This window comes from Acidovorax sp. GW460-11-11-14-LB4 (assembly GCF_059423685.1).
The window spans coordinates 1-54,512 of record NZ_JBWKYJ010000026.1 but is presented as its reverse complement, the minus strand read 5'-3'; the positions used below and the strand labels follow the sequence as shown (position 1 = coordinate 54,512).

Below are 54,512 nucleotides of genomic sequence, written 5' to 3'. Positions count from 1 at the left end.
AGGACAGTGAAACGACTTTGCGCCGATGATAGTGCGGGTTCCCGTGTGAAAGTAGGTCATCGTCAGGCTCTTACAGCCCAGAAAACCCCAGTCAGATATGACTGGGGTTTTTTGCTTTGGGATAACAACAAATCATCCCTTCTCGCTGACCCCCGGGTATTGACCATGCAACTGCAAGACATTCTGTATTCCCAAGGTTTTGGTACGCGTCGTGTTTGCGCGGGCCTGATTCAGCAGGGGTGGGTCTCGGTGCGTGAGGCATCTTCGCCCAATGCCGAGTACATGCTCTGCACGGAGGCTACCGCAGGCTATGAGCCCGAAGGACTGCTGTTACGTGTACAGGGTGTGGATTGGCCGTTCCACGCCAAAGCCTACGTGCTGCTTCACAAACCCGCCGGCACGGAGTGTTCTCAAAAGCCTTCTACGTACCCCAGCATCTACACGCTTCTGCCTCCGCCGTTGCGCCAGCGGCCTACGAAGAGTGCGGTACAAGGAGTGCAGGCGGTGGGGCGCCTTGATCAGGACACAACGGGTATGTTGCTATTGAGCGATGACGGGCAATTCATTCATCGCTTGAGTTCGCCCAAGAAGCATGTTCCGAAGGTTTATCAAGTGACGACCAAACATCCCGTGGACGAGACACAGGTGTCGAAATTGTTGGCGGGGGTTGTGCTGGACGATGATCCCAAGCCGGTGCGTGCTGCAAACTGCTCCATTGTGGATTCCCATCGCTTGGATATGACGCTGACTGAGGGCAAGTACCACCAGGTCAAGCGGATGATTGCAGCGGTTGGCAATAGGGTGGAGGGGCTACATCGCTCTCGCATTGGAAGCATGGATTTGCCTGCGGATTTGGCCCCCGGCCAATGGCGATGGCTCAATGCTTCCGATCTGTCACTGTTGAACAGCAATGCTTGAGCATGTTGTCCGGAGGAGTGGCCTCTTTTGACTGGCTCAGAGAGTGCGGCCGGGGCACTGTGACTCATGTCGTTGATCCCTTGACTGCCGAGGCCGGGAGAGCTCTGCTGGCAAGTTGTGGTCTCGCCCTGCGAGATGCCCTGGCACCCCAGGCAGCGCCAATACCGGGATGACCTGAGTCAAAGAGAGCAAGATCACCCTGATGTTACGTGTTGTCGCTCGGGTCTGTGTTGGGCGCGGCGCTACACTCCAAGGCTGTGTTGAAAGTGGTTTTGTGAAGATTCTCTCGATTGCACGCATCTGCGTTGTGGCCCTTGGTGGGTGGTGTTACTCCTTGGCCGGTGTGGCGGCGGGCGCTCCGCCGCTTTTTGTACTCAATTCGCTGGAGGCCAACGTCAGCGTCATCGACCCGGTGACCTGGACGGAGACGGCCCGCATACCCACAGGTAAAGAGCCGCACCACCTGTATCTGACTCCCGATGAAAAGTCGATCATCGTGGCCAACGCGCTCGGTGACACGCTGACGTTTGTGGACCCCCGTACCGCCGAGGTGCAGCGTACCGTACGTGGGATTGTGGACCCCTACCATCTGCGATTCAGTCCCGACATGAAATGGTTCATCACGGCCGCCAACCGTCTGAATCACGTGGACTTTTACCGCTGGGACGGCAAGGACCTGACCCTGGTGCAGCGCGTGGCCACATCGCGCACCCCCAGCCATCTATGGATCGATAGTCGCAGCACCACCGTCTATTCGACCATGCAGGACAGTGACGAACTGGTGGCGATTGATATTGCCACCCAGACCATCAAATGGCGCGTCAAAACAGGCCCCATGCCTGCGGATGTCTACGGCAGTCCCGATGGCAAGCACCTGTTTGTGGGACTGACGGGCGGTGACAGCGTGGAGGTGTTCGATATCTCCGGGCGTGAAGCGGTCAGCGTCAAGCGGATCAAGACAGGCAACGGTGCACACGCCTTTCGCGCTGCTGGCGATGGGCACCACCTGTATGTGAGCAATCGCGTGGCCAACTCGATCAGCAAGATCGATATGAACACCCAGCAGGTCGTCGAGTCGTACCCTGTGCCTGGCGGCCCTGATTGCATGGATGTTTCGGCGGACGGACGCTACATCTACGTCAGTTCCCGTTGGGCACGGAAGCTGTCCGTGGTGGATACCCAGGCCAAGAAGGTGGTGCGCCAGGTCAACGTGGGCAAATCGCCCCACGGCGTTTGGACCTTGCAGCACGCGCCGCGTTGAGCGCTGCACCGCCGGTCAGAGGTATGTTTCTCAGCGCTCTTCGTGTACCACACGGCAGGCGTCGCGATGCTATCGTATTGATAGCTGTTTGGGCATGTTTCACCAGCGCTACCGCCCAAAATGACTGCAAAAAGCCCCTGTACCTGACCTTTGACACTGGCCACATGGAAGTGGCGCCTTTGGTGGCTGAGGTGCTCAAGCGCCAGCAGGTGCACGTGACTTTCTTTGCTGCAAACGAACGCACGAAGGAAGGCGATGGAAGTCTGGGGGACCATTGGGCCCCATGGTGGCGTGAACGCGCCGCGGAGGGCCATGAGTTTGCCTCCCACACCTGGAATCACACCTACTGGCGTGCCGATGCTGGCAGCGCGCCGCATCCGGCGTTTCGGGTCCGTCCCTCGGCGGGACAGCGTGAGGGTCAAAGCTTTGTGATGTCTGCAGCTGAATACTGCGAAGAAATTGCCCGTGCTGCGGATCGTTTGAAGGCCATTACCGGCAAGACGCCTTTGCCCCTGTTCCGCGCGCCTGGCGGCAAGACCTCTGCACAATTGATTGCCAGCGCGAAGGCCTGCGGTTACGCGCATGTGGGGTGGTCGCCTGCCGGCTTCTTGGGGGATGAGCTGCCCAGTGAGACGGCCAGCAACACCGCGCTGCTGAACAAGGCGCTGCGTGATGTGCGCAGTGGCGATATCCTGCTGGCGCACCTGGGGATCTGGTCGCGCAAGGACGCCTGGGCGCCCGCTGTGCTGGAGCCTTTGATTGAAGGGCTCAAGCAGCGAGGGTTTTGCTTTCGTACCTTGCGGGATCATCCTGACTATGCGGCCGCAGCGGCTCAGGTTCGCTAGATGGGCTGTGGGATCAAGTTGGATCGCGTGTGCCGTGGCTGAGGGCGCACGCGCCGCATGTTTGCATGAATAACCAGGTGCCAGGGAGCGCGACACGATGGGATGGCTAGGCGGTGTATTTGACAGCGTGCAGCAATGGCTTTTTGAGAGCGTGCTGCAGCCGCTGATGTTCACCACAGGGCTGGCCAGCCTGCTGGAGAACGGCTATGAGGCCTCCGGCTGGCTGCTGGTGGGATTGCTGCAGCTGGTCGTCATCGTGGCTGTGATTGGCCCCCTGCAGCGCTGGTGGCCGGTGGAGCAGATCAATGACCGCACCACCATCCGCACTGACATCCTCTACACCCTGATTCACCGGCTGGGACTGTTCCGGCTGGCGCTGTTTTTCACGGTGGATCCGCTGGCGGATTCACTGTTTGGTGCCTTGCGTGTGGCGGGTATCAGCACGTTCCAGCTCGATGGCCTCTGGCCGGGTGTGACGGACATCTCCTGGGTCAGCTTGCTGCTGTATCTGGTGGTGTTCGATTTTGTGGACTACTGGATCCACCGGGGGCAGCATCACTTTGAGTGGTGGTGGCGGCTGCATTCGCTGCACCATGCACAGCAGCAGATGACGATGTGGAGCGACAACCGCAACCACCTGCTCGATGACCTGCTGCGCGACGTGATTCTGGTGACGGTGGCGCAGCTGATTGGCGTTGCGCCGGGGCAGTTCATTGCCATCGTGGCCATCACTCAGCTCAGCGAGAGCTTTCAGCACGCCAACGTGCGGCTGTGGTTTGGTCAGGTGGGTGAGCGGCTCTGGATCAGCCCCCGGTTTCACCGCCGGCACCACAGCATTGGCATTGGCCACGAGACGGTCAAGCCAGCGACCGGCGCTGCAGCAGGCTTGCCAGCCGCGCAGCCGCGCGTGGTGCTCGGTGGGCATAACTTCGGGGTGCTTCTGCCCTGGTGGGACATGCTGATGGGCACGGCCAACTTTGAAAAGCGCTTTGACCCCACGGGCGTGCGCGACCAGGTCGAGCCGGGCCCCGATGGCCGTGTGCGCGACTACGGCGCGGGGTTCTGGTCCCAGCAATGGCGGGGCGTACTGAGGTTGCTGGGCAGGGCCTGAGCGGCTTGGCGGGCGCTGCCTGTATGCTTGCCGCCATGGGATTACTGCTTGATTCTTTCTGGCGTGCCGCTGCCTATTGCCTGCGTCCGCGGGTGATTGCGCTGTCGCTCTTGCCTCTGTTCTTGATCGCCGTTTTGGCACTCGGCCTGGGTTACTTCTATTGGGACGCGGCGGTGCAGGAGATGCGCGCATTGCTCGATGCGTCCTCGTTGCTGGCCAGCGTCTGGGGTTGGCTTCAGGGCTGGGGCCTGGGGGATGTGACTGCTGTCATGGCGCCGTTGATGGTGGTGCTGGCCGTGGCGCCTGTGCTGGTGGTGGTGTCGCTGCTGACCGTAGCGGTACTCATGACCCCCGCCCTGGTGGCATTGGTGGCTGCGCGGCGGTTTCCGGATCTGGAGCGCAAGAAGGGCGGGTCCTTCATCGCGAGTGTGGCCTGGTCGGTAGGGTCCACGGTGTTGGCGCTGGTGGCGCTGGTGGTGTCCGTTCCGCTGTGGCTGGTGCCGCCGCTGGTGCTCATCCTGCCGCCGCTGATCTGGGGTTGGCTGACCTACCGTGTGATGGTGTTCGACGCCTTGGCAGACCACGCCAGCAAGGAAGAGCGCCTGGAGATATTCCGCCGCCATCGCAGTAGCCTGCTGGGCATTGGTATCGTCACAGGCTATCTCGGGGCGGCGCCCAGCATTGTGTGGGCATCGGGCGTGGTGTTTGCCGCCGCGTTTTTTGTGCTGGTGCCGCTGGCGATCTGGATCTACACCCTGGTGTTCGCGTTTTCCTCGCTGTGGTTCACGCACTACGGTCTGGCCGCCCTGCAGCGCTTGCGTGCCGAGCGGTCCACCATGGCGCCGACGACCGGGCACGCCCCATTGGCCGAAGCGGCCGCGCATCCCAAAGACGCGCCAGCTCTGAACATGGCGGCACCCTCAGCCCTCGTGCTGCCGCCCCCTGCAAATCCGAACCCTGGAGACAATCCACCATGACCCCCACCTTTGGTCTCATCATCGTGGGTGACGAGATACTGTCAGGCAAAAGGGCCGACAAGCACATGCCCAAGGTGATCGACCTGTTATCGGCGCGGGGCCTGTCGCTGGCCTACGCCGACTATGTGGGCGACAGCCCGGACCGCATCACGGCCACTTTGCAGCGGGCGTTCGCGTCGGCCGATGTGGTGTTCTCGTGTGGCGGCATTGGCGCAACCCCAGACGACCACACGCGGCAATGTGCTGGACGTGCCCTGGGCCGGGATCTGGCCCTGCACCCAGAAGCCGAGACGCTGATTCGCGAACGCATGCAGGATGTGGCGCGCGAGCAGGGCGTGCCCTATGAGCCCGACCGGTCCGACAACGTGCACCGCCTCAACATGGGCATGTTCCCGGTGGGTGCGCGCATCATCCCCAATCCCTACAACAAGATCCCCGGCTTCAGTTGCGACGGGGCTGGGGGCGGTGCCGTGCACTTCGTTCCGGGCTTCCCAGTCATGGCCTGGCCCATGATCGAATGGGTGCTGGAGCACCACTACGCAGCCCATTTCAACCGGGCACCGCAGACCGAGCAGTCGGTGGTGGTTTATGGTGCGATGGAGGCAGCCTTGACGCCCCTCATGGAGCAGATTGAAAAATCGCACCCGGATGTGCGGGTGTTCAGTTTGCCCAGCGTAGATCATCCACAATACGGGCGGCATATCGAACTGGGTGTCAAAGGGCCCGCGTCCTCGGTGCCTGCTGCATGGCAGGCTTTGAAAACAGGATTGCACGAATTTGGTGCAAATTGCGGCCCTGAATTGGTGCGCAATCTGTGAGACTCAGATTTGGTAGATGGATTGCACCGTATTGGTGCTTTTTGGCGCATGCCACGCCGACCTGTCGCGGGTAGCGCTCCTTCATAGTGCGGTGCTGCACTCGGCTGGCACGCAAACTGCTTTTATTTCGGCAAACTCTTTTTTCAACAAGCGCTTTATCCAGGAGAACCTGATGGCCAAGACCGTTGCAGACGTGATGAAGATGGTGAAGGAGAACGAAGTCAAGTTCGTTGACTTCCGTTTCACCGATACCCGTGGCAAACAACAGCACACCACGGTGCCCGTCTCTCACTTCGACGAAGACAAGTTCACTTCGGGCCATGCCTTTGACGGCTCGTCGATCGCCGGTTGGAAGGGCATTGAAGCCTCCGACATGCAGCTGATCCCCGACCCGAGCACGGCCAACATCGATCCGTTCTTTGAAGAAACGACGCTGATCCTGACCTGCGACGTGATCGAGCCCACCGACGGCAAGGCCTACGACCGCGATCCCCGCTCCATTGCCAAGCGCGCTGAAGCCTACCTGAAGGCCTCCGGCCTGGGCGATACGGCCTACTTCGGTCCCGAGCCAGAATTCTTCATCTTCGACGGCGTGCGCTGGAGCACTGAACCCAACAACACGTTCTACGAAATCGAAGAGTACGAAGCCCCCTGGAACACAGGCGCCAAGCTCGAAGGCGGCAACCGTGGCCACCGCCCCACCGTCAAGGGCGGCTATTTCCCCGTGCCTCCTGTTGACAGCACGCAAGACATGCGCGCCGAGATGTCCCTGATCCTCGAATCCCTGGGCATTCCGGTTGAAGTGTTCCACCACGAAGTGGCAGGCGCTGGCCAGAACGAAATCGGCACCAAGTTCAGCACGCTGGTCGAGCGCGCCGACTGGACGATCCTGCAAAAGTACGTGATCCACAACGTGGCCAACGCTTACGGCAAGACCGCCACTTTCATGCCTAAGCCTTACCACGGCGACAACGGCTCCGGCATGCACGTGCACCAGTCCGTCTGGAAGGACGGCAAGAACCTGTTCGCTGGCGATGGCTATGCTGGTCTGTCGGACTTCGCGCTGTACTACATCGGCGGCATCATCAAGCACGCCCGTGCCCTGAACGCCATCACCAACCCCGGTACCAACAGCTACAAGCGCCTGGTGCCTCACTTCGAAGCACCGGTGAAGCTGGCCTACTCGGCCAAGAACCGTTCCGCTTCGATCCGTATCCCTTACGTGGCCAACCCCAAGGGCCGTCGCGTGGAAGCCCGCTTCCCCGATCCACTGATGAACCCCTACCTGGGCTTCGCAGCCTTGCTGATGGCCGGTCTGGACGGCGTGGAAAACAAGATCCATCCTGGCGAAGCCGCTACGAAGGACCTGTACCACCTGCCTCCAGAAGAAGACAAGCTGGTGCCCACCGTGTGCCACAGCCTGGACCAGGCCCTGGAACATCTGGACAAGGACCGCGCGTTCCTGACCAAGGGTGGCGTGTTCACCGACAGCATGATCGACGCCTACATCGATCTGAAGATGAACGAAGTGACCCGCTTCCGCATGGCAGTGCACCCTGTCGAGTACGACATGTACTACTCGCTGTAATCGTCTGCCTGCAGACCATTGCTCAAGAAAAGGCGGCGCAAGCCGCCTTTTTTCATGGGCGGGCGGCGGCGCTACCTGCGCCGAACGCGTGCGGCGGAACCAAGACGCCAGGTGTTGCATCCGTATACACAGCCCTTCAAGGGTCTGCCCTTGTTGGATTGGAGATGTAGGGTGATTGGGGGATACTCCCCTGTCCCCTGCATGTCAGTGCGAGGAAACCGAATGAATAAAACGCTCATCACCCTGCTCCTCATCGCCGCCACCGTCCCCGCAGTCCAGGCGCAAGACCGCATCTACCGTTGCGGCAACGAATACACCAACAACGCCCAGCAAGCCAAGGAGCGCGGCTGCAAGCTGGTGGAGGGCGGCAACGTTACCGTTGTGCAGGGCACCCGCCCAGCGTCTGCCGCAGCTCCTGCAGCGGGTGGTGCGGCAGCCCCGTCGTCTGCGACCTCGCCCGCCAACGCTCCACGCGTCAGCAACAACGAACAAAAATCCCGTGACTCGGATGCCCGCGCGATTCTGGAGTCCGAGCTGCGCAAAGCGGAAACGCGCCATGCCGAGCTGCTCAAGGAATACAACAACGGCGCCCCCGAGCGCAACGCACTCGATCTGCGCAACCCCCAGCGCTACACCGAACGCACGGCTGAACTCAAGGCCAGCGTGGCCCGCAGCGAGAGTGACATTGCGGGTATCAAGCGCGAGATTGCCCGCCTGCCTGCCCCTGCTGCACCCACCAACTGACAGCGGTGATTGCGTGTGAGTGCCCCTTCTTCCTCCGACCTTCCCGGCGCTGACACCGGGCGTTTTCATTCCCTGGACCTGATGTCCACCCTGGTGGCGGTGCTGCGCGCTGACGATGGCGCGGTGCAGTTTGCCAATGCCGCGCTGGAAAACACACTGGGCCTCTCGCGCCGCACCCTGGAAGGGGCGGACTTCTCTACCTTCTTCACCGACCCGGCACTGCTGCAGACCGCACTGGCGGGCGCCCGGGGCAAGGACTTTGCCGCGCTGCGCTACGAGGCCAGCCTGAAGCGCCTGCACCAGGACCCGGTGCCCGTGCATGTCAACGTGGCCGATGCCGAGCAGGTGGGCGAAATCCTGGTGGAGCTGTGGCCGCTGGAGCAGCAGGCCCGCCAGGACCGCGAAGAGCGCCTGCGTGACCAGGCCCAGGCCAACAAGGAGCTGATCCGCAACCTAGCCCATGAGATCAAGAACCCGCTGGGCGGCATTCGAGGCGCGGCGCAACTGCTGGAGATGGAGCTCGATAACCGCGAGCTCACCGAATACACCCAGGTCATCATCCACGAGGCCGACCGCCTGCAAAGCCTGGTGGACCGGCTGCTCGCGCCCCACCGCCACCCGCATCTGGTGGGCGACGTGAACATCCATGAGGTGTGCGAGCGGGTGCGCTCGCTCGTGCTGGTCGAATACCCGCAGGGCCTCAAGGTACAGCGCGACTACGACACCTCCATCCCCGAGTTTCGTGGGGACCGTGCGCAGCTCATTCAGGCGGTGCTAAACATCGTGCAGAACGCGGCCCAAGCGTTGTCAGAGCGAATCGCCAAGGGCGATGCCGTGATCACGCTGCGCACGCGCGTGGCCCGCCAGGTCACGTTCGGCCGGCAGCGCTACCGGCTGGCACTGGAATTGCATGTCATCGACAACGGACCGGGCGTACCCGATGCCATCAAGGAGCGGATTTTTTATCCACTGGTATCGGGTCGGGACGGCGGATCAGGGCTGGGGCTGACGTTGGCGCAAACCTTCGTGCAGCGTCACCACGGGTTGATCGAATGCGACAGCGTACCGGGTCGCACCGACTTCCGAATCCTGATCCCCTTGCCCTGACAGCGCATGACGGTCCCTGACACGCAACCACAGGGAAGGTAAGAAAAACATATGAAGCCGATCTGGATAGTAGATGACGACCCCTCGATCCGCTTCGTCCTGGAAAAGGCGCTGGCCCGCGAGAACCTGCCCACGCGCAGCTTCACGCACCCGCGCGAAGTGCTGGACGCACTGGCCGATGTCACCGCAGGCGACCCCGCGCGCCAGGGCCCCCAGGTTCTGGTGAGCGACATCCGCATGCCCGGAGGTTCGGGCCTGCAACTGCTGGAGAAGGTGCGCGAGCTGCAGCCCGGCCTGCCCGTCATCATCATGACGGCGTACTCCGACCTCGACAGCGCGGTGTCGGCTTTTCAGCGCGGCGCGTTCGAATACCTGCCCAAGCCGTTTGACCTGCCCAAGGCGGTGGAGCTGATCCGCCGAGCGGTGGAAGAAAGCCAGCGCGAAGAAGTCACCGAAGAGCGCCAGACCGCGACCCCCGAAATGCTGGGCCAGGCGCCCGCCATGCAGGACGTGTTTCGCGCCATCGGGCGGCTGTCGCAAAGCCAGGTCACGGTGCTCATCACCGGCGAATCGGGCTCGGGCAAGGAGCTGGTGGCGCGCGCGCTGCACAAGCATTCGCCCGTGGCAGACGGCCCCTTTGTGGCCATCAACACCGCCGCCATCCCCAAAGACCTGCTGGAGAGCGAACTCTTCGGCCATGAGCGCGGCGCCTTCACCGGCGCCCAGACCCAGCGGCGCGGCCGCTTCGAGCAGGCCGAGGGCGGCACGCTGTTCCTCGACGAAATCGGCGACATGCCGTTTGATTTGCAGACGCGCCTGCTGCGCGTGTTGTCGGACGGCCAGTTCTACCGCGTGGGCGGCCACGCAGCCGTCAAGGCCCATGTGCGCGTGATTGCCGCCACCCACCAGAACCTGGAGCAGCGCGTCAAGGAAGGCGGCTTCCGCGAGGACTTGTTCCACCGCCTCAACGTGATCCGCCTGCGCCTGCCCGCGCTGCGCGAGCGGCATGAAGACGTGCCCATGCTCACGCGCCACTTTCTGCAGCAAAGCGCGCGGCAGCTGGGCGTGGAGCCCAAGCGCATTGCCGATTCAGCACTGGCGCGGCTGGAGCAGTTTGCCTTCCCGGGCAACGTGCGCCAGCTGGAGAACATCTGCCACTGGCTCACGGTGATGGCGCCTGCCCAGGTGATCTCGCTGCAGGACCTGCCGCCCGAGGTGCTGGAAGCCCCGGTGTACCAGCCGCCAGTGCGCGCCACGGCGGGCGCCGAGCCTGCGGCGGCCACGGTGACATCGATGCCGGTGGCCCCGCTGGCCCCTGTTGCGCCAGTGGCGCAGCCTGCACCCGAATTGGTGGGTGGCCTGCACCCTGCAGCGCAGGCGTCTGCTCCGGTGTCGGCGTCTGCACCTGCGGCCGTTGCGTCCTGGTCGGCCGACGCCGCCGCAGCCCCTGTGGCTGCTGCCCACAGCTGGGAGCAGGCACTGGAAACCGAGGCGCAAAAACTGCTCGCAGGTGGCCAGCCCGAGGTGTGGGACGCGCTCACGCGGCGCTTTGAGTCGCGCCTGATCCGCACGGCCCTGGTGGCCACCCACGGCCGTCGCATGGAGGCCGCGCAGCGCCTGGGCATTGGGCGCAACACCATCACCCGCAAGATCCAGGAGTTGGGGCTGGACGCGCCGGATGAAGTATGAAAATGGCCGCAGGTGCATGTTTATCATGCCTCTGCAGCTATTGAAATCGTAGCAATGCAAGGTGCCACTACATCGCTGGTGGCATCGCTGCAACCTGGCCCGGATGCGCGCTGCGCATCGCACTGCATGGCGGGCCATGTCCTACATGCAGGCCCTCCCTGGGCCGACCCGGCACTCCGGAGGTGGCTTCAACAATGAAGTCACTGTCAACCAACCGGAGATGTTCCTATGTCGGATTTCAACGATGCCAACCGTGACCCTTTGACCAATGAGCCGGGTGCTCACCCCGTCGGAACGGGCGTGGGTGCTGCCTTGGGTGGCGCTGCAGCCGGCGCTGCTGCCGGTGCTTTCGGCGGCCCGGTCGGCGCTGCCATTGGTGGCGTAGCGGGGGCTGTGGCCGGCGGCCTGGCTGGCAAGGCGGCTGCCGAGGCCGTCAACCCCACCGAAGAAGACGCCTACTGGCGCGAAACCTACCACCGCGAGCCGTACTACGTGGGCGGCCGCACGTACGACCAATACCGTCCCGCCTATGAGCTGGGCTGGTCGTCTGTGGGCCGCTACGAGGGCGACTTTGACGCCATCGAGCCGCGCCTAGCGGACGACTGGCGCGCACGCCACGGCAGCGACGGCCTAGCCTGGACCGATGTGCGCCCCGCCACCCGTGCGGCGTGGGAGCGCGCCGCCAACCGCACTGCGCTCGCCACCGACCGTCCGATGGACGTGATCGACGCCGAGGATGTGGTCGATGTACTCAATGACCTGCTGGAGTCTGCACGCGATGGCGAGTACGGCTTCCATGCCTGTGCAGAGCATGCCGAGTCGGGCCAGCTCAAGGGCATCTTCCAGCGCCACTCGCGTGAATGTGCCGCTGCCGCTGTCGAGCTGGAGCATGAGATCCGCCGCCTGAATGGCGACCCTGCACAGGGCGGCACGGTGGCAGGTGCGCTGCACCGGGGCTGGGTGTCGGTGAAGACGGCACTTTCCACCCGCGACGACAAGGCCGTGCTGGAAGAGTGCGAGCGTGGCGAGGACGCTGCGGTGGCCCGCTACCGCAAGGCGTTGAAGGCGACGCTGCCTGCAGATGTGCGCGCGCTGGTGGAGCGCCAGGCACAAGGCGCCCAGCGCAACCACGACGAGGTGCGTGCGCTGCGCGACGGGTTCTCGCCACGGCCCTGATCTCAGGGGCCAAGGGAGTCCCTGGGGGAAGCCACGCCTGAGATGGCGCCTGTGCTGCATCTGAGGGTTGCCCCCAGAAAAAAGGCTGCCAGAGGAATACTCTGGCAGCCTTTTTTGCGTCGCATACGGGCAGCCTGAGGGCTGCAGCCCAGCGGTTCCAGGGCGTATCAGGCGCTCATCGTGACCACCACCGGCGCGTGGTCGCTGGGCTGCGGGTTCTTGCGCGGGGCGCGGTCCACCACGCAGGCCGTCACTGTGGGCTTGAGCGCTTCGCTCACCAGGATGTGGTCGATGCGCAGGCCCCGGTTTTTCTGGAAGCCCAGCATGCGGTAGTCCCACCACGAGTAGCTTTTTTCGGGCTGCTCGAACATGCGGAAGGCATCGGTCAGTCCCAACGCCAGCAGCGCCTGGAAGTGGTTGCGCTCTTCGGTGGTGTGGTGGATGGTCTCGCGCAGGCCTTCGGGGTCATACGAGTCGCGGTCTTCCGGTGCCACGTTGAAGTCGCCCACCAGCACCAGGCGCGGGTGGGCGGCCATCTCGGCGCGCACCATGTCCTGCAGCGCCTGCAGCCAGCGCATCTTGTAGGCGAACTTTTCCGAGCCCGGCTCCTGGCCGTTGACGAAGTAGCCGTTGAGCAGGCGCAGCGGGCCTGCCGGAGTGTCCAGCGTGGCACCGATGACACGGGCCTGCTCGTCGCCAAAGTCAGGGATGTTGCGCACCACGTCGCGCAACGGGTGGCGGCTCAGGATGGCCACGCCGTTGTAGGTCTTCTGGCCGAAGGCCACGGCTTCGTAGCCGGCCTCTTTCAACGCGTCGTGGGGAAACTTGTCGTCGGTGAGCTTGAGCTCCTGCAGGCACAGGGCATCGACCGGGTTGGCGGCCAGCCAGGCCAGCACCTGGGGCAGGCGCACCGACAGGGAGTTCACGTTCCAGGTGGCAATTTGCATGGTTTTTGGCCGGTAGCGCTAGTGGATCATGCGCTGGCAGCTATCAAAATGTGAGTAGATGAGGAAAGGGGCAGAAGCGTCAGGCGCGGCGCACACGGGTCACAAAGCTGAACGGGAGCCCGTTGGCGCTCACGTGGTGCTCGCGGGCGGTTTCTACCCATTCTGCGCCCAGCACGGGGGCATAGGCATCGCCGTCAAAGTCCTGGGCGATCTCCGTCACCTCCACGCAGTCCGCCAGGGGCAAGGATTCGGCATAGATCTGCGCGCCCCCAATGATCCACACGGTTTTGCCCGCGTCGCACAGCGCCAGTGCTTCGGCCAGGCTGCCTGCGCGGTGGGCACCCTCGGCCTGCCAGTCGGCCTGCCGCGTCACCACGATGTTGGTGCGGCCGGGCAGGGGGCGAAAGCGTGCGGGCAGCGAGTCCCAGGTCTTGCGGCCCATGACCACCGGGCATCCCTGCGTGAGCTGCTTGAAGTGCGCCATGTCCTCGGGGATGTGCCAGGGCAGGCGGTTGTCCTTGCCGATGACGCCGTTGGCCGCGCGGGCGTAAATGAGGTGCAGGGGCATAGGGCTCGCTCGGTGCTTGAATGGGGAGGGGATCAGATGTGCAGGAACGCCAGCGCGCCCACACCCAGGCCCACGGCGGCCACGCCGTACATGCCGTATTCCAGCCACTTCTTCTTGGTCAGCAGCGCAATCGCGGCCAGGGCAATCGCCACCTGCAGCGCGGTGGTGGCCTGGGCCCAGCGGTGGTGCTGGTGCATCTGGGCCTCGCTTTGCTGATCGAAGGCGTGGGCATCGGCCTCCAGCTTTTCGGCCGCGGTCTTGATCTCGTTCTTCTCTTTTTCGTAGCGGTCGATCTTGGCCTGGTATTTGACCTTCTCGGCTTCGGCCGGGGTCAGGTCACGGGCCAGCTCGGCCAGGCTTTGTTTGGTGCTTTTGGACTGGAAGTAATTCCACTGGTTGGAGGCCTCGGTCTTCTTGATGGCCGCGTCGTTCTTCATCAGGCCCGCATTGGCCTGGGTGGCGCCGCCCATGTAGGCAAAGATGGCACCCACCGTGGCCACGATGGCCGTGAACATGGCGATCTTGTTGGTGGACGAGCCGCCGCCATGGTCCGCACCGTGGTGCGCAGCATCGTGGCCGTGGGTGGCATGTTCGACCGCGTGGTCGTGGGGGCCGTGTACGTGGAATCCGCCGGAAGACATAGATAGAAGCTCGTTGTATTGGTTATGGGTGAAAGCGGGGCCTGTGCCGCAGGCTGGCTGGTGCAGTGGTCAGGTCAGACTGCCACGGGCGCCTTGATGGCAGGGTGGCACTGGTAGTCCACCACTTCAAAGTCTTCGTACTCGTAGTCGAAGATGCTGCCCGGCTTGCGTTTGATGTTCAGCACGGGGTAGGGGTAGGGCGTACGCGCCAGCTGGGTCTGCACTTGCTCGTGGTGGTTGCTGTAGATGTGGCAGTCGCCACCCGTCCAGACGAAGTCGCCCACCTCCAGGTCGCACTGCTGGGCCACCATGTGGGTCAGCAGCGCATAGCTGGCGATGTTGAACGGCACACCCAGAAAGATGTCTGCGCTGCGCTGGTACAACTGGCAAGACAGCGTGCCGCGCCCGCCGGGCTCTTGCGCCGGGGCTACGTAAAACTGAAAGAAAGCGTGGCACGGCATGAGCGCCATCTTGTGCAGCTCGGCCACGTTCCAGGCGCTCACGATGATGCGGCGCGAGTCGGGGTTGGTCTTGAGCGTTTGGATGACGTCGCTGATCTGGTCGATGTGCCCGCCGTCCGGCGTCGGCCAGCTGCGCCACTGCACGCCGTACACCGGGCCCAGGTCGCCGTCCTCGCGAGCCCATTCATCCCAGATGGTCACGCCGCGCTCTTTCAGCCAGTTGTTGTTGCTCGATCCGGTCAGGAACCACAACAACTCCTGGATGATTGACTTGAGGTGCACCTTCTTGGTCGTGACCAGCGGAAAACCTTCCTTCAGGTCAAACCGCATCTGGTGGCCGAACACGCTCTTGGTGCCGGTGCCGGTGCGGTCCGACTTGTCCACGCCGTGGGTGAACACATGGCGCATGAAATCTTCGTACTGGGAGCGCACGGGGCGGGCGGGCAAGGCAGGAGCTGGCGGGGCAGCAGAAGGCTGGGTCATGGGATGGATCACTCAGGGTAGGGCGCCGCCATCAAGGGGTGGCCGTTGCCGACGGCGGATTTTATGCGGAGCGGGAGAATGCCAGATTCGCCATCCATCCACTGCACTTCCCATGACGACTTCCGATACCCCCGTCACCATCCGCCCCCTCCAGGCTGCCGACTGGCCCGCCGTGTGGCCCATCCTGCGCACCACCTTCCGGGCGGGAGACACGTATGCGTTTGCCCCCGACAGCACCGAGGCCGAGATCCACAAAGCCTGGGTAGAGCTGCCTGCCGCAACCTTTGTCGTCCTTGGCGCGGGCGGGGAGATTTGGGGTACCTATTTCATCAAGCCCAACCAGGCCGGGCAGGGCGCCCATGTGTGCAACTGTGGCTATGTGGTGGCGCCGACCGCGCAGGGGCAGGGCGTGGCCTCGTTGATGTGTGAGCACTCCCAGCAGCAGGCTGTGGTCATGGGCTTTCGGGCCATGCAGTTCAACCTGGTGGTAGCCAGCAACGTGCGCGCCGTGCGGCTGTGGCAGCACCTGGGCTTTGCGATCGTGGGCACGCTGCCCGGGGCCTTCCGGCACCACACGCGGGGCTATGTCGATGCCCATGTGATGTTCAAGACACTGGTGGCCTGAGCTTTTTGTCCATGCAAAAAGGGCTCCCATGCAGGAGCCCTCTCAGAGAGTCAGGGGGAAACACTTCCGCATGGTGGCAGCACCCACAACCGTGAGAGGCCACCACCATGGGAAGGCCCGCATTCTTACATTGCGCTGATTTCGCCCGAAGGGATCTTGCCGGTGCGTACCGCTTCGGCCGCTGCGGCGCGCACTGCAGCGCGGTCGGCAGTCGACTTGTAGGTCACGACACGCGAACCAGCGGGTTCGATGCTACGCGTTTGGGCCACGGTAGAGGCTTCAGCAGCCACTTCGGCGCGGGTGCGGTTGGTGTCGAACTTCAGGGCGAATTGCGAGCTGTCGGCTTCGTCAGCGTGGGCGCCGAAAGCGGAGAAAGCAGCCACGGCAGCGATGGACAGGAAACGTGTGGTCTTGTTCATGGTGATCTCGATTCTTGATGGGGTGGGGGCAGGTCCGTTGATTCCGGGACGGCTTACAGAGCGCCGATTTCGCCGGAAGGGATCTGGCCAGTGCGCACAGCTTCAGCAGCCTGGGCACGCACGGCAGCGCGGTCAGCTGTGGACTTGTAGGTCACCACACGCGAACCAGCGGGCTCGATCGAGCGGGTCTGGGCCACGGTAGCGGCTTCAGCAGCCACTTCAGCGCGGGTGCGGTTGGTTTCAAACTTGGTGGCGAACTGCGAAGCATCGGCTTCGTCAGCCTGGGCGCCAAAAGAAGCGAAAGCGGCGACAGCGGCGATGGAGAGCAAACGTGCGGTGTTGTTCATGATTGATAAGTCCTTGAAGTTGAAAAAGCGTCTCAAAAAAGCCGGGTCAAAAACCATTCCTGAACCGGGTTCGGTGAGTCGCCTTGCGGGTTCGGCTCATCGATGGGTTGAACTGTACGCCGATGGTGTTCAGGGAAAAACCACTTGGTCGCAAACTGACTGTTCCAGTTTTGGAAACAGTCGGCCCACTCAGGGCGCGCCCTTGGGTCAAATGTGTGCAGCACCCCGCAGCGCCAGGGCGGGCGCCCCAGGCCCACAATGCACATACCCAATTGATGCGACTAGGTATAAATCCTGAGATTCTGGCGAAATTTAGTATGTGTAGTGCTTTTCAAAGTATCAACTGAGCATCAGAGCATCGGTATCGTTCAGCCCATCAATGCCGAGATTCGACTGGCGTTGAATGGCAGATCCATACCAACTACGCAGGAGACGTTCCGATGCCCCGTTCCACTCGTCCACACACTCGCCTGGCTCTGGCCGTTGCCGCCCTGGCGGCATCGCTTTGCGGAGCCGCTGCGCATGCGCAGACCGAACTCGTGATTGCCACCGTGAACAACGGCCACATGATCGAGATGCAAAAGCTCAGCAAGAATTTCGAGCAGGCGAACCCCGACATCAAGCTCAAGTGGGTCACGCTCGAAGAAGGCGTGCTGCGCCAGCGCGTGACGACCGACATCGCCACCAAGGGCGGCCAGTTCGACGTGATGACGATCGGCATGTACGAAGCGCCCATCTGGGGCAAGAAGGGCTGGCTGCAGGAGCTGAAGACCGATGCTGCCTACGACGTGGATGACCTGCTGCCCGCCGTGCGCAATGGCCTGACGGTGGACGGCAAGCTGTTTGCCGCGCCGTTCTATGGCGAAAGCTCCATGCTGATGTACCGCAAGGACCTGGCCGACAAGGCCGGCGTGCAGGTGCCTGAGCGTCCCACCTGGCCGCAGATCAAGGACCTGGCCGCCAAGATGCACGACCCCAAGAACGGCGTGTACGGCATCTGCCTGCGCGGCAAGCCAGGCTGGGGTGACAACATGGCGTTTTTGACCACGCTGGTCAACACCTTCGGCGGCCAGTGGTTCGACATGCAGTGGAAGCCGCAGCTCGAGTCCAAGCCCTGGAAGGATGCGATCACCTTCTACGTCGACCTGCTCAAGAACTATGGCCCGCCCGGCTCGTCGGCCAACAGCTTCAACGAGATCCTGGCGCTGACCAACTCCGGCAAGTGCGGCATGTGGGTGGACGCGACCATCGCCGCATCGTTCGTGGCGGACCCCAAGCAGTCCAAGGTGGCCGACCAGATGGCCTTTGCCCAGGCGCCCACCATGAACACGCCCAAGGGCGCGAACTGGCTGTGGTCGTGGAATCTGGCCATCCCGGCTGGTTCCAAAAAGGTCGACGCCGCGCAGAAGTTCATCACCTGGTCCACCAGCAAGGACTACATCCAGCTGGTGGCCAAGACCAACGGCTGGGCCAACGTGCCCACCGGCACGCGCAAGAGCACCTACGCCTCGCCGGAATTCCAGAAGGCCGCGCGTTTTGCCGCCGCAGAGAAGACCGCCATCGACTCGGCCAACCCCACGGATTCGACCTTGCCCAAGAGCCCGTATGTGGGCGTGCAGTTCGCGGCCATTCCGGAGTTCCAGGCCATCGGTATCGCCGTGGGCCAGCAGATGAGTTCTGCGCTGGCAGGCAAGACGACGGTGGACGCGGCACTCAAGGCCGGCCAGGTGGCGGCTGACCGCGAAATGAAGAAGGCCGGCTACTACAAATAGGCAAGCACCCATTGGGCTACTGCGCGGCCCGATCTGGGGGCGGTGTTCCTCGCCGTACGGGAGTACGACTGCGGTACAGCACCCCCCACCTCGGGCCGCTCGCTGCGCCCACTGAGCGCTTGCCTCACTGCGCTGTGTAAGTCTGTATCGGAATTCCCATGAACCGCCGCCTGCTACCCCGTCTGCTGCTCACGCCAGCCATGGCCACGCTCTTCCTGTGGATGATCGTGCCGCTGGTGATGACGATCTACTTCTCGCTCATCCGCTACAACCTCATGCAGCCGGACCAGACGGGCTTTGCCGGGCTGGAGAACTTTGAGTATTTCGTCACCGACCCATCGTTTGGCACGGCGGTGGTCAACACCATCTTGCTGCTGGGTAGTGTGATCCTCATCACGGTGGTGTTCGGCATTGCGATTGCGCTGCTCATCAACGAGCCGTTTGCGGGCCGGGGCATCGTGCGGGTGCTGTTGATTTCGCCGTTTTTCGTCATGCCCACGGTGAACGCGCTGATGTGGAAGAACATGATGATGAATCCCATCTACGGCGTGCTCGCCCAGGTGTGGATGTTCTTTGGCGCACAGCCGGTGGACTGGCTCACGGACCACCCGTTGTTCTCGGTGATCGTCATGGTGTCGTGGCAATGGCTGCCGTTTGCCACGCTGATCTTCATGACCGCATTGCAGAGCATGAACCACGAACAGCTGGAAGCATCGCGCATGGACGGCGCCAACTACCTGCAGCAACTGCGCTACCTGTATGTGCCACACCTGGCGCGCTCGGTAGCCGTGGTGGTGATGATCGAACTCATCTTTTTGCTCAGCATCTTTGCCGAGATCTACACCACCACGGGTGGCGGGCCGGGCGATGCGAGCACCAACGTCACCTTCCTGATCTTCAAGCAGGCACTGCTCAACTTCGATGCGGGCGTTGCCTCGGCAGGGGCGCTGTTCGCAGTGCTGCTGGCCAATATCGCGGCGGTGTTTCTGATCCGCATGGTCGGCAAGAACCTTGACAAGTAAGACGGGGCAACGCTCATGACAACGACAAAACGACGCCGCTCCAACTTCCCGCTCGGCCTGCTGGCCCTGCGCACCGCCGCTGCCTGGGGCGTGGCCCTGCTGCTGTTTTTCCCGCTGGGTTGGCTGTTCCTCACGGCGTTCAAGACCGAGTTGCAGGCCATCGCCGTGCCGCCGCAGCTGTTCTTTGTCCCCACGCTCGAAAACTTCCACGAGGTGCAGGAGCGCAGCGACTACCTGCTGTACGCCAAGAATTCGGTCATCACCAGCGTGGTCTCTACCCTGGTGGGGCTCATGCTGGCTGCGCCTGCGGCCTACGCCATGGCCTTCTTCAAGGGCAAGTACACCAAGGACATCCTCATGTGGATGCTCTCGACCAAGATGATGCCCGCCGTGGGCGCGCTGGTACCCATTTATGTGCTGGCGCAAAAGAGCCACCTGCTCGATACGCAGCTCGCGCTCATCATCGTGTTCGCGCTGTCCAACCTGCCCATCATGGTCTGGATGCTGTATTCGCACTTCAAGGACATCCCGCGCGAGATTTTGGAAGCCGCGCGCATGGACGGCGCCACGTTGTGGCAAGAGGTGCGCCTGGTGCTGCTGCCGCTGGGCATGGGCGGCCTCGCGTCCACCGGCCTCTTGTGCCTGGTGCTGTCATGGAACGAGGCCTTCTGGAGCCTGAACCTCAGCGCCGCCAAGGCCGGCACGCTGGCCACACTGATCGCGTCGTACTCCAGCCCTGAGGGCCTGTTCTGGGCCAAGTTGTCCGCCGCCTCGCTGATGGCCATTGCGCCCATCGTGGTCTTTGGCTGGTTCAGCCAGAAGCAGCTGGTGCAGGGCCTGACGTTTGGCGCCGTGAAGTAACGCGCAGCTTTCCTATCCAACGCAATCAAGTTTTCAGGAACCCGATTCCATGGCCTACCTCCAACTGTGCGGCATCGAGAAATTCTTTGGTGAGCACCGCGCCATCAAGGGCATCGACCTCACCATCCAGCAAGGCGAGTTCATCGTCTTCGTCGGCCCCTCGGGCTGCGGCAAGTCCACGCTGCTGCGGCTGATCGCGGGGCTCGAAAACATCGACGGCGGCACCCTGATGCTGGACGGCCGCGACATCACCGACCAGCCCTCGAGCAAGCGCGACCTGGCCATGGTGTTCCAGAGCTATGCGCTGTACCCGCACATGAGCGTGTACGAGAACATGAGCTTTGCGCTCAAGCTCGCCAAGGTGGACAAGCAGGTGATCGACGAGAAGGTGCAGAACGCCGCGCGCATTCTCAACCTCACGCAGTACCTGCAGCGCACGCCCAAGGAGCTGTCGGGCGGGCAGCGCCAGCGCGTGGCCATCGGCCGCGCCATCGTGCGCGCGCCCAAGGTGTTTTTGTTCGACGAGCCGCTGTCCAACCTCGACGCGGCGCTGCGCGGCCAGACCCGGGTGGAGATCGCCAAGCTGCACCGCGACCTGGGCGCCACCACCATCTACGTCACGCACGATCAGGTCGAGGCCATGACGCTGGCCGATCGCGTGGTGGTGCTGCGCGATGGCGTCATCGAGCAGGTGGGCACGCCGCTGGAGCTGTACGACAAGCCTGCCAACCAGTTCGTGGCCCAGTTCATCGGCACGCCGCAGATGAATGTGGTGCCCTTGCCGCAGCTGCCATCGCCCGTGCAGCAGCAGGCACCCGCCGGGGCGGAGGGCGGTGCCATCGGCCTGCGCCCCGAGAACATCACGGTGCGCAACACCGGCGCGACGCCGGTGCCGGGCCAGGTGGACCTGGTGGAAGCACTGGGCGCAGAGACGCTGATCTACGTGAGCACGCCCAGCGGCGCGCAGTTTGTGGCGCGCCAGAACGACCGCACAGGCCTGCGCGCCGGCGATGCGGTGAGCCTGGACATCGACGCGTCGCACGCCCATTGGTTCGACCCGAACGGCCGCGTGGTGGCCCGCCAGACCGCATGACCGCCATGACTGCTTCCATGCCCCCCGGACGAGAACTTCAAGGCAAGGTGGCGGCCGTTACCGGCGCCGCATCGGGCATCGGGTTTGCCAGTGCAAAGGCCATGGCCGACGCTGGAGCGCACGTGGTACTTATCGACCGCGATGAAAAAGCGCTGGACAAGGCTTGCGCTGCCATCGGCGCCCAAGCGTCGCCGCTGGTGCTGGATTTGCTGGACACAAAGCAGTGTGCGAGCCTGCTTGCGCGCACGCTGGCCATTGCGGGACAACTCGACATCTTTCACGCCAATGCTGGGTTGTATGTGGGCGGCGACCTGGTGGATGCCGACCCCGACGCCATAGACCGCATGCTCAACCTGAACGTCAACGTGGTGATGAAGAACGTGCACAACGTGCTGCCCCACATGATCGAGCGCGGCACGGGCGACATCATCGTCACCAGCTCGCTGGCCGCGCATTTCCCCACGCCGTGGGAGCCCGTCTACGCCTCGTCCAAGTGGGCCGTCAACTGCTTCGTGCAGACCGTGCGCCGCCAGGTCTTCAAGCACGGCATCCGCGTGGGCTCCATCTCGCCCGGGCCCGTCATCACCTCGCTGCTGGCCGACTGGCCCGCGGAGAAGCTCGCCGAGGCCAAGGCCAGCGGCAGCCTCATCGAGGCGTCCGAAGTGGCCGACGTGGTGCTCTTCATGCTCACCCGCCCGCGCGGCATGACCATCCGCGACGTCGTGATGATGCCCACGAACTTTGATCTCTAGAAACCTGCAGTCACGCACCATGAATTTCATCCTGCACCTGGGCCTGGGCTCGTTCCACCGCGCCCACCAGGCCGTTTACGTTCACGCATTGCGCCAGCAGGGCGACACGGGTTGGGCCATCGCAGGCGGCAACCTGCGCCCTGACATGGCCGGCACCATCGCGGCGCTGCAAGCGCAGGATGGGCGCTACACGCTCGAAACCGTCACCCCCCAAGGCGAGCGCAGCTACACCGTCATCGAGTCGATCCAGCGCGTGATCCCCTACCAGGACGACCTGGCCCCGCTGATTGCCATGGGTGCCGACCCCGCCACGCGCATCATCAGCTTCACGGTGACCGAAGCGGGCTACTACCTGGATGCCCAGAACCAGCTCGATTGGCCCACGTTTGCCGACCTGCGCGCCGACCTGGCGGCCGTGAAGGCGGGCCAGGCAGGCCACACCATCTACGGCGGCCTGGTCAGCATCCTGCGCGCGCGCAGGGCAGCCGGTGCGGGCGCCGTGACGCTGATGAACTGCGACAACCTGCGCCACAACGGCGACCGCTCGCGCGGCGGGCTGCTGCAGTTCATCGAGGCGCTGGGCGATGCGCCACTCAAAGAGTGGGTAGAGCAGAACACCACCAGCCCCAACGCCATGGTGGACCGCATCACGCCGCGCCCCACGCCCGATGTGGCCGAGCGCGTGAAGGCCGCAACAGGTTGGGATGACAAGGCCGCACTCATGGGTGAAAGCTTTATCCAGTGGGTCATTGAAGACGACTTCATCGCAGGCCGCCCCGCGTGGGAAACGGTCGGCGTCGAGATGGTGCAGTCGGTGCAGGCGCACGAAGAGGCCAAGATCCGCCTGCTCAATGCCACCCACAGCTGCATTGCCTGGGCGGGCACGCTGGCGGGTTACCAGTACATCCACGAAGGCACACACGACGCGGCCATTCGCCAGATGGCCTACGACTACGTCACCGACGACGCGATCCCGGTGCTCCACACCCCAGAGCAGCCTTGCCCCATCAACCTGGAGCAGTACCGCGACGTGGTGCTGGACCGCTTCGGCAATCCTGCCATCGCCGACACCAACCAGCGCGTGGCCATGGATGCGTTCTCCAAGATCCCCGGCATGATTGCGCCCACTATCCGCGACAAGCTCGCGCGCAACGCGTCGTTCGACAGCGTGGCCATGCTGCCCGCGCTGTTCCTGGCCTACCTGCAGCGCTGGCACGCGGGGCAGATCCCCTACAGCTACCAGGACCAGGCCATGGACCCTGCAGTGGCCCATGCCATCTGCGATGCCGCTGACCCCGTGGCGGCCTTTGCGGCCGACACGACCTTGTGGGGCGAGATGGCCGGCCACCCCCGACTCGTAGACGCGTTGCGCAAAGCCTATGCCCGCGTGTTGGCTTTTGTGGCAGAGCGGACAGGCGCCTGATGCTGGTGTAATTTGAGCCCACTACCGCCATGACCGTGAAGATGCCCATCGCCCCGCGCCAGACCAAGCCCGAGCTGGAGCATGACTATGTGCGCTCGCCCGCGTTGGGCTACGAGTCGCCCGAGACGGCGGGCTTCATCCGTTGTTTGTCGCACGGGTTTCCCACGCCGCTGGCGCGCTGGCATTACCACGACGAGTACGAGCTGCACCTGATCACGGCCACTTCTGGCAAGGTCTTTGTGGGGGACTGGATCGGTCAGTTCCAGCCCGGCCACCTGGTGCTGACCGGGCCGCGCCTGCCGCACAACTGGATCAGCATGGACCTGCCCGAAGGCGGCGTGCCGCTGCGCGACCTGGTGATCCAGTTCTCGCACGCGCCGCTGGTGGCCAGCAGCGAGACCATCCCCGAGCTGCGCGAGGTGCTGCCTCTGCTGGAGCGCGCGCGCCACGGTGTGGAGTTCTTTGGCATGGAAGCGCAGGCGCAAGAGCATTGGCACCGCATCAAGGCGCGCCAGGGGCTCGCCCGGTTCGGCGCTTTCTGTGAGTTCATGAGCGACCTGGCGCGCTGCACCGACTTTCGCCTGCTGTCGAGCACGCAGCTGCAAAGCGAGGACAACGATACCCAGCTCGACCAGATCAACGCCATCGTGAGCCGCATCACCGACCACCTGGCCGACCCGCTATCGGCGGCCGACCTGGCGCAAGAGCTGGGCATGACGGAGAGCCGCTTTTCGCGCTTCTTCCGCCGCGCCACGGGCAATACCTTCACCGACTTCGTGAACCTGGTGCGCGTGAACCGTGCGTGCCAGCTGCTGATGGAGACCGAGCGCTACATCACCCACATTGCGTATGACGTGGGCTTCAACAACATGGCCAACTTCAACCGCCGCTTTCTGGACATCAAGGGCATGACGCCCAGCGAGTACCGCAAGCAGGGCGCGGGAAGGTTTGGAAAGACTTCCTGATCCCCGGCCGGATCTGCACCCTGAGAGGGGGGAGGCCCTTGTTGCGTGACCCCTTCACGCAACCCGCCAAAGGCAAAGGCCAGGCCATGGCTTTCACTGTGAATCACTGACATCTGTCCATCACCCATGTACCTCGGAATCGATTTAGGCACCTCGGGTGTCAAGCTCCTGCTGCTGGACGATGCGCACACTGTGGTCGCTACGGCAGATGCCGCCGTGCCTCAACTGCGCCCCCAGCCCACCTGGAGCGAGCAGCACCCCGTTGACTGGCGGGCGGCAGTGGAGTCCGCCGTGGCGCAGTTGCGCGCGCAGGCTCCCGCAGCGTGGGCGCAGGTGCGGGGCATCGGCCTCTCGGGCCATATGCATGGCGCGGTGGTACTGGACGCGCAGGGCCAGGTGCTGCGCCCGGCCATCTTGTGGAACGACGGCCGCGCCAGCGCCGAATGTGCGCAGCTGGAGTCGGCTGTGCCCACCTCGCGCCAGATCACCGGCAATCTCGCCATGCCCGGCTTCACCGCGCCCAAGTTGCTGTGGCTGCGCACGCACGAGCCCGCCGTGTTCGACCAGATCCGCACCGTGCTGCTGCCCAAGGACTGGCTGCGCCTGCAGCTCACGGGCGATGCGGTGAGCGACATGTCCGACGCATCGGGCACGCTGTGGCTGGACGTGCAGGCGCGCGCCTGGAGCCCGGCCATGCTGCAGGCCTGTGGGCTCGATGTTTCGCACATGCCGACGCTGGCCGAGGGCAGTGCGCCCACTGGCACACTGCGCAGCGATGTGGCACGCCGCTGGGGGCTCCGTGACAGCATCGTCGTCGCTGCTGGCGCAGGCGACAACGCCGCCAGTGCCGTGGGCGTGGGCGCCCGCATTGCGGGGCAGGGCTTTGTGTCGCTAGGCACCTCGGGTGTGGTCTTTCGCGTGACGGACGCTTTTGCGCCTGCCACCGAGCGCGCCGTGCATGCCTTTGCCCATGCGCTGCCGCAGCGCTGGCACCACATGTCCGTCATGCTCAGTGCAGCGAGTGCGTTTGGCTGGGTTACCCGGCTGACGGGGCGTGGCGACGAGGCGCAACTGTCCGACGCCGTGGGTGCCCTCAGCGCCACCCGCCAGGCGCAGGCGCCGCTGTTTTTGCCGTACCTGAGTGGCGAGCGCACACCGCACAACAACGCGGCTGCCACCGGCGTGTTCATGGGCCTGCGGGCCGAGCACGAAGCGGCGGACCTGGCCTATGCCGTGATGGAAGGCGTGGGCTTTGGCCTGCTCGATGGCCTCAACGCCATGCTCGCCGCAGGGCCGGGGAAGGGTAGTGACACAGGTCGGAGTGATGCGCCCCTGGCGCTCGTCGGGGGTGGCGCACGCAGCAACCCTTGGGCGCAGCTGCTGGCCAGCGCGCTGGGCACCCCACTGCAGCGCCCGCAGGGTGCACACGCTGCCGCAGCCCTAGGCGCCGCGCGCCTGGCCGCCATGGCCTGCGGTGGTGACGAAGCCCATTGGTGCCAGCCCCTGCCCGCTGACGCCACCTTCATGCCACAGCCCGCACAACAAACCCAGCTGGCCGAACGTTATGCCCGCTTTGTCGCGCTCTACCCCGCGCTGCAATCGCAGTTCTGACGCACTGTCTGCTTCCTTCCAAACGTCCATGACTTCCGCATCCACGATTTCCAACGGCACAGCGCCCATCCACGCCGCCATTGCCGGCGAGGCCCTCATCGACCTGATCCGCCGCCCCGATGGCAGCTACCTGCCGTGCCTGGGCGGCGCGCTCTACAACCTGTGCCGTGCGCTGGCCCGCCAAGGCGTGGGCACCCAGTACCTCAACCCCCTGTCGCGCGACCGTTTTGGCCGCGAGCTGGCGGCCCAATTCATGGACGATGGCGTGGTGCTGGCACAGCCCGAGCCCGTGCTGCAGGTCACCTCACTGGCCGTGGTCAACCTCGACGCACATGGCCACCCCGACTACGCCTTCTACCGCGAAGGCGTGGCCGACCGTGCCGTGTCTGCCGCAGGTCTGGGCGATAGCTGCGCCGCCTTGCCCGCGCTGCAGTTGGTGTGCACCGGCGCGCTGGCGCTCGACGCGCGTGACACTGCCATCTACCTGCCGTGGCTGGCCGCTCAGCGCGCCGCAGGCCGCTGTGTGGTGGTCGACGCCAATCTGCGCCCCTCCGTCATGCCCGACCTGGCGGCCTACCGCACCACGGTGCACGCCGCGCTGGCCTACGCCCACATCATCAAGGCCAGCGACGAAGACCTGGAGCATCTGGCCGTGCCTGGTGTGGCTACCCTGGCCCGCGCACAGCACCTGCTGGCCGCCAACCCGCAGGCCCACCTGCTGGCGCTCACGCTGGGCGCGGAAGGCGCCTGGCTGCTGCACCGCAACGGCGTGCAGTGTTTTGCCAAAGAGGCCCAGCCGCTGCCAGTGGTGGACACCGTGGGCGCGGGCGACAGCTTTCTGGCAGGGCTGCTGGCGCATTTGCTGCGGCAGGCGCAGGCCGCGGGTGGTGCGAGCTTTGTGCGGTTTGTCGAAACGCTGACGGCCGATGCCTGCCAGCAGGCGCTGCGCCATGCGCTGGCCAGCGCCAGTTTGTGCGTGATGGAGCAAGGCTGCGTGCCGCCGGGCTGGGAGGCTGCCCGCGCATGGAGCCAGCAGCATCCCGCAGCCCAAGACCCACGCTGACATGGGGGTTCGGTCACCGTCTCTGGAGTGGCAGGCCGTCTATCATTTGCCGTCGCTGATTTGCGGAGGATGCCGATGACGGAGTTTCTGGTTGCGATGCTGTGGTCAGTGGTTGAAGTGCTGATCGTCTTCACGGGTGCTCAGGTGGTGCGGGTGGTCGGCCTGGGCCGCTGGCGCTCTGAGCGCTGGGGCAGCAACGAAGCGCGGACCTGGAGTGCAGCGGGCGCACTGTCGTTCCGGCATGAAGGACAACGTGTGGTGACGACCAACGGCCTGATATTCGTGGGCTTGTTGTTCTATGGGGTGCTCGCTGTGCTGGCTGTCGCGCTTGCAGGGCTGGTTTCGGCGTGATTGCGGTTAGCGCAGTGCCCCAGGACACACGGATCATCCCTGTGGGCCCCGATGCCGCAGAAGCCGCCTGCACGGTCATCCGCCAATCCATCACCCGCTGCTGTGCGCTGGACCACGGCCATGACCCCACCATACTGATGGCCTGGCTGGCCAACAAGACGCCCGAGAACCTGTCTGCGTGGATCTCCGCGCCGGGCGCTGCAGCATGGGGGGCATACCGAGGCGACACGATGGTGGGCTTTGCGCTGCTGGCGCGGCCCACGCTGGCGCTTTGCTATGTGGTGCCAGAGGCCTTGCACAAAGGGGTGGGGCGGGGCCTGCTGCAGCACGTGGAGGCCCATGCACGCGAGGTGGGGCTCGAAGCTTTGGGGTTGGAGAGCACGCGCACTGCGGAGGCCTTTTATCGTCGCCATGGCTATGTGCCGCATGGAGCCGTGCAAACCTGGGCGGGGCTACAGGCACAGCCAATGCGCAAGGTGTTGTGACTTCACCTTTTCGGCGGCGGCGTCACCCCTCAGGTCAGGGACGGGAGAGCGAATGTTCTAGTAAAAATGGCCTCTGGCGCGCAATTTATATGCGCTGAAAGCTCTCATTTTTATAGCGATAGGTGCTTCCTGCCCTGCCGCAGCTCACACGTCGGTACGCACCCGGTGGCCCTGGTTGTCGCTCATTTCCAGAATCCACCACTGCGCCCCCGTGTTCTTGTCGATGAAGCGCATGTGCGAAGCGATGTTGGCCAGCGTGGGGGTGTCGAGGCGGAGCAGGCGCTGCACATAGTCCACCAGGTCGTCGGCCGCGTGGGTGAACTCAAAACCATCGTGGTCGAACTCGAACACCTGGCCGGCGCACTCGCCATCGGTCGCCATCAGGATGTAGTTGCCCGAATGGGGTGTCTCGCCAATCACTTGGCAGTGTTCGATCCAGTCGGGCAGGATCTCTTCGCGTTCTTCGTCGCTCAGGTGTTCCGTCCAGCCCTCAAACGCCTCTTGCAGCGTGGGCCATTCAGCGGGCGGGGCGATGTAGCGGGCGGCGTCGCCCGAGTCGGCATCGTGGTACAGCAGCACGCCGCCGAACGTGGCGTAGAAAGCGGCGAGCTGGCCCACACCGGGCAGGGGGGCATCCAGCGCAGCGGGGGGCTGGATGTGGTGCTGAAAATTCACCGTTTTGGTCTCTTGCGGCTTGTTGATGCGCTCACAGGAGAACGTGCCTTTGTGTTCGGCGATGGCGCGGTGCAGATCAGGCAGTGTCATGGGCAGACCTTGGGTGGCTGTCAAAGTTCTTGTGCGTACACGATGAAACCATGGTGCTTGGCCAGCTTGTCGTACAGCTGGCGCCCCGCGGCATTGGTCTCGTGGGTTTGCCAGTACACGCGGGACGATTGGGCGGCGCGCGCTGCGCCGTACACCGCTTCGATCAGCGCCCGTCCCACGCCCCGGCCGCGCGCGGCTTCGCGGGTGAACAGGTCGCTGAGGTAGCACACGGGCTCGATGCGCGTCATGCTGCGGTGAAACACATAGTGCGTGAGGCCCAGCAGCTCGCCGCTGGCATAGTCCTGCGCCACCAGGCAGAACATGGGCTCTGCCGCGTCATGAAACCGCTGCCAGGTGGCTTGCGTGATGTGCTCCGGCAGCGCGGTGGCGCCAAAGCGGCCATAGAACGCGTTGTAGCCATCCCAGAGCGGGCGCCAGGCGGCGTAGTCTTCAGGTTGAACCGGGCGCACAGTCATGGCAGCGGTCATGGGTCAGCTTTCTGTGGGTTTACTGCAGCACGCGCTTCGGGTTCATGATGCCCTGCGGGTCCAGCGCCTGCTTGATGGCGCGCATCATGCCAAGCGCCACGGGCGACTGGTACTTGGCGAGCTTGTCGGCCTTGAGTTCGCCGATGCCATGCTCGGCCGAGAACGAGCCGCCAAACTCGGCCACGGCCTCGTACACCAGGTGGTTCACATGCGCCTCGTGCTCGCGCAGGAAGGCCTTGGCATCACCCTCGGCGGGCGCCTGCACGTTGTAGTGCAGGTTGCCGTCGCCCAGGTGGCCGAAGTTGACCAGGCGCACGCCGGGGATCTCGCGCTGCAGCACCGCGTCGGTGTGGGCCACAAAGGCGGGGATGCGCGAAATCTGCACCGAGATGTCGTGCTTGATGTTCAGGCCCTCTTCGGCCTGGGCGAGCGGAATGCTCTCGCGGATGTGCCACAGCTGGTGCGCCTGGGTGAGGTTCTCGGCCACCACGGCGTCGGTCACGCAGCCCATTTCAAACGCGGTCTCCAGCAGCGATTCAAACCGTGCACGCGCGTGTTCTTCGGATTCGCTGTCGGAGTTTTCGAGCAGCACACACCAGGGCGCGTTGTCGTCGCCCAGAAAGGGCACGCGCAGCTGCGGCATGTGTTTGCCCACCAGGCTCAGCGCAAACTTGCCCATCACCTCAAAGCCCGTGAGGCCCGCGCCCAGCTGCTTGTGCGCCAGGCCCAGCAGCGCCACGGCGTGCTCCATGGATGGCACGGCGGCCCAGGCGGTGAGGCGTGCGGCGGGCTCAGGGTAGAGCTTCATCGTCGCGGCGGTGATGATGCCCAGCGTGCCTTCGCTGCCGATGAACAGGTCGCGCAGGTCGTAGCCGGTGTTGTCCTTGCGCAGGCCCTTGAGGCCGTCCCACACCTCGCCCTGCGGCGTGACCACTTCGAGGCCCAGGCACAGGTCGCGCGCATTGCCGTAGCGCACCACCTGCGTGCCGCCTGCATTGGTGCCCAGGTTGCCGCCAATGGTGCAGCTGCCCTCGGCAGCGAGGCTCAGAGGGAAGAGCACGCCGGCCTTCTCGGCCACGTCCTGCAGGTTCTGCAGGATGCAGCCCGCTTCTACCGTCATGGTCAGGTTGTCGGTGTCCACGCTGCGCACCGCGTTCATGCGCGTGAGGCTCAGCACGATCTGTGTGCCGCTGTCATCGGGCGTCGAGCCCACGGCCAGACCGGTGTTGCCGCCTTGCGGAACGATCGCGGTGCCCGCTGCCGCACAGGCCTTGACCACAGCGGCCACCTCATGCGTATTGGCAGGGCGCACCACGGCCAGGGCCTTGCCGCGCACGCGGCGGCGCCAGTCCTGTTCCCAGGCGGTGAGGTCGCCTTCGTTGAGTACATGGGCGGGGCCGACGATGGTGCGCAGGGTGTCGAGCAAGGTGGTCATGGGTGAAGCGACGGGTTCAGTGGGTTGATCGGGTAGCGGAGGGCTGCGCCATGGGCATCAGGGGGCGGGTGGCGCTGCGCTGGCTTCCGCCGCAGCGGCGGCTGCCTTGGCGTTGCGCTGGCGCACGCGCACATGCAGCGTGCAGGCGGTGAACAGCACGAGGCACAAGGCCACTTCGCCCCAGGCCAGCCATTGCGATGGGGGCTTGTCGCCCCAGCCGCGCACCACGCCTTCGGTGAAGTACAGCCAGATCACCAGGCTGACCCAGCGGTAGGTGTACATGCGGTTTTTCAGGATGCCTGCCAGCGGGATGCACAGCGGCAGGGCCTTGATCGCCAGCCAGGTGCCGCCGGGGCGCAAGGGGGCCAGTACCAGCTCCCAGGCCAGGCACAGAACAATCAGGGCGAGCAGGCTGCCGGTGGCAAGCCAGCGGGTGGCAGCAACACCGCTGTCGGACGGTGGGAGAGGGATGGCGGGGGAGGCAGTCATTGGGGTGGCATCATATCGGCCATGCCTCTTTCCATACAGACAGTAGCGTCACGCACCGAGGCGTTGATCAATGAGCTGTCGCACTTCCCATGGAAGACCACGGCCCAGACGCTGCGTGAGCGCTTTCGTGAGGACCACCTGGGCCTCACGGCCAGCAGCCTCACCTTCACCACCATCCTGGCGCTGGTGCCGTTCTTCACCGTGGCGCTGGCGGTGTTCACCGCATTTCCCATCTTCGGCAAGCTGCAGGATGCGCTCCAGGGCTGGCTGGTCAGCAGCCTGGTGCCCGACAGCATCTCGCGGCAGGTGCTGGGCTACCTCACGCAGTTTGCGGCCAAGGCCAGCAGCCTGGGGGTGGCGGGGTTCAGCATCCTGCTGGCCACGGCGCTGGCACTGATCCTGACCATCGACCGCACGCTCAACGACATCTGGCGCGTGCAGCGCCTGCGGCCGCTGGGCCAGCGGGTGCTGATCTACTGGGCGGCCATCACGCTCGGCCCGTTGCTGATGGGCGCGAGCCTGGCCCTCACTTCGTATGTGATGTCGGCCTCGGGCGGGCTGGTCAAGCGCCTGCCGGACGGCGTGCAGTTGCTGTTCGATTCGATCCAGTTTGTGGTGCTGGCGGGCGGCATGGCGTCGCTGTACCACTATGTGCCCAACACGCCGGTGAAATGGCGGCACGCCTGGACGGGCGGCTTTTTTGTGGCGGTGTGCATCGAGCTGGCCAAGAAGGTGCTGGCGGTGTACCTGGGCAAGGTGCCCACCTACTCGGTGGTGTACGGCGCGTTTGCCACGCTGCCCATCTTGCTGGTCTGGATCTATGTGGCCTGGGTCATCGTGCTGCTGGGTGCTGTGGTGACCGCGTACCTGCCCAGCCTGCTGGCGGGGGTGGCGCGGCGCGGCACGGTGGCGGGCTGGACGTTCCAGCTGGCGGTGGAGGTGCTGCAGGCGCTGCACCGTGCGCGCCAGCAGCCCATCAAGGGCCTGCGCCCCAGCCAGCTGGCCCAGTTGCTGCGGGTCGATGGATTGCAGCTGGAGCCGGTGCTGGAAGCCCTGACCGCGCTGGACTGGGTTGGACAGGTGGCCGATGCTGCGGTGAGTGCGGCCGACGTGCCCGAGTCCCGCTATGTGCTGCTGGCCGACCCGGAAAGCACCTTGCTTGCGCCCCTGGTGCAGCGCTTGCTGCTGCAGCGCGTGGACAGCCTGGGGCCGCTGTGGGTCAACGCCAGACTCGAAAGCTTGCGCATGGCGGATGTGTTGCAGGCGCGTTGACCGGTGTGAATGACTGCCTTCAAATAGCGGCTCATTGCTATACAAATAAGAGCTAATGAGGCATGTTGCACTAGCGCTTCCAGCCTCTGGGGCTCCAAGTCATCTCACAGGGGCACTTTACCCGTCCAGATGTCCTTGTACATGACCCAGTCGCCCATGAAGCTGTACAGCGGGCGCTTGAAGCTGGCGGGCTTGTTCTTTTCAAAGCCGAAGTGCCCCACCCAGGCAAAGCCGTAGCCGCAGAGCAGGCCGTACAGCAGGTACTGGGGCTTGCCCGTGGCCACCAGCATGGCCAGGCAGACCAGCGTGAGCGTGGAGCCCACAAAATGCAGGCGGCGGCATGTGCGGTCGCTGTGTTCGCTCAGGTAAAACGGGTAGAAGTCCGCGAAGCGCTTGAAGGCCCGAGGGTCCGTGCTGGGCGCTGGTTGCGGGGTGGCAGTCTGGGTGGTCATGGCGTTGTCTCCGGGCGGCGTTGGGGCTCTGCCCGCGTTATACGCCGTGGCCCCGGTGCGCACCAGCGGGGCAGTGCGGGTGTGGTGTCGCCAACGGGTCTGCCGCTTTGAACGGGTTCTGAAGGCCCCGGCGGGCCTGCCAGCGCGCCGGGGTTTGGGAGTCACCGGGCCAGGAAGTCCCGGATTGCGGCCAGTGTCTCTTCAGGCGCCTCGGTCATCTGGTTGTGCCCCACGGGCAGATGGGCGGTCTGCACCTGCTTGCCCGCCGCCTGGGCGGCCTTGACGAGTCCCTGTGCGGCCTTGGGCGCCGTCATCTGGTCCTGGCTGCCCAGCGCAAACAGCACGGGGCAGGTCAGTTGCGCCATGGCCGCTTCGCCACCGGCATAGCTGTCACAGGCCACAAATCCCCGGTGGAACACGTTGACTGCCGTATTGCTGCGCAGCACCTTGCGCCCCAGCGCCATGCCTGCACCAAATACCCAGGTGCCCGGGCCCAGGGCCGACGGGGGCGCAGACAGGGTGCTGCGGGAAAACACATTGACCATGCGCATCGCCTTCTCCGGGTCGGTCTGCGAGGCCTCGATGAGCGCGGGCGACACCTTCATCGGGAAGGCGGTGCCCACCAGCACCAGGTGGCTGATGCGGTCCTTCAGGCGCGCAGCGGCTTCCATGGCGATGAGGGAACCCCAGCTGTGGCCTACCAGCGCCGCGCGCTGCACGCCCGCGGCATCGAGCAGCGCGCCGATGAAGTCCGCGCCTTGCTCCACCGTGGCGGGGGCATCGCCGCCACTGCGGCAGTGGCCGGGCAGGTCGATGGCCAGAACGTTCCAGCCGTGGTTGGCCATGTAGCGGCTTTGCAGGGCCCACACGCTGTGGTCGTTGAGCACGCCATGGATGAACACTACGGTCGGTTTGGCGGCATCAAATGCCTTGCCGCCGGTGTAGCAGTAGATGGCGGCGCCGTTGACTTGGATGTGCATGGTCAGGCCTCCGCCTTTTCTGCGGCTTTGAGCGCGCGTTTCAGGTCGTCAATGAGGTCGTCGGCATCTTCGAGGCCGATGGACAGGCGGATCGTGCCCTGGCTGATGCCCGCGCCCGCCAGCGCTTCGTCGGTCATGCGGAAATGCGTGGTGCTGGCCGGGTGGATCACCAGGCTGCGGCAGTCGCCCACGTTGGCCAGGTGGCTGAAGACCTTGAGGGTTTCGATGAATTTCTTGCCCTGCTCGCGGTTGCCCTTGAGGTCAAAGCTGAACACCGAGCCCGCACCGCGTGGCAGCAGCTTTTGCGCCAAGGCATGGCTGGGGTGAGACTCCAGCAACGGGTGGCCCACGCGCGACACAAACGGCTGCGCAGCCAAAAATTCGACCACCTTCTCGGTGTTGCGCATGTGCTGTGCCATGCGCAGCGGCAGGGTCTCGATGCCTTGCAGGATGAGCCAGGCGGTGTGCGGGCTCATGCAGGCGCCAAAGTCGCGCAGGCCCTCGCGCCGCGCGCGCAGCAGAAAGGCGCCCACGGTGCTCTCTTCGGTGAACACCATGTTGTGAAAGCCATCGTAGGGCTGCGTCAGCTCGGCAAATTTGCCGGACGATTTGGGACCGTCCCAGTCAAAGCTGCCGCCATCCACCACAATGCCCCCCACGACCGTGCCGTGGCCCGAGAGGAATTTGGTGGCCGAGTGGTAGACCAGATCCGCTCCATGTTCAAAAGGCTTGATGAGCCAGGGCGAGGTCAGGGTGGAGTCCACCAGCAGCGGCACGCCCGCTTCATGGGCGATAGAGGATACGGTAGGGATGTCCAGCACATCCAGGCCGGGGTTGCCCACGGTCTCGCCAAAAAACAGCTTGGTGTTGGGGCGCACAGCGGCGCGCCAGCCGTCGATGTCGCCGGGTTTGACGAAGGTGGTCTCGATTCCGAAACGCGACAGCGTGTAGTGCAGCAGGTTCTGCGAACCGCCATACAGCGCCGTGCTGGCCACGATGTGGCTGCCCGCGCCCATCAACGTGGCAATCGCCAGGTGCAATGCCGCCTGGCCGCTGGCGGTAGCGATCGCGCCCACGCCGCCTTCCAGGGCGGCCACGCGCTGCTCCAGTACCGCACTGGTGGGGTTGCTGATGCGGCTGTACACATGGCCGCCGCGCTCCAGATTGAAGAGGGACGCGGCATGGTCGCTCGACTCGAAGACGAACGAGGTGGTCAGGTGGATGGGCACGGCGCGCGCGCCGGTGGCGGGGTCGGGGCTGGCGCCTGCGTGCAGCGCGAGCGTGTCAAAGCCGGGGTCGGAGTAACCGGGCATCTGTGTGTCTCCCATGTTGTCAATGCAGGCGGGCATTGTGGGCTATATTTGCTGACAAACAGCCTGCAGCACCTGGGCAACCCCAGCGGATGTGCTGGTGTGTGCGGGCCCACACATACTCTTTCCGATTCTTCCCGATCCCCCGGAGACTCCGCACCATGAAAGTCAGCGACATCCTTCGCGTCAAAGGCAACACCCTCTACACCGCATCGCCGGACGAGCCGCTGGCGGGTGCCGTGAGCCTGATGGCAGAGCGCGACATTGGCTCGCTGGTGGTGATGGAGCATGGCGACCTGGTGGGCATGCTCACCTTCCGCGAAGTGATCCAGGCGCTGGTCAAGAACGGCGGCAGCGTGGGCACGATGCTGGTGCGCACGGCCATGGACGATGCGCCACTGACCTGCACCCTCGAAACCGACATGGACGAAGTGCGCCGCATGATGCTGGACCGCCACGCACGCTACATGCCCGTGATGGACCGCCGCATGCTGATGGGCGTGATCAGCTTCTATGACGTGGCCAAGGCCGTGGTGGACAGCCAGAACTTCGAGAACAAGATGCTCAAGGCCTACATCCGCGACTGGCCGGAAGAAGAACCTCGTACCTGAGGTTGTGGGCAGGGCGCGAGGCCTGCGCCCCGGCGTGACGGCACAGATGTGCCTCTAGCCAAGTCAGCGATAGGGGCGAGGCGCCTGGGCGCAGAGCCAGGCCTCGATCTCATCGGGTGGTAGCGGCTTGCCGAACAGGTAGCCCTGCATGACCGGGCAGCCGTGGGCCTGCAGCCACTGCTGCTGGCCGGTGGTCTCCACCCCCTCGGCCACCACCACCATGCCCAGGCTGTGCGCAATGCTCAGCACCGACACCGTGAGGGCGCGCGCCGTGGCGCTGGTGGTGAGGTCCTGCACAAAAGCCATGTCGAGCTTGAGCTCGCTGATGGGCAGGCGGTGCAGGTAGCTCAGGCTGGAATAGCCGGTGCCGAAGTCATCCAGCGACAGCTTGAAGCCCTGGTGGTGCAGGGCCTCGATGTTCTGCAGCGTGACGGGCCGCGCATCCATCATCACGCTCTCCGTGATCTCCAGCAGCACATCGCTGGCGCGCAGGCCATGGCGCTGCAGCGCATCACTGATCTCCTGCGCAAACTCCGGCCGGTGGAAGCTGCGGCCCGACAGGTTGATGGCCACGCAGGGCACGTCGTGGCCTGCAGCGCGCCAGGCCGCCAGCTGGCGGCAGGCTTCGTCCAGCAGCCACAGGGTCAGCTCATGGATCAGCCCGGCGTCCTCGGCCACGGGGATGAACTGCGACGGCGGCACCATGCCCCACTGCGGGTGGTTCCAGCGCGCCAGAGCCTCCACACCGTGCAAGGTGCCGGGGGAACTGCTGAGAACCTGCGGCTGGTAGTGCAGCGTGAGGCTGCGGTCGGACAGTGCCTGCTGCAGCGCGCGCTCCAGCGAGGCGCGCTCCTGGGCACGGCGGTTCATCTCGGCGCTGAACAGCTGCAGGCTGTGGCGATGGTCGCTTTTGGCCTGGTGCATGGCCTGGTCGGCATGGCGCAGCAGGGTGTCGATGGTGTCTCCATCGTTCGGAAACATCGCAATGCCGATGCTCGCGTGGGGCACATGGGTCTGCCCGAAGATGTCCAGCGGCTGGGCAATGTCGTGCAGCACGCGCTGGGCGCTTTGCACGGCCTGTTCGGTGGTGCATTCGGAAAGCAGCAGCACAAATTCATCGCCCGACAGGCGCGCGATCAGGTCACGCGCACGCAGGCCTTGGGTCAGGCGCTGGGCCACCTCGCTCAGCAGCGCATCGCCTGCTGCGTGCCCCTGGGTGTCGTTGACCTGCTTGAACCGGTCCAGATCGAGGAACAGCAGCGCGCCGGTATGGCGCCCCCGCTGCAGGTCGGCCAGCGCCCGCTCTCCGCTGCTGCGAAACAGGGCCCGGTTGGGCAGCCCGGTCAGCACATCAAAAAACGCGAGCTGGTGGATACGCTCGTGCGTGCTGTTGCGTTCGATGGCCAGCGCACACAGGTGCAGGCATACATCGACAAGGCGCTGATGCAGCGCGTCGGGTGCGCGCGGTTCGCGGAAGTAAAACGCAAAGGTGCCAATCGGCTGACCTCGGTGGTCGCGAATGGGGCTGGACCAGCAGGCGCGCATGCCGCTCGGGGCAAACAATTCCTGGTAGTCAGCCCAGAGGGGGTCTGTGGCCATGTCGGTGACCACCACGGGCGCGTTGCGGAAGGCGGCGGTGCCACACGACCCTACCTTGGGGCCAATCGCCAGTCCGTCCAGCGCGCGGCTGATGGTGGCTGGCAGGCTGGGCGCTGCCAGCGGGTGCAACCGGCCTTGTGCATCTACCGCCAGGATGGAGGCGGTGACCTCGGGAGCGATGCGTTCGACCTCGCGGCAGACGAGGGCCATCAGCTCGGGAAGGGGCAACTCGTTGACCATGCCCTCCAGCACATGCGTCTGCAGGACCTCGTGCATCTTGGTGAGCGTGATGTCGGTGAGGATCGAAATGCTGCCCCCCGGTCCGCCGGAGCTTTCGTCGGACGCATTGATCACCAGGGACACCCAGCGGGGCTGCCCCGCCTTGCTGTAAAGCAGGGTATCCGTGCGAAAACTGCCTTTGGCCAGCACATTGCCCCGGATGCTTTCGAGCAGATCCGGATCGGAGTGGGGTCCCAGCAATACCTCGCTCAGGTGCCGGCCCAGCACCTCGGCGGGCTGGTAGCCAAATAATCGCGTGAACCCTTCGTTGATATAGACCACACACTTGGAGCTGTTGGTCATCACCACAGCGTTGTCGCTGGCGTCCAGTGCGCGGCGAAGGGGAGCATCTGCCAGGGCGGCAGTCAGAAGGGTGCGGGAAGGTGATGTCGGACCCGGAGAGGGTGGCGCGAGGGCGGGCATGGAGATCCCAAAAATCGATGTTTACATGCTAACAAGCGTCCAGAACCCTGCCAAGCAGGATATGTCATGCCTGTGCAAACGCGCCACGTATCGGGCGTGTGGTGCCTCGTGGGTGCGGTGACGTAGGAGCTGTTGGGGAGTACACCGCAGCAAACCGGTGCGGCCGTGCGTCGGGCACCCGGGGCTCTGGGATAATCCCGCCCCATGAGCGGCAACACCATCGGTACCCTATTCGCAGTCACCAACTTTGGTGAATCCCACGGCCCGGCCATTGGCTGCGTGATCGACGGCTGCCCGCCCGGCATGCCGCTCACCGAGGCTGACATCCAGGCCGACCTGGACCGGCGCCGCCCTGGCACCAGCCGCCACGTCACGCAGCGCAACGAGCCCGACGCGGTGGAGATCCTCTCTGGCGTGTACGAGGGCAAGACCACCGGCACCCCCATCGCCCTGCTGATCCGCAACACCGACCAGCGCAGCAAGGACTACAGCAACATCGCCGAGAGCTTTCGCCCCGGCCACGCCGACTACACCTACTGGCACAAGTACGGCATCCGCGACCCGCGCGGTGGCGGCCGCTCGTCGGCCCGCCTGACGGCGCCCACGGTGGCCGCAGGCGCCGTGGCCAAGAAGTGGCTGGCACAGCAGTATGGCGCCCAGTTCCGCGCCTGCATGACGCAGCTGGGCGAGCTGCCCATCCCGTTCGAGAGCTGGGATCACGTACGCGCCAACCCCTTCTTTGCCCCCGTGGCCGACGTGCAGCAGTACGAGGACTACATGGACGCCCTGCGCAAGGCCGGTGACTCGTGCGGCGCCCGCATCCGTGTGCAGGCCACGGGCGTGCCGGTGGGCCTGGGCGAGCCACTGTATGACAAGCTTGACGCCGACATCGCCCACGCGATGATGGGCCTGAACGCGGTGAAGGGCGTGGAGATTGGTGCGGGCTTTGCCAGCGTGGCCCACCGGGGCACCATGCACGGCGATTCGATGACGCCGCAGGGCTTTCGCACCAACAACGCCGGTGGTGTGCTGGGCGGCATCAGCACGGGGCAAGACCTGGAGGTGAGCATTGCGATCAAGCCCACCAGCTCCATCATCAGCCCGCGCGAGTCCATCGATATCCACGGCAAGAGCACCGAGGTGATCACCAAGGGCCGCCACGACCCCTGCGTGGGCATTCGCGCCGCGCCGATTGCCGAGGCGCTGCTGGCGCTGGTGGTGATGGAGCACGCGCTGCGTCACCGTGCCCAGTGCGGCGATGTGGTGCCACCTGTGCCGCCGATCCAGGCCTCGTTTCTGTAACACCAACTCCCACCGTCCCAGGGGCGGTGCCTCTGTATGAGCAACCGCTTGTTCCGGGCCTTCCGTCGCCGGGCGTTGGCCGCCTTGGCCGTGCCGCTGTGGCTGGCTGGCTGTGGCGGCATGACGCACATCTCGCCCACCGCCCCTGCGGCGAGCAGTGCGCCGGCCCACATCGACATCACCCTCATCGGCTTCAACGACCTGCACGGCAATCTGGAGCCGCCCCACATGGCGCACCGGGTGCAAGGGCCCACAGGCCCCGTGCTGGCACCTGCAGGGGGCATGGCCTACTTCGCCAGCGCCATGGCAGCCCTCAAGGCCCAGTCGCCGCACCATGCGGTGGTGTCGGCGGGTGACATGGTGGGTGCCTCGCCGCTGGTGTCGTCGCTGTTCCTGGACGAGCCCACCATTGAGGCCGTCAACCGCATGCAGATCGACTTCAACGCGGTCGGCAACCACGAGTTTGACCGGGGATGGCGCGAGCTGCTGCGGCTGCAGAACGGTGGCTGCGAGAAATTCACCTCGCGCGAGCCTTGCCGCATCAGCAAACCTTTTGAAGGCGCCCAATTTGGCCTGCTGGCGGCCAACACGGTGCGTGAAGACGGGCGCACCCTGCTACCCGCCACGGGGCTCAAGCGGTTTACCGAAGGCGGTGTCACCGTCACCATGGGGTTTATCGGCCTCACGTTGCAGGCCACACCGACCATGGTCAGCCCGTCCGGGGTCGCTGGGCTGCGTTTTGAGGACGAGGCGGCCACGGCCAACGCGCTGATCCCTCAGCTCAAGGCCCAAGGCGCCGATGTGATTGTGGTGGCCATCCATGAAGGCGGGGGCACCACGGCGGGCGTGCAGGAGACCAGCTGCGCAGGTCTGTCGGGCGACATCGTGCCCATCCTGGAGCGCCTGGACCCGGCCGTGGATGTGGTGGTCTCGGGCCACACGCACCAGGCCTATGTGTGCGACTACAGCCGCGTGAACCCGGCCAAGCCCTTTTTGCTGACCAGCGCAGGCCAGTACGGCACGCTGCTCACCGACATCCAGCTGCGCGTGGATACGCAGACCCGCCGTGTGGTGAGCAAGACGGCGCGCAATGTGGTGGTGCAGGGCGAGGCCTTCACGGGCGCCCAGGGGCCGGTGCCGCTGACCACGGCCGTGCCCACGTTCCCTGCGGATCCCGGCGTGCAAAAGATCATCGACACCTACCGCGCTGCCGCCATTCCTCTGGCCCAGCGTCCAGTGGGGCAGGCCCAAGGGGCCATGCGCCGCCAGCCCAACGCGGCGTTGGAGAGCGTGCTGGGCAATCTGGTGGCGGACGCCCAGCTGCTGGCTACACGAGCGCCTGCGGATGGTGGTGCACAGCTGTCCTTCATGAACCCGGGTGGCCTGCGCGCTGACCTGGTGCCGGATGAGCAAGGGCTGGTGCGTTACGGCCAGCTGTATGCGGTGCAGCCCTTTGGCAACCAGCTGGTGATCAAGACCTTCACGGGTGCGCAGATCCGCGCGGTGCTGGAGCAGCAGTTCGCCAGCGGGGGCAACACCGTGCAGCGGCCCCGGGTGTTGTCGGTGTCCAGCGGGTTCAGTTACCGCTACGACCTGAGCCAGCCCGCCGGGGCGCGCATAAGCCACATGGTGCTGAATGGTGCGCCGGTGACAGACATGCAGTCCGTGCGTGTGGTGATGAGCAGCTTTCTGGACAGCGGTGGTGACAACTTCACGGTGCTGACGCAAGGCCAGGACCGGCGCGTGGGTGAGCTGGACCTGGATGCGCTGGAGGCGTACTTCCGGCTGCAGAGCCCGGTGGCACCGCCCGCTACCCACCGCATCACCCGCGTTGCGCCTGCCGCGCGCTGAGGAGCACCAAAGGCGTTGGGTGCACGCTGGGTGGGGGAGTCCGCCGCTTAGTCGTCTGTGCGGCGCAGCGCGCCCAGCCATTGCAGCGGGTTGAAGCCGGTGACCAGCCCGGTCGCCACCAGCACCAGTGCGCCGCCCCAGAGCATGCCCGGCCCCAGTGCCTCGCCCAGAAAGATATGGCCCCAGGCCACGCCGAACAGCGGGATCATGAAGGCGGAACTCATGGCGGCCACGGGCGAGACATGTTTGAGGACTCGCAGGTTGAGCCAGTAGGCGAGCCCCGAGGTCACGATGCCCATCACGGCCACGGCGGCCAGCGCCTCGGGAGTGAAACGTGCGGTGGGCAATGTCCAGGCCGCCCCGGGCAGCAGCAGCACCAGGGCAGCGGCGTGGATGCCGGCCGCGATCGACAGCGGTGACATGCGGGTGGTCGCCCGCTTCATCCAGGTGAGAGACAGGCCGTAGCACGCCGCAGCGGTCACGCACGCGCCTGCCGCAAGCAGTACCGCCGAGGTGGGCGCCACAGGCCCCAGCTGCACGATCAGCGCGACCCCTGCAAAGCCGCAGAGGCAGCCCGCCCATTTGCGCATGCTCAGCGTGTCTTCCTTCATCCAGGCGGCGGCGATCACGCCAAACGGCACGGCCATGGTGTTCAGCAGAGAGCTGTAGCCCGCAGGCAGGTGCAGGGCCGCCCAGGCGTACAGCAGAAAAGGCGCTGCCACCGTCAGTGCACCCAGCCCCAGCAGCTCCCGCCAGTGGCGCCAGGGCCAGGGCTCACCCGCCCAGCGCATGATGCCGATCAGCGTGAGGGTGGCCAGCCCAATGCGCAGCGCGGCCATCACATTCGGACCCAGTACCGGGCTGGCGATGCGGATGAACAAAAAGGAGGCGCCCCACAGGGCAGACAGCAGCACCAGCTGCAGGAAATGGCGGGTTTTCACCGCGCGCATTGTCAGGCACCTGCGCAGTGCTTGCCGAAGTGTTGGATGGAAGTTTTGATGAAAAAACTGCTTGAAGCGCTAGTCCATCATGCTGCGATAGCTATCAAATTGGTAGCAATTGCAGAGTAGCTTGCGCGACATGCGCAGGGGCCATGGCAGAACCTGGGAGTGCGCAATGTATGCCAACGGTGCCCCGCTTTGCATTAGCCCGACGAGGTAGCAGGGGCGGGGGATGCGAAGGGGCGGTCATCCGCGTGACGGCCACCCTGGGGGGCGTGGCTACTTGCGCACCTCGTCCACCATGGCGCGAAAGTCGTCGATGTCTTCAAAGCTGCGGTACACACTGGCAAAGCGGATGTAAGCCACCTTGTCGAGCTTCTTGAGCTCGCGCATCACCAGCTCGCCAATGCGGCTGGAGATCACCTCGCGCTGGCCCAGGTTGAGCAGCTTTTCTTCGATGCGCTCGATGGCGCTGTCGATCTGGTCGGTGCTGACCGGGCGCTTGCGCAACGCCAGATTGAAAGAGCCCAGCAGCTTGCTGCGGTCGTATTCAATGCGCCGACCGTCTTTTTTGACGATGGCCGGGAAGTTCACTTCCGGCCGCTCGTAGGTGGTGAAGCGCTTGTCGCACGCGCCGCACTGGCGGCGGCGGCGGATGAAGACCCCATCCTCAGACACCCGCGTTTCAACAACTTGCGTTTCGAGGTGGCTGCAGAAGGGGCACTTCATGGGCGCTGAGGACCGGCTTGTTGCTTAACGGTAGACCGGGAAACGAGCGGTCAGGGCGTTGACCTTGGCACGCACGGCGGCGATGTTGGCTTCATCGCGGGGGTTGTCCAGCACGTCGGCAATCAGGTTGGCCGTGATGCGGGCTTCTTCTTCCTTGAAGCCACGCGTGGTCATGGCGGGGGTGCCAATGCGCACGCCGCTGGTCACCATCGGCTTTTCAGGGTCGTTGGGGATCGCGTTCTTGTTGATGGTCATGTGGGCGGCGCCCAACACGGCCTCGGCTTCCTTGCCGGTAATGCCCTTGGCGCGCAGGTCCACCAGCATCACGTGGCTTTGCGTGCCGCCGGACACGATGCGCAGGCCGCGTGCGGTCAGCGTCTCAGCCACGACCTTGGCGTTCTTGGCCACTTGCTCCTGGTAGGCCTTGAACTCGGGCTGCAGCGCTTCCTTGAAGGCTACGGCCTTTGCAGCGATCACGTGCATCAGCGGGCCGCCTTGCAGGCCGGGGAAGATGGCGCTGTTGATGGCCTTCTCGTGCTGTGCCTTCATCAGGATGATGCCGCCACGCGGGCCGCGCAGGCTCTTGTGCGTAGTGGATGTGACCACGTCGGCGTGGGGCACGGGGTTGGGGTACACACCGGCGGCAATCAGGCCGGCATAGTGGGCCATGTCCACCATGAAGATCGCGCCCACGTCCTTGGCCACCTTGGCAAAACGTGCAAAGTCGATGTGCAGGCTGTAGGCCGAGGCACCGGCGATGATCAGTTTGGGCTTGGTCTCGTGCGCCTTTTTCTCCATCGCTTCGTAGTCGATGGCTTCGTTGGCATCCAAGCCATAGGACACCACGTTGAACCACTTGCCAGACATGTTCAGCGGCATGCCATGTGTCAGGTGGCCGCCTTCGGCCAGACTCATGCCCATGATGGTGTCGCCGGGCTTCAAGAAGGCCAGGAACACGGCCTCGTTGGCCGATGCGCCGCAGTGAGGCTGCACGTTGGCGGCTTCTGCGCCGAACAGCTGCTTGACCCGGTCGATGGCCAGCTGCTCGGCCACGTCCACGTGCTCGCAGCCACCGTAGTAGCGCTTGCCAGGGTAGCCTTCTGCGTATTTGTTGGTGAGCTGGGTGCCTTGTGCCCACATCACGGCGGGGGAGGCGTAGTTCTCGCTGGCGATCAGCTCGATGTGGTGTTCTTGGCGGGCGTTTTCGGCCTGGATGGCGGCAAACAGCTCGGGGTCGGTTTGTTCGACAAGAATTTTGCGGTCGTACATGATTGGCAGTCCTATGAACTTGTGTCCCTTGAAACAAGGGCTGCCCAGGCGAACGGCTGAACGCATGGGGCAGGGCCCCTGCGGCACGCTTCCCAGTGGTTCACAAGAAGTAGGTTCTTGCTGGTTTCCACGTCAGCGGCAACATCCAGTGGCTGGATGTTGCGCCTATCGCCAGTCGCGTACCCCGTTAGTGTAGCCGACACGGCGCCAGTGCTGCACCGTCCGAACCGCTGGGCGCCAGGGTTGTTGCCTGGGTGCCGGGAGCCTGCAGGGTTACAGGCCAGGTGTCAGCAAAGCCACCTTGTCGCTAGCTGCTGCAGGGGCTGTGGTGCGGGGTACCGCTGCGGGGATGCTCTGTACGGGAGCCTGGGTAGACAAGGAGGGTGGAGGATTGAAAGGCACTGCGCGACCGCCGGCCACCTGGCGCAGGCGCAAATGTTCCGCCATCACCTTGGCGGCATAGCCTCCGTCATCGGCCATGTTGCCTGCACCCACATAAAAGCGCAGGCCGCCTTCGAGCGAGCCAGCGCGAGCGATGCATTCCTGCAGCACCTTCACACCGACCCGCAGGTTGCTCACCGGGTCAAAGGCTGCAAAGTGACCGCCGAAGTTCTGGTACTTGTCAGTGTGCACGCGGGTCATCACCTGCATGAGTCCCTGTGCGCCCACGGCGCTTTCGGCAAACGGGTTGAAGCTCGACTCGATGGCCATGATGGCCAGGATCAGGGTGGGGTCGATCTTGGCGCGGGTGCCAATCTCGTAGGCCTCGGCCACCAGAGCGCTCAGGGGCTCAGGCGCCACGCGGTACTTTTTGCTGAGCCAGAAGGCCACGGCTGCCTGCTCTTTGGGCAGATCCTTGGGGTTCACCGCCGTAGCGCGCTCGCTGGCTTCCGGTTCGATGGGCATGCCCAGCATTTCAACCTGACGGGCTTGCAGCCAGTTCATCAGTTGCTCTTCACCAGCCTGGCGCAGATCGGGCCGTGCAGTGAGGGCAATGACGACAAAGGCAACGGCCAAGCCGATAAGGGCGAAGCTGTTGTGGGTGATTTCAAGAAAACCTTCGGTCACGTCGGCCGCGAAGGTTCGCACGCCGGAGACTATTTTTCCTGACGCTGTCATAGCTCTTCCTTTCTGAGGCGGGCCAGTGGAGCGGAGTAGTCGCAGTGGACTGTGCTTTGCTGGCAGATCGCCTGGATTGGTACGCCATCAAGTCCGGGCTGCACGTCTGTGGAGTGCTTGGCGCCCTGGATTGACTTAGCCGGGTTCGGCAGCGATTGGGGTTTGTACTAGCCCTGTTTTTGGGGCTGGCGGATTCTAGAAGCTCACTAAATGCATAGTCAATACTAACAAAAATATTTTTAAGACATAAAAATTATGAAAAACATGTGAAAAATCACAGTTTTTGTGGGGTGAGGGGTTGTTCGGCGCTGTGGGTGGGCCGGTGGTGGCTGACATCACCATGTCAAATTCAATCGGGCTTTTCTCCGCCATTGAGAATCCGATTTGAGTTGGCCGAGTGAGTTTGATAAGGTGGAGGCGCCTGTAGATTTCAGGCATCGCCAGACGAAGCGAAGTCTCCCTCCGAGGGCATTCAGTGCCAAGGTGCAGCAGATGCCGCTTCCATGGCAACCCCTGGAGGCAATACCTTGCCTCCTCGCCATGCGGACCTTTCTCTCCGCATCGCGACCGATGGCAAAGACCGTTGTGTCAGCCGTCAAGCCCGGCGGGCAGGCCCTTCAGGCACTGCTCGTCGGGCTTTCTTATTGGTGCTTCGCCTTGTGGGTGGGCGGCGCTGTCTTATATATAGATAATGGGGGCTGTTCCCTAGAGCGGCGACCCTTCGCCCGGAGTGTCGCGCGGCGTTCTCGCAGAGGTCCATCGGCGGGGCGGCCTGCCTCGCAAAGCCTTGTGCCAGATCACCTGGCTGGTGTGGACGATGCTCCCCGCCACGGCTTGCTGGCCCAATCCGGTGAAAATAGCCCTTTTGTTGTCCTGGCGTGCGCATGGTGCGGTCGCTCGGGCACGGCCCCAGGCCCTGCGCCAGGGATGCCTTCGTAATCCATTGGATCCATGTTTCCATTTTTTTCCCGCAGCAAAATGTCCGACGCACCTGAAGTGAATCCGGCCCCGGCCAAAACCCACGAGCCGCACCCGCTCGATGCGCTGACCGGCGGCGCTTTTTCTGCCGCTACATCGGGTGAGCGCGCTTCCCGCATCCGTGACTGGCTGGCCACGCAGCCAGCGCCTGAGCAGCTGCAGGAGGTGTTCAAGGAGTTGAGCGGACGTGACAAGGGCGCAGCCCGCGCCGTGCGCGAACGGCTGGACGAAATCCGTCGTGCCAAGGGGCAAGAGGCTATTGCGGCTGAATGGGCGGACAAGGCCCAGGCGCTGCTGGCGGCCCCCAAGCTCAATATTGCAGATGCCCTGGCCTGGCAGCGGGATGCCGCCAAGGCGGGTGCGCCTCTGTCGCGCGAGCCGCTGTCGCTGCTCAAGGTGCAACTGGCGGACCGTGTGAAGGTCATTGAAGACCTGCAGCACCGCGTGCAGGTGCAGCGCGAGGCCGCTGTGCTGCTGGCGCAGCGCATTGAAGTGCTTTCCACCAAACCCTGGCGTGATGCCCATGCTGCGCTGGAGCTGCTGCGCGCCGATGTCGCGCGCTGGCAGGAGCAGGCCCAGGAGCTCACGGGCGATGCGAGCTGGGCGAGCGTCGAAGCGCGGTTCCCCCCTTTGCTGGATGCCTCTCGCACCCAGTTGCTGGTGGTGTGGGAGGCTTTTCAGCCCGCAGTCGCCCAGGCGGCTGCAGCGGCAGAAGATGTCTCCGCGCCCCTGCCTCCCGTGCCTGTGTGGGCGGACGAATTGCGCGCTGCCCGTGGCCTGCCCACGGAGGCCGCCACCGCTGCGGCTGCTTCAGCAGCGGCCAGCAAGCCAGCCCGCGTCGCCAAACCCAAGGTGGCGCCAGAGGTGATCGAAAAGGCGCACCAACTGGTGCGCGATGCGCTGGCGACGCTCGAAAAAGAAACCGCTGAAGGCCATGGCAAGGCCAGCGCTGGCGCAGCGGCTGCGCTGCGCGCCGTGCTCAAGGTGCATGGCAAACACATTGACAATGCCCTGGAGCAGCAGGTGCACACGGCGCTGGTGGCTGCCGGTGAGCTGGAAGGCTGGCAACGCTGGAGTGCCGACCAGGTGCGTGAAGACCTGGTGGCCAAGGCCGAAGCGCTGCTCAACCGCCCCGAGGGCCAGGCCCTGGGTGGCCGCAAGATGCAGGAGACCCTGCGCAATCTGCGAGACCAGTGGAAGCAGGCAGACCAGGGTGGTGCGCCTAACCACGCCCTGTGGAAGAAATTTGATGAAGCCTGCAACGCGGCGCACAAGGTGGTCGAGGCCTGGTTGGACAAGATCCGCACTGAAGCGGCCGAGCACAAGGCTCAGCGCCTGGCGCTGATCGAGGAGGTCAAGGCCTGGGCGCAAGAACACGCTGCGTCGGGCGACTGGAAGGCCATCAACCGCTCGCTGTATCAGTTCGGCGACCGCTGGCGCGAAGGCGGGCATGTGGGCGAGAAGATTTTTGCAGAGCTGCAGCCCCTGTGGAAACAGGCCATTGCCCTGGCCGCGGCCCCCCTGGAGGCTGCACAGAAGGAAAGTCTGGCGCGTCGCCACGCGATGATCGACGAGGCTACAGCCTTGGGCGCGGCACCCACTTTGCGCATCGATGCCGTCAAGGCGTTGCAACAGCGCTGGCAGGCTGAGGCACAGACCGTGCCGCTAGACCGCAAGCACGAGCAAAAGCTGTGGGACGCTTTCCGAAAGCCTATTGATGAAGCGTTCAACCGCAAGTCGGCGGATCGTGACCGTGCTGTCACCGAACTGAGTGCGCGGGACCGCGTCGTTCTGGACGCCTCTAAGGCCCTGGAGGCTGCCAACGCCACGGGTGATGCGCAGCAGATCCGTGCCGCGATGCAGGCGCTGGAGGCTGCATTGCGCGGCCAGGCCCAGGCGGCTGAAGCGGTCGCCACGGCCAACAAGGATGCCCAGTCGCATGCTGAAGCGCAGGCAAATGCTGCTCCGGCTGCTCCAGCTGCTACTGAAATTGCATCAGAGACCTCTGTCGAGGCTGCGGAAGGTGGTGACACCGCTGCAGCCGCGCCTGTGCCGGCACCTGCAGCCCCCAAGCCTGCTGCACGACCTGTCGTGGCGGTGCGTGGGGATGACCGCCCTGGCATGAAGAAAGACGCTCCGGTGGCCCCCGGCCGTGGTGCGCGACCCGGAGACCGCCGCGATGGTCGTCCTGGCGACCGTGACGGTGCCCGCGGCCCACGCAGTGATGGCCGCATGGGCGATCGCGCTGACCGTGGAGGCCGTTTTGGTGATCGTCCAGCCTTCGAGGACCGTGGCCCTCGCTTGGGGGACACGGCATTCCGTGCTCAGCGCGAGGCGATGGAGCACGCACAGCTGGCTCTGAAGAAGTTGGCTGCACAGGCCCACGGCGAAGCCTTGACCCAGCTGTTGACCGCATGGGAAAAGCGCGATGCTGCGCTGGTTCCCGGCACGCAAGATCTGGGTTCGGGTGTGACGGCATCGGTGCGCAGTGCCTGGACACAGGCATTGTCGGCTGCGCCCAAGGGCGATGCGGCAGAAGCGCTGCTGCGCCTTGAAATGGCGGCCGAGGCCCCAACGCCTGCCGAGCACATTGCTGCGCGGCGGATGTTGCAACTGCAGTTGCTGACGCGCCGCAACGACCCTGCGCCCACCCAGACCTGGGGTCAGGATGTGGCGCGCGTGCTGGCGAGCAATAGCGATGCGGCGAACGCACGCCGTTTGCAGAACGTGCTCAAGACGCTGCTGCGCAAGTAGTTGAAGGGCTGGGGCGCGCGCCGCGGCGCGTGTACCCTCAGGGCAGCAGACAGAACGAAAAACGAGACCGCTGGCGGTCTCGTTTTTTTCTTTGCTTTGATGGTTTGAAAACAAAAAAGCCGTTGCGGATGCAACGGCTTTTTATATGTTTGGTGCCCAGGAGAGGACTCGAACCTCCACGATGTTACTCGCTAGTACCTGAAACTAGTGCGTCTACCAATTCCGCCACCTGGGCATTTCAGGAAAGACTAAGATTGTATAACAAAAAATCCACCCCCGGCACGCAGCCAGCCACACATTTGTCGCAAGAGATCGAAGGCAGCGTGCAAGGGCACCGTGATGGACACGGTTTCGTCATCCGCGACGATGGCGAAGGCGACATCTATATTCCCCCGAACGAAATGCGCGCAGTCCTGCACAAGGACCGTGTGCGCGTGCGCATCGTGCGCCAGGACCGCCGTGGCCGTCCCGAAGGCCGCGTTGTGGAAATCATCGAGCGTCCACCCCAGCCCATCATCGGCCGACTGCTGCAGGAAAGCGGTGTGTGGCTCGTGGCTCCCGAAGACAAGCGCTATGGCCAGGATGTACTGATCCCCAAGGGCGCCACGGGCGCCGCGAAGCCCGGGCAGGTCGTGGTGGTTGAGCTGACAGAACCTCCAGCCCTGTTCGGCCAGCCTGTGGGGCGCATCACCGAAGTGCTCGGTGAAGTGGACGACCCTGGCATGGAGATTGAGATCGCGGTGCGCAAGTACGGCGTGCCACACGAGTTCTCTGCCGAGTGCCTCGCCCAGGCCAAGGAGCTGCCCGACAAGGTGCGCGCGCAGGACAAGAAACGCCGCGTGGACCTGACCGACGTGCCATTGGTCACCATCGACGGCGAAGACGCGCGCGACTTCGACGATGCCGTGTACTGCGAGCCCGCCAAGGTCGGCCGCAGCAAGGGCTGGCGTCTGCTGGTGGCGATTGCCGACGTGAGCCACTATGTGGAAACGGGCAGCGCCATCGACATTGATGCCTACGACCGTGCCACCAGCGTGTACTTTCCGCGCCGCGTGATCCCCATGCTGCCCGAGAAGCTCAGCAACGGGCTCTGCTCGCTCAACCCCGAGGTGGAGCGCCTGTGCATGGTCTGCGACATGCTGGTCACCGCCAAGGGCGAGGTGCACGCGTACCAGTTCTACCCGGCCGTGATGTTCAGCCACGCGCGCTTCACGTACACCGAGGTCGCAGCCATCCTGGCCAACACGCGCGGCCCGGAAGCCAGCAAGCGCAAGGACCGCGTCAAGGACCTGCTCAACCTGCATGACGTGTACCGTGCGCTGCTCATCGCGCGCCAGGCGCGCGGCGCCGTGGACTTCGAGACCACCGAGACGCAAATTGTGTGTGACGAAAACGGCCGCATCGAAAAGATCGTGCCGCGCACCCGCAACGACGCGCACAAGCTCATCGAGGAGGCCATGCTGGCCGCCAACGTGTGCAGCGCCGACTTCATTGCACAGGGTGGCCAGCCGGGCCTGTTCCGCGTGCACGAAGGCCCCACGCCCGAGAAGCAGGAGATCCTGCGCAACTACCTCAAGGCCATGGCCGTGGGCATGACGATTGGCGACGACCCCAAGCCGGGCGACTTCCAGGCAATTGCTACGGCGACCAAGGATCGGCCCGACGCACAACAGATCCACACCATGCTGCTGCGCTCCATGCAGCAGGCCATCTACACGCCCATCAACAGCGGCCACTTCGGCCTGGCGTTCGATGCCTACACCCATTTCACCAGCCCCATTCGTCGGTATCCCGACTTGCTGGTGCATCGGGTCATCAAGGCCATCCTGAGCAAGACGAAGTACGCGCTGCCGTCCTTGCCCACACCCGGCGAAGCCCATGCCAAGCTGGCCAAACGGCTGGCGGCCCGCGTGGCCGCACCTGGCACCAAGCCACGCAAGGATGTGAAACCGCCCAGCCGCGACACCCAGGCCTGGGAGGCAGCCGGTCTGCACTGCAGTGCCAACGAGCGCCGCGCCGACGAGGCCAGCCGCGATGTGGAAGCCTGGCTCAAGTGCAAGTACATGCGCGAGCACCTGGGCGAGGAATACAGTGGCGTGGTCAGTGCTGCGACGAGCTTCGGCATCTTCGTGACGCTGGACGCGATGTACGTCGAGGGGCTGGTGCACATCACCGAATTGGGCGGCGAATACTTCAAGTTCGACGAGGCGCGCCAGGAGCTGCGCGGCGAGCGCACCGGTATCCGCTACGCCATCGGCGCGCGGGTGCGGGTGCAGGTAAGCCGTGTGGATCTGGACGGGCGCAAGATCGACTTCCGCCTGGTGCGCGAAGGCGTGGAGCTGCTGGGCCGCGCGCTCAAGGACAAGGGTGTGGGCACCGAGGGGGCTGGTGGTGGCGCCCGCAAGGCGGGTGGTCGGTCCGGCGGACGCAAGGCCGACAAGGCCGCAGGTCCATCTGCCACCGAGCAGGCAGGTCTGACCCGCGAGCGGGCCGCGCGTTCGCCGATCCAGTCGCTCAAAGCCTCGGTCAAGAAGGCGGTGGCGGGTAAGTCCAGCAAAGGCAAAGCGCGCAAGCCACGCCGCGGCTGAGGTCGTCGAGCTGCTGGACCAAGACCCTCCAGCTCGTCTCATCATTGCTATTTAATTGATAGCTGTAAGCGCATATAAAACATGCGCTTGCGGCTATTTTTTATTGAAGTGTGCATGATTGGCGGCTTGAGGGGCGCTCGATTGCTCCAGAAAGCGCGCATACCGTTGCGCCGTGTCGGCGGGGGCTTCCATCATGGGCAGGTGCCCAATGCCGGGCAGCGCGGCGATGTGTGCCTGCGGAAGCAGCTTCTGCATCGTCTGAAGGCCGCTTCGGTCGAACACGCGGTCGCTGTCGCCCCACAGGACCAGGGTGGGGTGCTGCTGCAGGCGGGCCAGGTGTTGTTCCAGCAGATAGCGGTCTTTCAGCTGCGCGTCCCACAGGCGGGTGTTGGATGCAGCGTTGCGCAGCGCGTCCTGCTCGGAGGCATGCAGGATGGGGTAGGGCAGGAAGGGGCGCTTTTCAAACACTAACTCCATCATTGCTTTGAAGGCGGTGGCATCGTGGGCCACCAGCGGGCGGTGCCCGGCGTCGATGAGGCGGTCCATGGTGCTGGGCTGGGGCGAGCGTATGCCGTGGGGCGCGCCGATGAAGGCCACGCTGGCTACGCGCTCGGGGTACCGCAGGGCAAAGAGCGCTGCGATCGTGCCACCCATCGAGTTGCCAGCCAGATGCACTTGCGCCAAGCCGAGTGCGTCCAGAAACGCGGCGAGGCGCGTCGCTTGGGCGGCATAGTCGTAGGCTTGGTCATCGCGCCGCGTGCTTTCGCCAAAGCCCGCGATATCTGGGGCAATCACCCGGTACTGGCCGGTGAGGGGGCGCGCAAAATCGACCCAATGGTCCTTCTCCGCAAAAATGCCGTGCAGCAGAACAATGGGCGTTCCAGCATCTGCTCCACTGTCGACGGCCAGCGCGGGGTTTGGGGGCGTGCTGTTGTCCAGGTAGTGGATGGTGTGCATCGCCGCGTTGGTGGTTTTTTCTTCCAGGCCAGACAGATGGCGATTGGCCCTGAGCAGGGGCTCTTTGAACAGTGAAGGGGCCCCGTAGTAGAGGCCGGCTGTGCCCAGTATCAATGCCGTTGCAACAGAAATAGCGATGCGTTTCAAGAAGCGTTCTCCAGGGATATGGCTGCGTACACGTCAGGGGCCCTGCTTGCACACCGGCGGGCCCCCTGGCAGGAGAAGCAAGGCTACGGAGATTTCGGTAAAAAAACTTGTAGGTTTGGGCTATGCCGACACGCAACACACTGACCCTGGGCACTGACCGCGCGCTCTACGTCGGGGAGATCCCAGCCACGGGCTGGCACTGCCATGCGTCGCCGGTGCTGTTGATGGGGCTCTCGGGCCGGTTTGCGGTGCACTGGGGGCCAGGGCGTGTGGAGACCTGCCACAGCGCGTTGGTCGATGCCGGGGTGGAGCACCTGTTTGACCCCTGTGGTGAAGTGGTGGCGCTGGTGTACCTGGAGCCAGATTCGGCGCAGGCGCGCGGCCTGCGGGGGCTGTTCGGGCAAGAGGGGGGTGTGGTGGTGGACGTCGCAGTCCCGGTGGGCGCGCGCAGTGCCATGGAGGGTTATCTGCATCACTTCGACCTGCCCGCCTTGCTGCGTTGCCCGCTCGATAGCGAGGTGGCGCCGCTCGACCCACGCGTCGTCCGCAGCCTGCATGTGCTGCGCCATCCGCAGGCGGGGCGGGTGGCACGGGGTGACCTGGCCTCGGGCGTCCAGCTTTCAGCATCGCGTTTCAACCACCTGTTTCGCGCCGAGATGGGCGTGAGCTTGCGCACCTATCGGGTCTGGTCCCAGGTGCGGTTGGCGATGGCGGGGCTGGCGGTCAGTCCGCGCCTGACCGACGCGGCGCTACATGGCGAGTTTTCTGATTCGGCCCACTTCAGCCGCATGTTCCGGCAGACCTTTGGCATGACACCGTCGAGCGTGCTCAAGCCGCTCAAGAAGGTGACCTTGCTGGCCTGAGGCTCAGCTTCCGCCCACGCGCCGCGCCAGCGCGCTGGCCGTCAGCGCCTGGCGCGCTGGCCAATCATCAGCCGCCTGGCCATGCTGGTACACCGCTTCACTCGCCGCGCGCAAGGCGCTGGCACCGGCGGCGAGGTGGGCGCCCACCATGCCTGCCAGCACATCGCCCGTACCCGCCGTGGCCAGCCGCGCATTGCCCGTGGGGTTGATGGCCGGGACGCGGTCGGGTGCAGCGATCACGGTGCCCGAGCCCTTGAGCACGGCCACGCAGTTGAACTGGTTGGCCAGTTGCTGCGCGGCATCCAGCCGGTGGGCCTGGACCTCGGCTGTGGTCAGGCCCAGCAGGCGCGCAGCCTCCAGCGGGTGCGGTGTGAGCACCGTGGGTTGTCCATGCTGTCCGCGTGCCACCACCAGCGCGTGCAGTGCGGCCTGGGTGGCGATGGTGTTGAGCGCGTCGGCATCCAGCACCAGTCGGGCCGCGCGGGTGATGACCTCGGGCAGCACGCGTGTGATGGCCTGCCCGCCACCACAGCCGCATACCACGGTGAGCTGTTCGAGCGCGAGGGCGTCAAAGCGGCGGAACATCAACTCGGGCTGCTGCATGTCCAGTTGCAGATGCCCATCGTCCAGCAGGGCCACCAGCACCCGGCCCGCGCCGCTGTGCAGGGCCGCCGATGCCGCGAGCAGGGCGGCGCCCGCCATGCCCATACCGCGTGTCGCCAAACCTTCGCCACCCACCACGGCCACGTCGCCATAGCTGCCCTTGTGGCTGGCATGGGTGCGGAGGG

Annotated in this window: 50 protein-coding genes, 1 tRNA gene and 1 riboswitch; of the genes, 30 read left to right on the top strand and 21 right to left on the bottom strand. The window is 64.7% G+C overall.

Annotated features, from left to right (window positions below; genetic code table 11):
- Nucleotides 1-165 precede the first annotated feature (165 nt).
- The 11 genes from AC07X4_RS11840 (at nt 166) to AC07X4_RS11790 (ending at nt 12,234) form a co-directional block, all read left to right on the top strand.
- A complete protein-coding gene (locus AC07X4_RS11840) occupies nt 166-918 on the top strand; it encodes a 16S rRNA pseudouridine(516) synthase (RefSeq protein WP_436078672.1) in 753 nt (250 codons plus the stop codon).
- Nucleotides 919-1,192: 274 nt separating this feature from the next.
- On the top strand, nt 1,193-2,179 hold the full coding sequence (locus AC07X4_RS11835; protein ID WP_082564891.1) for a YncE family protein: 987 nt from the start codon (nt 1,193-1,195) through the stop codon (nt 2,177-2,179).
- Nucleotides 2,180-2,202: 23 nt separating this feature from the next.
- Complete coding sequence (locus AC07X4_RS11830; protein ID WP_494740174.1) at nt 2,203-3,024, top strand: polysaccharide deacetylase family protein; 822 nt, start codon at nt 2,203-2,205, stop codon at nt 3,022-3,024.
- A 97-nt stretch (nt 3,025-3,121) separates the two neighbouring features.
- Nucleotides 3,122-4,135: a sterol desaturase family protein gene (locus tag AC07X4_RS11825; RefSeq protein ID WP_494740173.1), complete on the top strand. Its 1,014-nt coding sequence runs from the start codon at nt 3,122-3,124 to the stop codon at nt 4,133-4,135.
- A 35-nt stretch (nt 4,136-4,170) separates the two neighbouring features.
- Nucleotides 4,171-5,112 carry an EI24 domain-containing protein gene (locus AC07X4_RS11820; RefSeq protein ID WP_494740172.1) on the top strand — a complete coding sequence of 314 codons (942 nt, stop codon included), beginning with the start codon at nt 4,171-4,173 and terminating at the stop codon, nt 5,110-5,112.
- Nucleotides 5,109-5,930 carry a competence/damage-inducible protein A gene (locus tag AC07X4_RS11815; protein ID WP_494740171.1) on the top strand — a complete coding sequence of 274 codons (822 nt, stop codon included), beginning with the start codon at nt 5,109-5,111 and terminating at the stop codon, nt 5,928-5,930. The genes AC07X4_RS11820 and AC07X4_RS11815 overlap by 4 nt, the downstream gene beginning before the upstream one ends.
- 172 nt (nt 5,931-6,102) lie before the next feature.
- The gene (gene glnA, locus AC07X4_RS11810; RefSeq protein WP_094291201.1) at nt 6,103-7,518 is read left to right on the top strand and encodes a type I glutamate--ammonia ligase; all 1,416 of its coding nucleotides are present in this window, start codon (nt 6,103-6,105) and stop codon (nt 7,516-7,518) included.
- Nucleotides 7,519-7,740: 222 nt separating this feature from the next.
- Nucleotides 7,741-8,262 (top strand): hypothetical protein, encoded by a 522-nt coding sequence (locus AC07X4_RS11805; protein WP_056067114.1) that lies wholly within the window; start codon nt 7,741-7,743, stop codon nt 8,260-8,262.
- An 81-nt stretch (nt 8,263-8,343) separates the two neighbouring features.
- Complete coding sequence (gene glnL / locus AC07X4_RS11800; RefSeq protein ID WP_043566259.1) at nt 8,344-9,369, top strand: nitrogen regulation protein NR(II); 1,026 nt, start codon at nt 8,344-8,346, stop codon at nt 9,367-9,369.
- Nucleotides 9,370-9,420: 51 nt separating this feature from the next.
- Complete coding sequence (ntrC, locus tag AC07X4_RS11795) at nt 9,421-11,058, top strand: nitrogen regulation protein NR(I) (protein WP_494740170.1); 1,638 nt, start codon at nt 9,421-9,423, stop codon at nt 11,056-11,058.
- 228 nt (nt 11,059-11,286) lie between these two features.
- Nucleotides 11,287-12,234, top strand: coding sequence for a ferritin-like domain-containing protein (locus tag AC07X4_RS11790; RefSeq protein ID WP_291445834.1), 948 nt, complete (start codon nt 11,287-11,289; stop codon nt 12,232-12,234).
- A 167-nt stretch (nt 12,235-12,401) separates the two neighbouring features.
- Here AC07X4_RS11790 and xth read toward each other — a convergent pair whose 3' ends face one another.
- From xth to AC07X4_RS11770, 4 genes are all read right to left on the bottom strand, one after another.
- On the bottom strand, nt 12,402-13,181 hold the full coding sequence (xth, locus tag AC07X4_RS11785; RefSeq protein WP_494740169.1) for an exodeoxyribonuclease III: 780 nt from the start codon (nt 13,179-13,181) through the stop codon (nt 12,402-12,404).
- 79 nt (nt 13,182-13,260) lie between these two features.
- A complete protein-coding gene (locus AC07X4_RS11780) occupies nt 13,261-13,749 on the bottom strand; it encodes a dihydrofolate reductase (RefSeq protein ID WP_494740168.1) in 489 nt (162 codons plus the stop codon).
- 32 nt (nt 13,750-13,781) lie between these two features.
- Nucleotides 13,782-14,390, bottom strand: a complete 609-nt coding sequence (locus AC07X4_RS11775) for a DUF4337 domain-containing protein (RefSeq protein WP_056743682.1) — start codon at nt 14,388-14,390, stop codon at nt 13,782-13,784.
- 74 nt (nt 14,391-14,464) lie between these two features.
- Nucleotides 14,465-15,334, bottom strand: a complete 870-nt coding sequence (locus AC07X4_RS11770) for a thymidylate synthase (RefSeq protein WP_494740167.1) — start codon at nt 15,332-15,334, stop codon at nt 14,465-14,467.
- A 112-nt stretch (nt 15,335-15,446) separates the two neighbouring features.
- Between AC07X4_RS11770 and AC07X4_RS11765 the strand changes: the two genes are divergently transcribed.
- Nucleotides 15,447-15,959, top strand: coding sequence for a GNAT family N-acetyltransferase (locus tag AC07X4_RS11765; RefSeq protein WP_494740166.1), 513 nt, complete (start codon nt 15,447-15,449; stop codon nt 15,957-15,959).
- Nucleotides 15,960-16,084: 125 nt separating this feature from the next.
- On the opposite strand, the gene AC07X4_RS11760 is transcribed toward AC07X4_RS11765, so the two are convergent.
- Nucleotides 16,085-16,378 carry a hypothetical protein gene (locus AC07X4_RS11760; protein ID WP_056067132.1) on the bottom strand — a complete coding sequence of 98 codons (294 nt, stop codon included), beginning with the start codon at nt 16,376-16,378 and terminating at the stop codon, nt 16,085-16,087.
- Nucleotides 16,379-16,431: 53 nt separating this feature from the next.
- Nucleotides 16,432-16,725 (bottom strand): DUF4148 domain-containing protein, encoded by a 294-nt coding sequence (locus AC07X4_RS11755; RefSeq protein ID WP_494740165.1) that lies wholly within the window; start codon nt 16,723-16,725, stop codon nt 16,432-16,434.
- 440 nt (nt 16,726-17,165) lie between these two features.
- Between AC07X4_RS11755 and AC07X4_RS11750 the strand changes: the two genes are divergently transcribed.
- The 11 genes from AC07X4_RS11750 to AC07X4_RS11700 all read left to right on the top strand — a co-directional run bounded on the left by AC07X4_RS11750 (nt 17,166) and on the right by AC07X4_RS11700 (nt 28,123).
- The gene (locus AC07X4_RS11750) at nt 17,166-18,497 is read left to right on the top strand and encodes an ABC transporter substrate-binding protein (protein WP_494740164.1); all 1,332 of its coding nucleotides are present in this window, start codon (nt 17,166-17,168) and stop codon (nt 18,495-18,497) included.
- 158 nt (nt 18,498-18,655) lie between these two features.
- Entirely contained in the window at nt 18,656-19,519 is an 864-nt protein-coding gene (locus tag AC07X4_RS11745) for a carbohydrate ABC transporter permease (RefSeq protein ID WP_069105336.1), read from the top strand.
- Between the two features lie 15 nt (nt 19,520-19,534).
- Nucleotides 19,535-20,380: a carbohydrate ABC transporter permease gene (locus tag AC07X4_RS11740; protein ID WP_056067136.1), complete on the top strand. Its 846-nt coding sequence runs from the start codon at nt 19,535-19,537 to the stop codon at nt 20,378-20,380.
- 49 nt (nt 20,381-20,429) lie between these two features.
- Entirely contained in the window at nt 20,430-21,473 is a 1,044-nt protein-coding gene (locus tag AC07X4_RS11735) for an ABC transporter ATP-binding protein (protein ID WP_494740163.1), read from the top strand.
- Nucleotides 21,474-21,490: 17 nt separating this feature from the next.
- On the top strand, nt 21,491-22,225 hold the full coding sequence (locus tag AC07X4_RS11730) for an SDR family oxidoreductase (RefSeq protein WP_494740162.1): 735 nt from the start codon (nt 21,491-21,493) through the stop codon (nt 22,223-22,225).
- Between the two features lie 19 nt (nt 22,226-22,244).
- On the top strand, nt 22,245-23,648 hold the full coding sequence (gene dalD, locus AC07X4_RS11725; protein WP_494740161.1) for a D-arabinitol 4-dehydrogenase: 1,404 nt from the start codon (nt 22,245-22,247) through the stop codon (nt 23,646-23,648).
- Nucleotides 23,649-23,677: 29 nt separating this feature from the next.
- Complete coding sequence (locus tag AC07X4_RS11720; protein WP_056743668.1) at nt 23,678-24,613, top strand: AraC family transcriptional regulator; 936 nt, start codon at nt 23,678-23,680, stop codon at nt 24,611-24,613.
- A gap of 126 nt (nt 24,614-24,739) precedes the next feature.
- Nucleotides 24,740-26,224, top strand: a complete 1,485-nt coding sequence (gene xylB / locus AC07X4_RS11715) for a xylulokinase (protein ID WP_494740160.1) — start codon at nt 24,740-24,742, stop codon at nt 26,222-26,224.
- Nucleotides 26,225-26,252: 28 nt separating this feature from the next.
- On the top strand, nt 26,253-27,287 hold the full coding sequence (locus tag AC07X4_RS11710) for a PfkB family carbohydrate kinase (protein ID WP_494740159.1): 1,035 nt from the start codon (nt 26,253-26,255) through the stop codon (nt 27,285-27,287).
- Between the two features lie 75 nt (nt 27,288-27,362).
- Entirely contained in the window at nt 27,363-27,638 is a 276-nt protein-coding gene (locus AC07X4_RS11705) for a hypothetical protein (protein ID WP_055402739.1), read from the top strand.
- A 14-nt stretch (nt 27,639-27,652) separates the two neighbouring features.
- Nucleotides 27,653-28,123 (top strand): GNAT family N-acetyltransferase, encoded by a 471-nt coding sequence (locus AC07X4_RS11700; RefSeq protein ID WP_494740158.1) that lies wholly within the window; start codon nt 27,653-27,655, stop codon nt 28,121-28,123.
- Between the two features lie 144 nt (nt 28,124-28,267).
- Here the strand turns inward: AC07X4_RS11700 and AC07X4_RS11695 are convergent, their stop codons facing one another.
- Genes AC07X4_RS11695 through AC07X4_RS11680 form a run of 4 tightly spaced genes read right to left on the bottom strand, consistent with a single transcriptional unit; the run spans nt 28,268 to nt 31,300 of the window.
- Nucleotides 28,268-28,888 carry an SMI1/KNR4 family protein gene (locus AC07X4_RS11695; protein ID WP_494740157.1) on the bottom strand — a complete coding sequence of 207 codons (621 nt, stop codon included), beginning with the start codon at nt 28,886-28,888 and terminating at the stop codon, nt 28,268-28,270.
- Between the two features lie 20 nt (nt 28,889-28,908).
- The gene (locus AC07X4_RS11690; RefSeq protein ID WP_494740156.1) at nt 28,909-29,376 is read right to left on the bottom strand and encodes a GNAT family N-acetyltransferase; all 468 of its coding nucleotides are present in this window, start codon (nt 29,374-29,376) and stop codon (nt 28,909-28,911) included.
- A gap of 19 nt (nt 29,377-29,395) precedes the next feature.
- A complete protein-coding gene (locus AC07X4_RS11685; RefSeq protein ID WP_494740155.1) occupies nt 29,396-30,811 on the bottom strand; it encodes an FAD-binding oxidoreductase in 1,416 nt (471 codons plus the stop codon).
- 57 nt (nt 30,812-30,868) lie between these two features.
- Nucleotides 30,869-31,300, bottom strand: a complete 432-nt coding sequence (locus AC07X4_RS11680) for a DUF2069 domain-containing protein (RefSeq protein ID WP_121943276.1) — start codon at nt 31,298-31,300, stop codon at nt 30,869-30,871.
- Between the two features lie 21 nt (nt 31,301-31,321).
- Here AC07X4_RS11680 and AC07X4_RS11675 point away from each other — a divergent pair, with 21 nt between their 5' ends.
- Entirely contained in the window at nt 31,322-32,572 is a 1,251-nt protein-coding gene (locus AC07X4_RS11675) for a YihY family inner membrane protein (RefSeq protein ID WP_494740154.1), read from the top strand.
- A gap of 104 nt (nt 32,573-32,676) precedes the next feature.
- Here the strand turns inward: AC07X4_RS11675 and AC07X4_RS11670 are convergent, their stop codons facing one another.
- The 3 genes from AC07X4_RS11670 to AC07X4_RS11660 form a co-directional block, all read right to left on the bottom strand.
- Entirely contained in the window at nt 32,677-33,024 is a 348-nt protein-coding gene (locus AC07X4_RS11670) for an Mpo1-like protein (RefSeq protein WP_494740153.1), read from the bottom strand.
- Nucleotides 33,025-33,185: 161 nt separating this feature from the next.
- Nucleotides 33,186-34,004: an alpha/beta fold hydrolase gene (locus tag AC07X4_RS11665; protein WP_291433215.1), complete on the bottom strand. Its 819-nt coding sequence runs from the start codon at nt 34,002-34,004 to the stop codon at nt 33,186-33,188.
- Between the two features lie 2 nt (nt 34,005-34,006).
- The gene (locus tag AC07X4_RS11660; RefSeq protein ID WP_494740152.1) at nt 34,007-35,317 is read right to left on the bottom strand and encodes an O-acetylhomoserine aminocarboxypropyltransferase; all 1,311 of its coding nucleotides are present in this window, start codon (nt 35,315-35,317) and stop codon (nt 34,007-34,009) included.
- A gap of 158 nt (nt 35,318-35,475) precedes the next feature.
- On the opposite strand from AC07X4_RS11660, the gene AC07X4_RS11655 reads away from it, so the two are divergent.
- The gene (locus AC07X4_RS11655; protein WP_015013536.1) at nt 35,476-35,925 is read left to right on the top strand and encodes a CBS domain-containing protein; all 450 of its coding nucleotides are present in this window, start codon (nt 35,476-35,478) and stop codon (nt 35,923-35,925) included.
- Between the two features lie 63 nt (nt 35,926-35,988).
- Here the strand turns inward: AC07X4_RS11655 and AC07X4_RS11650 are convergent, their stop codons facing one another.
- Nucleotides 35,989-38,226: a sensor domain-containing protein gene (locus AC07X4_RS11650; RefSeq protein WP_440597277.1), complete on the bottom strand. Its 2,238-nt coding sequence runs from the start codon at nt 38,224-38,226 to the stop codon at nt 35,989-35,991.
- 204 nt (nt 38,227-38,430) lie between these two features.
- Here AC07X4_RS11650 and aroC point away from each other — a divergent pair, with 204 nt between their 5' ends.
- Both aroC and AC07X4_RS11640 read left to right on the top strand, forming a co-directional pair.
- Nucleotides 38,431-39,528, top strand: a complete 1,098-nt coding sequence (aroC, locus tag AC07X4_RS11645; RefSeq protein WP_056067164.1) for a chorismate synthase — start codon at nt 38,431-38,433, stop codon at nt 39,526-39,528.
- A 36-nt stretch (nt 39,529-39,564) separates the two neighbouring features.
- Nucleotides 39,565-41,379 (top strand): bifunctional metallophosphatase/5'-nucleotidase, encoded by a 1,815-nt coding sequence (locus AC07X4_RS11640; protein ID WP_494740151.1) that lies wholly within the window; start codon nt 39,565-39,567, stop codon nt 41,377-41,379.
- A gap of 47 nt (nt 41,380-41,426) precedes the next feature.
- Here the strand turns inward: AC07X4_RS11640 and AC07X4_RS11635 are convergent, their stop codons facing one another.
- The 4 genes from AC07X4_RS11635 to AC07X4_RS11620 form a co-directional block, all read right to left on the bottom strand.
- Nucleotides 41,427-42,329, bottom strand: coding sequence for a DMT family transporter (locus tag AC07X4_RS11635; protein WP_494740150.1), 903 nt, complete (start codon nt 42,327-42,329; stop codon nt 41,427-41,429).
- A 270-nt stretch (nt 42,330-42,599) separates the two neighbouring features.
- A complete protein-coding gene (gene nrdR / locus AC07X4_RS11630; RefSeq protein WP_015013541.1) occupies nt 42,600-43,049 on the bottom strand; it encodes a transcriptional regulator NrdR in 450 nt (149 codons plus the stop codon).
- A gap of 24 nt (nt 43,050-43,073) precedes the next feature.
- Nucleotides 43,074-44,318: a serine hydroxymethyltransferase gene (gene glyA / locus AC07X4_RS11625; protein WP_056067170.1), complete on the bottom strand. Its 1,245-nt coding sequence runs from the start codon at nt 44,316-44,318 to the stop codon at nt 43,074-43,076.
- A 35-nt stretch (nt 44,319-44,353) separates the two neighbouring features.
- A riboswitch (ZMP/ZTP riboswitch) is annotated at nt 44,354-44,507 on the bottom strand.
- A gap of 84 nt (nt 44,508-44,591) precedes the next feature.
- On the bottom strand, nt 44,592-45,437 hold the full coding sequence (locus tag AC07X4_RS11620; RefSeq protein ID WP_056743637.1) for a lytic transglycosylase domain-containing protein: 846 nt from the start codon (nt 45,435-45,437) through the stop codon (nt 44,592-44,594).
- Nucleotides 45,438-46,388: 951 nt separating this feature from the next.
- On the opposite strand from AC07X4_RS11620, the gene AC07X4_RS11615 reads away from it, so the two are divergent.
- Nucleotides 46,389-49,169 carry a DUF349 domain-containing protein gene (locus tag AC07X4_RS11615; protein ID WP_494740149.1) on the top strand — a complete coding sequence of 927 codons (2,781 nt, stop codon included), beginning with the start codon at nt 46,389-46,391 and terminating at the stop codon, nt 49,167-49,169.
- Nucleotides 49,170-49,319: 150 nt separating this feature from the next.
- Here the strand turns inward: AC07X4_RS11615 and AC07X4_RS11610 are convergent.
- Nucleotides 49,320-49,404, bottom strand: a tRNA-Leu gene (locus AC07X4_RS11610).
- Between the two features lie 19 nt (nt 49,405-49,423).
- Between AC07X4_RS11610 and rnr the strand changes: the two genes are divergently transcribed.
- Nucleotides 49,424-51,757 (top strand): ribonuclease R, encoded by a 2,334-nt coding sequence (rnr, locus tag AC07X4_RS11605; RefSeq protein ID WP_494740148.1) that lies wholly within the window; start codon nt 49,424-49,426, stop codon nt 51,755-51,757.
- 93 nt (nt 51,758-51,850) lie between these two features.
- Here the strand turns inward: rnr and AC07X4_RS11600 are convergent, their stop codons facing one another.
- Nucleotides 51,851-52,861 (bottom strand): alpha/beta fold hydrolase, encoded by a 1,011-nt coding sequence (locus AC07X4_RS11600; RefSeq protein WP_494740147.1) that lies wholly within the window; start codon nt 52,859-52,861, stop codon nt 51,851-51,853.
- Nucleotides 52,862-52,983: 122 nt separating this feature from the next.
- On the opposite strand from AC07X4_RS11600, the gene AC07X4_RS11595 reads away from it, so the two are divergent.
- Nucleotides 52,984-53,724 (top strand): helix-turn-helix domain-containing protein, encoded by a 741-nt coding sequence (locus tag AC07X4_RS11595; protein WP_436078504.1) that lies wholly within the window; start codon nt 52,984-52,986, stop codon nt 53,722-53,724.
- Between the two features lie 3 nt (nt 53,725-53,727).
- Here the strand turns inward: AC07X4_RS11595 and AC07X4_RS11590 are convergent.
- Nucleotides 53,728-54,512: NAD(P)H-hydrate dehydratase (locus AC07X4_RS11590; RefSeq protein ID WP_494740146.1), on the bottom strand; the 785-nt coding region annotated here is incomplete at its 5' end.

Coding starts and splice junctions, on each gene's coding strand:
- nrdR (WP_015013541.1), bottom strand. CDS start 43,049: ATGAAGTGCCCCTTCTGCAGCCACCTCGAAACGCAAGTTGTTGAAACG.
- AC07X4_RS11660 (WP_494740152.1), bottom strand. CDS start 35,317: ATGCCCGGTTACTCCGACCCCGGCTTTGACACGCTCGCGCTGCACGCA.
- AC07X4_RS11750 (WP_494740164.1), top strand. CDS start 17,166: ATGCCCCGTTCCACTCGTCCACACACTCGCCTGGCTCTGGCCGTTGCC.
- xylB (WP_494740160.1), top strand. CDS start 24,740: ATGTACCTCGGAATCGATTTAGGCACCTCGGGTGTCAAGCTCCTGCTG.
- AC07X4_RS11640 (WP_494740151.1), top strand. CDS start 39,565: ATGAGCAACCGCTTGTTCCGGGCCTTCCGTCGCCGGGCGTTGGCCGCC.
- AC07X4_RS11760 (WP_056067132.1), bottom strand. CDS start 16,378: ATGAACAAGACCACACGTTTCCTGTCCATCGCTGCCGTGGCTGCTTTC.
- AC07X4_RS11680 (WP_121943276.1), bottom strand. CDS start 31,300: ATGACTGCCTCCCCCGCCATCCCTCTCCCACCGTCCGACAGCGGTGTT.
- AC07X4_RS11615 (WP_494740149.1), top strand. CDS start 46,389: ATGTTTCCATTTTTTTCCCGCAGCAAAATGTCCGACGCACCTGAAGTG.
- AC07X4_RS11730 (WP_494740162.1), top strand. CDS start 21,491: ATGCCCCCCGGACGAGAACTTCAAGGCAAGGTGGCGGCCGTTACCGGC.
- AC07X4_RS11805 (WP_056067114.1), top strand. CDS start 7,741: ATGAATAAAACGCTCATCACCCTGCTCCTCATCGCCGCCACCGTCCCC.
- AC07X4_RS11675 (WP_494740154.1), top strand. CDS start 31,322: ATGCCTCTTTCCATACAGACAGTAGCGTCACGCACCGAGGCGTTGATC.
- AC07X4_RS11820 (WP_494740172.1), top strand. CDS start 4,171: ATGGGATTACTGCTTGATTCTTTCTGGCGTGCCGCTGCCTATTGCCTG.
- AC07X4_RS11745 (WP_069105336.1), top strand. CDS start 18,656: ATGAACCGCCGCCTGCTACCCCGTCTGCTGCTCACGCCAGCCATGGCC.
- glnA (WP_094291201.1), top strand. CDS start 6,103: ATGGCCAAGACCGTTGCAGACGTGATGAAGATGGTGAAGGAGAACGAA.
- aroC (WP_056067164.1), top strand. CDS start 38,431: ATGAGCGGCAACACCATCGGTACCCTATTCGCAGTCACCAACTTTGGT.
- glyA (WP_056067170.1), bottom strand. CDS start 44,318: ATGTACGACCGCAAAATTCTTGTCGAACAAACCGACCCCGAGCTGTTT.
- AC07X4_RS11815 (WP_494740171.1), top strand. CDS start 5,109: ATGACCCCCACCTTTGGTCTCATCATCGTGGGTGACGAGATACTGTCA.
- AC07X4_RS11620 (WP_056743637.1), bottom strand. CDS start 45,437: ATGACAGCGTCAGGAAAAATAGTCTCCGGCGTGCGAACCTTCGCGGCC.
- AC07X4_RS11830 (WP_494740174.1), top strand. CDS start 2,203: ATGTTTCTCAGCGCTCTTCGTGTACCACACGGCAGGCGTCGCGATGCT.
- AC07X4_RS11705 (WP_055402739.1), top strand. CDS start 27,363: ATGACGGAGTTTCTGGTTGCGATGCTGTGGTCAGTGGTTGAAGTGCTG.
- AC07X4_RS11595 (WP_436078504.1), top strand. CDS start 52,984: ATGCCGACACGCAACACACTGACCCTGGGCACTGACCGCGCGCTCTAC.
- AC07X4_RS11740 (WP_056067136.1), top strand. CDS start 19,535: ATGACAACGACAAAACGACGCCGCTCCAACTTCCCGCTCGGCCTGCTG.
- ntrC (WP_494740170.1), top strand. CDS start 9,421: ATGAAGCCGATCTGGATAGTAGATGACGACCCCTCGATCCGCTTCGTC.
- AC07X4_RS11755 (WP_494740165.1), bottom strand. CDS start 16,725: ATGAACAACACCGCACGTTTGCTCTCCATCGCCGCTGTCGCCGCTTTC.
- AC07X4_RS11780 (WP_494740168.1), bottom strand. CDS start 13,749: ATGCCCCTGCACCTCATTTACGCCCGCGCGGCCAACGGCGTCATCGGC.
- AC07X4_RS11695 (WP_494740157.1), bottom strand. CDS start 28,888: ATGACACTGCCTGATCTGCACCGCGCCATCGCCGAACACAAAGGCACG.
- AC07X4_RS11840 (WP_436078672.1), top strand. CDS start 166: ATGCAACTGCAAGACATTCTGTATTCCCAAGGTTTTGGTACGCGTCGT.
- AC07X4_RS11665 (WP_291433215.1), bottom strand. CDS start 34,004: ATGCACATCCAAGTCAACGGCGCCGCCATCTACTGCTACACCGGCGGC.
- AC07X4_RS11825 (WP_494740173.1), top strand. CDS start 3,122: ATGGGATGGCTAGGCGGTGTATTTGACAGCGTGCAGCAATGGCTTTTT.
- AC07X4_RS11765 (WP_494740166.1), top strand. CDS start 15,447: ATGACGACTTCCGATACCCCCGTCACCATCCGCCCCCTCCAGGCTGCC.
- AC07X4_RS11775 (WP_056743682.1), bottom strand. CDS start 14,390: ATGTCTTCCGGCGGATTCCACGTACACGGCCCCCACGACCACGCGGTC.
- xth (WP_494740169.1), bottom strand. CDS start 13,181: ATGCAAATTGCCACCTGGAACGTGAACTCCCTGTCGGTGCGCCTGCCC.
- AC07X4_RS11650 (WP_440597277.1), bottom strand. CDS start 38,226: ATGCCCGCCCTCGCGCCACCCTCTCCGGGTCCGACATCACCTTCCCGC.
- AC07X4_RS11710 (WP_494740159.1), top strand. CDS start 26,253: ATGACTTCCGCATCCACGATTTCCAACGGCACAGCGCCCATCCACGCC.
- dalD (WP_494740161.1), top strand. CDS start 22,245: ATGAATTTCATCCTGCACCTGGGCCTGGGCTCGTTCCACCGCGCCCAC.
- glnL (WP_043566259.1), top strand. CDS start 8,344: ATGTCCACCCTGGTGGCGGTGCTGCGCGCTGACGATGGCGCGGTGCAG.
- AC07X4_RS11770 (WP_494740167.1), bottom strand. CDS start 15,334: ATGACCCAGCCTTCTGCTGCCCCGCCAGCTCCTGCCTTGCCCGCCCGC.
- AC07X4_RS11720 (WP_056743668.1), top strand. CDS start 23,678: ATGACCGTGAAGATGCCCATCGCCCCGCGCCAGACCAAGCCCGAGCTG.
- AC07X4_RS11655 (WP_015013536.1), top strand. CDS start 35,476: ATGAAAGTCAGCGACATCCTTCGCGTCAAAGGCAACACCCTCTACACC.
- AC07X4_RS11635 (WP_494740150.1), bottom strand. CDS start 42,329: ATGCGCGCGGTGAAAACCCGCCATTTCCTGCAGCTGGTGCTGCTGTCT.
- AC07X4_RS11690 (WP_494740156.1), bottom strand. CDS start 29,376: ATGACCGCTGCCATGACTGTGCGCCCGGTTCAACCTGAAGACTACGCC.
- AC07X4_RS11685 (WP_494740155.1), bottom strand. CDS start 30,811: ATGACCACCTTGCTCGACACCCTGCGCACCATCGTCGGCCCCGCCCAT.
- AC07X4_RS11670 (WP_494740153.1), bottom strand. CDS start 33,024: ATGACCACCCAGACTGCCACCCCGCAACCAGCGCCCAGCACGGACCCT.
- AC07X4_RS11790 (WP_291445834.1), top strand. CDS start 11,287: ATGTCGGATTTCAACGATGCCAACCGTGACCCTTTGACCAATGAGCCG.
- AC07X4_RS11735 (WP_494740163.1), top strand. CDS start 20,430: ATGGCCTACCTCCAACTGTGCGGCATCGAGAAATTCTTTGGTGAGCAC.